The organism is Kaistella soli, from assembly GCF_019038595.1.
GTDB classification, from domain to species: Bacteria; Bacteroidota; Bacteroidia; order Flavobacteriales; family Weeksellaceae; genus Kaistella; species Kaistella soli.
Genome location: NZ_JAHOPF010000008.1, coordinates 1 through 41,144, shown reverse-complemented (window position 1 = coordinate 41,144; position 41,144 = coordinate 1). Strand labels below are relative to the sequence as shown.

Annotated in this window: 28 protein-coding genes; 22 read left to right on the top strand and 6 right to left on the bottom strand. The window is 35.5% G+C overall.

Translation table 11 applies throughout. The features are described from left to right. From KSK37_RS13435 to KSK37_RS13425, 3 genes are all read left to right on the top strand, one after another. On the top strand, window positions 1-242 hold a 242-nt coding region (locus tag KSK37_RS13435), incomplete at its 5' end, for a hypothetical protein (RefSeq protein ID WP_217202045.1). Window positions 243-445: 203 nt separating this feature from the next. Beyond that, entirely contained in the window at window positions 446-760 is a 315-nt protein-coding gene (locus KSK37_RS13430; protein ID WP_217202044.1) for a hypothetical protein, read from the top strand. Further along, the gene (locus KSK37_RS13425; protein WP_217202043.1) at window positions 753-1,601 is read left to right on the top strand and encodes a hypothetical protein; all 849 of its coding nucleotides are present in this window, start codon (window positions 753-755) and stop codon (window positions 1,599-1,601) included. Before KSK37_RS13430 ends, KSK37_RS13425 begins: the two co-directional genes overlap by 8 nt. 145 nt (window positions 1,602-1,746) lie before the next feature. On the opposite strand, the gene KSK37_RS13420 is transcribed toward KSK37_RS13425, so the two are convergent. The 6 genes from KSK37_RS13420 to KSK37_RS13395 are packed head-to-tail and all read right to left on the bottom strand — an operon-like array spanning window position 1,747 to window position 8,956. Further along, window positions 1,747-2,844, bottom strand: a complete 1,098-nt coding sequence (locus tag KSK37_RS13420) for a hypothetical protein (protein WP_217202042.1) — start codon at window positions 2,842-2,844, stop codon at window positions 1,747-1,749. Then, window positions 2,831-3,493: a hypothetical protein gene (locus KSK37_RS13415; RefSeq protein WP_217202041.1), complete on the bottom strand. Its 663-nt coding sequence runs from the start codon at window positions 3,491-3,493 to the stop codon at window positions 2,831-2,833. The genes KSK37_RS13420 and KSK37_RS13415 overlap by 14 nt, the downstream gene beginning before the upstream one ends. Further along, a complete protein-coding gene (locus tag KSK37_RS13410; protein WP_217202040.1) occupies window positions 3,483-5,006 on the bottom strand; it encodes an ATP-binding protein in 1,524 nt (507 codons plus the stop codon). Before KSK37_RS13410 ends, KSK37_RS13415 begins: the two co-directional genes overlap by 11 nt. A gap of 44 nt (window positions 5,007-5,050) precedes the next feature. Beyond that, a complete protein-coding gene (locus KSK37_RS13405) occupies window positions 5,051-5,932 on the bottom strand; it encodes a retron system putative HNH endonuclease (protein ID WP_217202039.1) in 882 nt (293 codons plus the stop codon). After that, window positions 5,916-7,721: an AAA family ATPase gene (locus KSK37_RS13400; RefSeq protein ID WP_217202038.1), complete on the bottom strand. Its 1,806-nt coding sequence runs from the start codon at window positions 7,719-7,721 to the stop codon at window positions 5,916-5,918. The genes KSK37_RS13405 and KSK37_RS13400 overlap by 17 nt, the downstream gene beginning before the upstream one ends. Before the next feature lie 5 nt (window positions 7,722-7,726). After that, window positions 7,727-8,956 (bottom strand): DNA adenine methylase, encoded by a 1,230-nt coding sequence (locus KSK37_RS13395; RefSeq protein ID WP_217202037.1) that lies wholly within the window; start codon window positions 8,954-8,956, stop codon window positions 7,727-7,729. Window positions 8,957-9,431: 475 nt separating this feature from the next. Between KSK37_RS13395 and KSK37_RS13390 the strand changes: the two genes are divergently transcribed. The 19 genes from KSK37_RS13390 to KSK37_RS13300 all read left to right on the top strand — a co-directional run bounded on the left by KSK37_RS13390 (window position 9,432) and on the right by KSK37_RS13300 (window position 40,747). Then, complete coding sequence (locus KSK37_RS13390; RefSeq protein ID WP_217202036.1) at window positions 9,432-9,935, top strand: M15 family metallopeptidase; 504 nt, start codon at window positions 9,432-9,434, stop codon at window positions 9,933-9,935. Between the two features lie 60 nt (window positions 9,936-9,995). Further along, window positions 9,996-11,033, top strand: coding sequence for a patatin-like phospholipase family protein (locus KSK37_RS13385; RefSeq protein WP_217202035.1), 1,038 nt, complete (start codon window positions 9,996-9,998; stop codon window positions 11,031-11,033). A 270-nt stretch (window positions 11,034-11,303) separates the two neighbouring features. Beyond that, window positions 11,304-11,474, top strand: a complete 171-nt coding sequence (locus KSK37_RS13380; RefSeq protein ID WP_217202034.1) for a hypothetical protein — start codon at window positions 11,304-11,306, stop codon at window positions 11,472-11,474. Between the two features lie 288 nt (window positions 11,475-11,762). Then, complete coding sequence (locus KSK37_RS13375; protein WP_217202033.1) at window positions 11,763-13,703, top strand: autotransporter outer membrane beta-barrel domain-containing protein; 1,941 nt, start codon at window positions 11,763-11,765, stop codon at window positions 13,701-13,703. A gap of 14 nt (window positions 13,704-13,717) precedes the next feature. After that, entirely contained in the window at window positions 13,718-14,158 is a 441-nt protein-coding gene (locus tag KSK37_RS13370; protein ID WP_217202032.1) for a hypothetical protein, read from the top strand. A gap of 150 nt (window positions 14,159-14,308) precedes the next feature. Beyond that, window positions 14,309-18,004, top strand: coding sequence for a hypothetical protein (locus KSK37_RS13365; RefSeq protein WP_217202031.1), 3,696 nt, complete (start codon window positions 14,309-14,311; stop codon window positions 18,002-18,004). A gap of 66 nt (window positions 18,005-18,070) precedes the next feature. After that, window positions 18,071-18,904 carry a DUF3289 family protein gene (locus KSK37_RS13360; RefSeq protein ID WP_217202030.1) on the top strand — a complete coding sequence of 278 codons (834 nt, stop codon included), beginning with the start codon at window positions 18,071-18,073 and terminating at the stop codon, window positions 18,902-18,904. Between the two features lie 661 nt (window positions 18,905-19,565). Then, complete coding sequence (locus tag KSK37_RS13355; protein ID WP_217202029.1) at window positions 19,566-20,477, top strand: helix-turn-helix transcriptional regulator; 912 nt, start codon at window positions 19,566-19,568, stop codon at window positions 20,475-20,477. Window positions 20,478-20,634: 157 nt separating this feature from the next. Beyond that, window positions 20,635-21,168 carry a hypothetical protein gene (locus tag KSK37_RS13350; RefSeq protein ID WP_217202028.1) on the top strand — a complete coding sequence of 178 codons (534 nt, stop codon included), beginning with the start codon at window positions 20,635-20,637 and terminating at the stop codon, window positions 21,166-21,168. A gap of 629 nt (window positions 21,169-21,797) precedes the next feature. Further along, complete coding sequence (locus KSK37_RS13345; protein WP_217202027.1) at window positions 21,798-23,498, top strand: hypothetical protein; 1,701 nt, start codon at window positions 21,798-21,800, stop codon at window positions 23,496-23,498. 66 nt (window positions 23,499-23,564) lie between these two features. Then, window positions 23,565-25,406, top strand: a complete 1,842-nt coding sequence (locus KSK37_RS13340; protein WP_217202026.1) for a DUF8202 domain-containing protein — start codon at window positions 23,565-23,567, stop codon at window positions 25,404-25,406. A gap of 14 nt (window positions 25,407-25,420) precedes the next feature. After that, window positions 25,421-35,662 (top strand): toxin TcdB middle/N-terminal domain-containing protein, encoded by a 10,242-nt coding sequence (locus tag KSK37_RS13335; protein ID WP_217202025.1) that lies wholly within the window; start codon window positions 25,421-25,423, stop codon window positions 35,660-35,662. A gap of 6 nt (window positions 35,663-35,668) precedes the next feature. Then, complete coding sequence (locus KSK37_RS13330) at window positions 35,669-36,133, top strand: hypothetical protein (RefSeq protein WP_217202024.1); 465 nt, start codon at window positions 35,669-35,671, stop codon at window positions 36,131-36,133. Window positions 36,134-36,223: 90 nt separating this feature from the next. After that, window positions 36,224-37,174: an RHS repeat-associated core domain-containing protein gene (locus KSK37_RS13325; protein WP_246566614.1), complete on the top strand. Its 951-nt coding sequence runs from the start codon at window positions 36,224-36,226 to the stop codon at window positions 37,172-37,174. Beyond that, complete coding sequence (locus tag KSK37_RS13320) at window positions 37,158-37,688, top strand: DUF6843 domain-containing protein (protein ID WP_217202023.1); 531 nt, start codon at window positions 37,158-37,160, stop codon at window positions 37,686-37,688. Before KSK37_RS13325 ends, KSK37_RS13320 begins: the two co-directional genes overlap by 17 nt. Before the next feature lie 184 nt (window positions 37,689-37,872). Continuing rightward, window positions 37,873-38,745 (top strand): RHS repeat-associated core domain-containing protein, encoded by an 873-nt coding sequence (locus KSK37_RS13315; RefSeq protein WP_217202022.1) that lies wholly within the window; start codon window positions 37,873-37,875, stop codon window positions 38,743-38,745. After that, the gene (locus KSK37_RS13310; protein ID WP_217202021.1) at window positions 38,732-39,133 is read left to right on the top strand and encodes a hypothetical protein; all 402 of its coding nucleotides are present in this window, start codon (window positions 38,732-38,734) and stop codon (window positions 39,131-39,133) included. The genes KSK37_RS13315 and KSK37_RS13310 overlap by 14 nt, the downstream gene beginning before the upstream one ends. A gap of 52 nt (window positions 39,134-39,185) precedes the next feature. Then, on the top strand, window positions 39,186-40,271 hold the full coding sequence (locus tag KSK37_RS13305; RefSeq protein ID WP_217202020.1) for an RHS repeat domain-containing protein: 1,086 nt from the start codon (window positions 39,186-39,188) through the stop codon (window positions 40,269-40,271). After that, entirely contained in the window at window positions 40,271-40,747 is a 477-nt protein-coding gene (locus KSK37_RS13300; RefSeq protein ID WP_217202019.1) for a hypothetical protein, read from the top strand. Before KSK37_RS13305 ends, KSK37_RS13300 begins: the two co-directional genes overlap by 1 nt. Window positions 40,748-41,144 lie beyond the last annotated feature (397 nt).

The following is a 41,144-nucleotide window of genomic DNA, read 5'->3' as shown; positions in this document are numbered from 1 at the left end:
ACATTCCCACACTACACGGAAAAATCTTTGAAGGGATTTTCCCTATGTGGAAATTTGCAAAACTGTTACCCTCAAAACAAACAAAATCAAACTTAACTTTTACAATTTACTGTCCAAACTTTGGGGGTAACTATAAGAAAAAGGGTGAAAAGACCTTTAAGGATTTGGTTTTAGGAGGAGTGTTTCAGATTATGATTACCGGGCATTTTTCCACCTTTAAATTAAGCATGTTTAGTCATTGACACGCGCCTGAATACTAAAAGGAGTAAAAACTTCTTTGATCAGGAATGAAAAAGTTTGTATAATCTGCAGTTAGGAAAGAAATGCATGCAAATTGTCTAAACACACTAAAACAAATATTTATTGTCGGCTGAAAAACTTTTGTATATTTGAGAGTTAGCTGTAATATTTTATAAAGCGATAACAAAATTAAACATTGAATATATTGAACGACCTGAATGGAATCATTTTGCTTCAAACATGGATTGGCGCACTCTGTACTCATCTATTATCACTTTACAATGACGATTTTAAAGGAACAATTCCCTTTATCAAAAAATTGATTCCAAGTAAAAGTGAAGCATTTTATATAAGAGTTGATTTTTTCATTTTACCTATTATAGGTGCATTACTAGCCTATGTATTACTTGATCCAACATCATTAAAATCTTCGATTTTTGCAGGAATAAGTTGGAGCGGTACGTTGCTAGCTATGCTAAAAAGAACAAATAAAAATATAGAAGAAAGCAACCATGAATAATATTTACTACATATATTTAATATCTGCATTTTCAACTTTGGCAATTGCAATATATACCTTTATTACAGCAAGAAATATTACAAAAAATCATAAGTATAAATACCTAGTTGTAATTTTAGTTGGAGTATTTGTTTTTACAGCAGTTATATTAAATTTATATTATGATGAAATTTTTCAAAAGAAAAATAAAAGTATTGCTGAACTCATAACTAAGAACAACAAAACTTTAATTGACACTAATAAAGAAATAGACAACCTAAATCTTCAAGAACTTGAAATATTAAGACAAGAAACTGAAATGCGTATTGATAGTCTAAAAAAAGAAAACGAGTTGCTTTTACAGTACAAAAAAGATATTGAAAAAATCGAAAAAATTGTAGGTACAAAGCCAGAAACAAAATCAGAAATTAAAAGAAAACTTAATAATAATACGGAAGAATTAGACAATATAATTGGTTATAATAAAAGATTAGATAAAAGCATTTTAGAAAAAAGAAAAGGAATTACATATTCTGGTAATACGAACATGTTTACCTTTGACTGTCCTAAAGATTATAATTCCGATATTTTAGAATTATCTTTAAAATTTATAGATGAGAATATTGTGAATGATATTGCTTACATGACTATCTCATTTTCTGAGCAAAAAGATCCGACTCATTATTTGTATATCAGCGAAGAAATTTTTGAACCTCAAAAAGGAACTAATTTTTTTAGAGTAAAAAATTTTTTCAAAAATAATAGAAACAAAAAAATAGAAATGTCTGTTGGTTATACTTTAAAAACTGAATCTAAAAAAGAGTATCCTAGAGTAGAAAAAATTGTTTGCAAAAATTACTAAAAAAACTCAATCAAAATAGCGCAAATGAGTTTCCCACATTCCACCAACAAAATTTTAACAACGCTAACAATAAATTATTAACAAAAAACTCTACTTTTGATTGTGTCTAAATAGGGGAAGATCACACGTTTTAATAGGGATTTCCTTATAAGTGTTTAGCCTGTATGTTTTTTAGCTTATCTTCCAGCTTACCAAAAATTGTTTCTGAATAAGTAGACTTTTCTCCTTCGATCAATTCTATATACATTGCTCTTTGTAAATCTGAAACATCAACTTTTTTTGCAATTAACTTACTGCCTGATATCTCAAGAAGCTGATAAGAAATGGGATTAGTAAGTTTTATTTTTTTCTTCAATTGAGGACATATTCCTTTCGCTTCAATCTCCTTTACAGGAATCACAACATTCCGAAAAGTTCCCATGTTATGTTTTGAAACTTTTATTCTATTTGATTTATAAACTACTCCATCCACTTTTTGATCTGATACAACCCATTGCAAAAGTAATTGTGGAATTATGTACTCTGGTTTAAACACCTCATTAGGTTTTTTTACTATTAACGAGCATGCTGCTAAAATTGGCCAATAACAGAGATAGGGGATTAATAAGTTTAATAATTTTCCTTCGGGGCTTTTAGTTGGAAAACATTTCTTTTTAATCTCGTTTGGAGAAGTGTCAAAAAATAAAAATTTCAATTTTGATTGAGAAAGATCTGCTCTTGCTACATGAAATGTATTTATATCAGGTCTCCCAAGTTCTTCCCAACATACAAAAATAGAATCGGCAAGATACAAACATGGTAAACCTGGAATACTATATCGTTGAGTTGATACTTTCTCTCTTATCTCAAAAGGTATATGAAATAATTCTTCTCTTTTTAATGATTTATTGTTAGAAATTCTGACACGATAAAATGGAGAATTAAAAGTGTTTAAATCTACCTTTTGTATTGGTAAATAACTAATATTGTCCAATAAATTTAACGCCTCCGATAAAGTAGTATAAGCTAAAGACGGAAACCCTTTCAAATAAGATGCAAGACTTGCTTTTATCTTTGTGATTTGATCTTCTATAAATGGAATTTTAGATTTTACTTGATTTCCCAAATCACCATCAAACTTTTTAAGTTCACTTAAGTAATCATTATAAACAATATTTAAATAGTCCTCAATGTTTTTTTCATCCCTTTGTTTAGGAAGACTGAAAATTGCATTACTGAATATTTCGGCATTAGTCTGTTTCATACTTTTCTATATGTTCGTGGATTTTAGTGATTATTAAATAATCTTCTGAAAACTCAGTTTTAATTGTTTCATTCGTAAAAACTCCTATTGACTTTGCATAATCATGCTGAATTCCCCTAACAATCCATCCATACTGTTTTTCACTTACTTCTGACTCTTTATTAATTTTATTACCTACTTGCATAAGCATACTCCTGAAACCAGAGTTGATAGTCTCTGAAATTATATTTCTTTGCTTTAAATAACTTGATATTGATTTCCAACAATCACCAGAAATTAGTTTTACTAATTCTTCAATACCCGTATAATCATTATGCTCATCAACTATTTCTTTTAGAAAGGTTAAAGGTTGAGAAGATTTTAAAATTTCATCCGAACGATTATACATAATCCTTCTTACTTTCTCAGGAGCTCTCACCACAATAAAAAGAAGTCCGATATCAAATCCAGTTTTATCTATAATATCAAATTCATCTTCTTCTAATTCACCTAATTCATTAAATACGGCAACTTCACTCACAGTTAGTCCAAGTTCTTGAGCCATAAATTCAATGACAACATGATTAATAGATGACTGCCAAAGCAGAAAGGCATCATATCGCTTTTGAAGAGAGATAGATGCATCTAGTAGTTTTAGTTTATCCCTCATTGCTACCTCCTTTTTCAGATGTTAGCCAAACTAATTGCTCGTCTCGAAAAGCAACAGCATCTTTCAATTCATAACCAAACTCTTCACATAATAGCAATAAAATACAATCTGATATGGCCCAACTTACTAAAAGGGAAATAGTTTTATCATCGCTATTGCTATTAATGAGGTTTCTATGAATCGGAGACTCTTCATTGATAATAATTGCCAATTCTCTGGATTCTTTTCTAAAATGATAAATCCAAGGTTTATTTTTTTCATTTTCACCTAATTTATCTATGATAGGATCTACAATTATAAACCAATCTCCTGTTGTGAGAATAATAGCGTTTTCTGGAGCTTCAATTTTTTCTGTAGTCGTTACAGTTGGTATTACATTTGAGAGAGCTTTTTTTATGGCTCTTTTATTCTTTTGAACTTTTTTAATTGTTTCTTTTACCTTTTCATGATCACCTGCTTTAAATTCTTCAGATGCTAGCATAATGGTTGTAATCGAAGATTCTAAAATTTCAGCAGCTTCCTTCCAGCTTTCTTTTGAATAATCAAAACCAACTTTGTGAAATGAAGGCACACACATATCCAAATGAATTTCTCCATAAGTTCTACCAAATTTTGGATGTGGATTTTTAGGCATTAAACCACCCAACCTACTAGGTAATTGATGGAATCTTTCTATTACTTGATTATTTTTAAACAGATGTAACCCCCATTTCCCTAGACCAGATGAACTCGTTTTCATTAATCCAAGCCAACCTTTTACTTGCACAGGATTTCCAGTTACTTCATCGTTGATGAACAGATTGAGTTCGTCCAGCTTGATAATTGTTTCAGGATAAACAGGTACTTCAATCTTTCCACAATTATACTCAATATCATTTTCCCTATCTATAACTTGTATACTAACATTTTCTATTGATATCTCAGGACTAAAAATTTCTTGAAGAGAATCTCTTACAGCGACTGCTGTCAAAGAACGATGACTTAAATCTTCAATTAGAATTGAAGTTCCAGATGTCCAATTACTTAAAGGACCATTCAATAACTCTTCAGTCGACTCACCTGCTATATTATTTCTATATTCATTGCTTACACCATCAGAATCTAATTCTCTAGTATTTAGCAGAAGTGTATGTTCTATATTTTTCTCACTTAATGATCGGGTATGAATCATGATTTTCCATCCTAAGCTTAAGCAAGCTACTTTCATCCCCATTCCAAACATCCCTTTTCTTACACGAAGAGATGGTCGTAAATTATCATTGGCTACTGAAACCTGAATAGCATTCTGAAGCTCTTCAGCAGTCATCCCAACTCCATTATCCTTTACTTCTATCGAATTTTTAGAAATGATGACCTGAATTAGAGGCTTCGTATTTTCATTCTCAGTACGCCAATCAAGTGAGTTTGCAACTAACTCAGCAATGGCTTGAGTTGGTTCCATACCCATTGCACCTAATCCTTTCGGCGTCCAAAAGCGATTACCTACATTCAGGTTTATTTGAAACTTATTCATAAAAAATACTTCTTTTTATTAATCAAATACTAAAGCGTATCAATTTAATTCATATCCTTGATAATATCGTTCATCCAATCATTAGCAATTGCATATCTTCTAAATGCTAGAAAATCTTCATTTTCGTTTATTGAATCACGAATGAAATTTCTTGTATTAGTATTTATAGCAACTTCTTGATCATGTTCAGTAATATTTACAATAAACGCATCTCGAATATGTTCCCTAAATCGATCTAAAAGACTTCTTCTGCTATCATTAAGACTTTTCCTGTCTATCTTACAAGTCTTGATAGTATACGAGAAACGGTTGTTGTCTGATTTAATACTTCCATCCTTTTCAAAATAGATTAAGCCATTAGGATCAGTTACTTCAGGATTAACCATTTTAGGAATCTCAATTGCGTCATATATTGTTGAACTAGAATTAATATTTCGGATGTTTAATTCTGTGTTTTCAAAATTTACTAAAACACCATCTATTTCAAAATTTGTACTTTTATGTGTATTACATGTTGGACATGACATGAGTAAATTATCCCAAGAAAACGCTAGCCAATAATATGTGTCTTTTGGTCTAAAATGCTCCACATGAGTTAATTCTTCTTTTTGCTCACAGAATGCACATTTTCCTTTATATATAATGTTCAAAGCATCTCTGATGTCATCTAATTTATATCTAGAATTGTAATTTTTTGTAGGAATTTTAGAAGTAGAATTATCATCATTGGTTATATATATAACCTTAGCAGGATCTTGACTAGGATAAAAACCAGCCTCAATGACTTGCATTCTCCGTTCATGAGTTTTATTAGATTGTTGAGGAATTGAAACTACGTTTCTTCCTATACGATCTGGAAACAAATCAGCAAAAGCAGGTTTTAACGATTCTGGGATATTATCTAGGCTTTTAGTTATTTTTATCATCTTTATTTCCTAGTTCTTCATTAATAATTTGCTGAATCATTGCATCTATATCAGCATCACTCAAAAATATTTTACCTGCTTCCCTTTGTTCTGCTAAAGTATTTTCTAGCTGTTGATTTATTCTATATAACAAATATGTTTCACTTGTGTCTGCATAATCTTCTTCTGAATTAAGACGGGAGTCCTCTAAACCAAATAAAGGAGAGGTAATAAGTGTGTTAATCATTAATCGGTTAAGATCTTTTCTAAAATAAGGATCACTTACTTTGGTTTTCCCATCTTCCGGATTACGATAAACTCGATATAAAATTGCATCGTCTGAAGCTCCTTGAACTATTGTAGGGCTATGAGTAGTGAAGATGAATTGTACATTTGGAAATATGCTACGCAATTTTTTCACAACGATTCTTTGCCATTTAGGATGTAAATGCAAATCAATTTCGTCAACTAAGACGATCCCTTTTAAATCTTTAATGCTTTGACCTTCTTTTGCATTTTTATTCAGTCTAAAAATTAAATCTGATACGAATATTAATATACTTTTATAACCTTCAGAAAGTTGATCAAATGTTAACGTCGCATTTTTCTCTTTAAACGTTACACCTGCACCGTCAATTTTTATTTCAACATGCTTTTCTAATAAATCAAAAAACATTTCTTCTAGCTCAATAACTGAAAAAGAATTTGGTAAATCTTTCTCTTCAGCTATCATATTATGTTTGTCTAAACTTTTCTCTAATTCTAGTAATTTTTGATCTTTGAGCCAAGACACTGGATTAATCATTGTTTCATCACTATCAAACAAGGACATAAAACCATACTCTTCGGGATTATCTGTACTAACTCTACCTCTATGTGTTCCATAGGCAAAAAAGTTATTTAAAAAAAGTCCTCTTTGGGGATTGTATTCAGAGCCATATTCGTCAATGGCAGACAATTGAATTTTTTTATTGTTTCTTAAAATGTCCGAAGCTTTTCCAGTTTTTTCCTGATCTGTTTTTTCTGTAATAAAATTTCCATTAAAAGCTAAATATGTAGCCATTAATATTAGTGACTTTCCATCCCCATTTTCACCTAGAAAATAAATTTCTTTTGAATTATTGAAATCTAATAAAACATTTTCTACAGATAGAAAATCTAAGATATTAACTGATTTGATAAATCCTGTTTCTGATACATTTTCTCCTTCAATCCACATTTTAAATTGTTGTTCGGAAACACTCAATGCTTTATGAAAATTATTACTTAAACATACATCATAAAAATCATGATCAGAGAATTCATCAATATTTACTAATCTTGAAATTCTTTCTAATAATACTTGTTTAAATAATTTACCAACTTCAGAATTTTGAAAAATAGGAGAAAACTCGTATGGAACTTTGTCTTTTCTTCTAAAAGAAGGATCAGCTGCACCAGATTCAACTAATGCACTTCTAATGTTTGTGTATTGCTTATGTTTATCTTCAACAACAAACATCCCTTTCATCTCTCCCGATGAATATTTTTCCGCAAAATCATTTACAACACCTCCATGTGTAAAAAGTAGAGCAAAAAAAGCAAAAAGCTTTTTTTCGTTCGGATATTTCTGAATTTCTATCCAATAACTTGGTGTAGGATCTTCAAGTGATTTAATCCCTAAGAATGATCTCAAAATAGGTTCGTCAATTCCAGCCTCTTTTTTCTTGAATTTCTCAATAGTATCTACACTATGAATCACTTCCATAACTTGGACAATATCGTACTTCGTCCATGAAGTCTTAAGCTTAGTAAAATCAATATCAATCATTACTATTATCTTAATTTAGCGATTACTAAATATTCTTTTACGTCTTTACTTTTATCATCACTACGCCCCATTGTACTGTGCTTATAATCTTGTTCTTTATAACTCACATCATAATCTTTACCAATATTATCCTTTGCGATCTGCATTATTTCTTCCAAGGATATCATACCTGTATTACTGTAACTAAGAATTATATCTGACTTTTTCTTCTTAATTCCTATAAACAACGCTTGAAAGGCTTTCTTCACTTCTGTTCTTCTTCCAAAAGGAGATTGGTGTCTATCTGAACGGTATCTTCCTTTATGATCAACTTGGGGGTAATCATATTTAACTAATGTTTCTATAGCATGATAAAATCTGGAATAGTGAACAAATGCATAAGGTGGATCAGCATAAACCAAAGTCCCTGTTTCTATTTTTTCTAAGCATTTTCTGTAATCTAACGAGGTAACTGTATGATCAAGATTGTTACTACCCAGATGTTGTTTAAGTTGATTAAACTTCGTTTCAAAATAAGGTTTAATGTCTCTTAAACGATAAATCAATATGTCATTTTTAGAAGACTCACTTTTAGCGTCACGGTATTGTGCATAGTGTCCCGTACTTTGAGAGCAATAAGACATACTATACATAAGGCTTGAAAGAATAACATAGTACACAGGAGTATTTCTATAATCTTCTGCAACTCTTCTTAAAGCATCAATCCACAAACATTGTTCGAATGACCAATATGTTCCAGAATAATATTTTGTAAACAAATGGTATAATGAGCCATCAAAATTATAATCTAATAATTTTTGCTGTTTCTTTTCTAACTGGACGAATTGTTTGATTGTCATTTCAGCAGAATAAGTATAGTTCAAATTAGCATATTCCTCCTTGAAATTCTTGACATGATCATTTGCTGCAATCAAGATGTCTTCTAGAGTACTACTAAATTGTTGCCAATCATAATTTGACAAATATGTCTTAGATAATACTGCTGAATATTCTTGAATGTCATTAGAGTGGATTGGAATTAATTTACCCAAAGCCCCAGATAAAACACTCGTACCCGCAAATAAATCGCATACCTTACCCTCTGTATATACTTCATTAATAGCACCAATCACAAAATCCAAAATACTTCTCTTGGAACCCATATATTTAGTTATGTGTGGTACTTTATGATCATATTCCTTTAATAAGTCTACAGAACTTTTCAAAGAGGGTATTTCTGTCGCTAATCTATTCATATATATTTCTTATTGTATAATTCATGCCGCTATAAATATTTGTTTTATCTATTCAAGGGCATTTTGTTTTTTTTGTAAATATAGCTACAATTAGATAATTATCTCTTTAAATGGGATTTTTATATAAAAAAAACTGCTCACTCACGAATCTTTCAAGTAGTTTACCAACCGACGTATTATAGTTTGACGTTTAGTGCTGATCCAGTAACATCACTGGCTTCAAAAACTTAAAGATTTCAGCCTTGATCATTACTAGTATTGCAGTGTTTACAAATGTAGTTTTTAGCGTTTTAAACGCATTCATAAAACTTAGGTGAACTTATGATGAATCTTGAACTATTCAAAATAGAGTACTCATTATTTTGTCAAAACGTTTTTTTAATTTCATTGTAAAATATCTCCCGCCAATTGCACATAAGACGTCAGCTTTTGGCGCGGGCCTCTTTTAGATTTGCTCTATCAAAAATAAAAAACAATGGATCAAATTACCAGAGAAAGAATTGCAAAACTTCATCCTTCAATAAGAGAAGAAGTCAGGAATATTATTGAAGACTGCGACAGTGCACTCAATGGAAGAGCTAAAATCCGTATTACGCAGGGGCTGAGAACTTTTAAGGAACAGGAAGATCTTTATTCTTTGGGAAGAACTAAAGCCGGTAAAAAAGTAACCAACGCCAAAGCCGGACAAAGCATACACAATTATGGCCTGGCGGTAGATATCTGTCTCATAATCGACGGAAAAACGGCGAGTTGGGACACGGTAAAGGACTGGGACAATGATAAGGTCGCCGATTGGTATGAATGTGTGAAAATTTTCGCAAAATATGGTTGGGATTGGGGTGGAAACTGGAAAACATTTAAAGATTTTCCTCATTTTGAAAGAAAAAATATTATAACAAAAAAAGGCATTGCTAAAACCAGCTGGAGGGTACTGGCGGGATTTGAAATGGATATAAACGGTTATCGTGTCCTGAAATAAAAAATAACACGACGGCTTTTGGCGTACCGCAATGCTAGTTTTGCCTGATAAGAAAACAAAATGAAAAAAGTTACCATACTCTCGTTGGACGGTGGAGGAATCAGAGGAATTATTTCCTGCATCATCCTCCGCTATGTAGAAGAACAGCTGCAAAAATATGATCACCCCCAGGCTAAAATCGGAGATTATTTTGATTTGGTTGCTGGCAGCAGCACTGGCGGACTGATCGCAGCTATTCTGCTGCATCCGGATGAAAACAGAAAGGCCAAATATTCAATTCAGAAAGGGCTGGAGCTGTACTCCGAAAAAGGGGGAGATATTTTTCAGGTTTCTTTCTGGGAAAAGCTGATCAATCCGTTTGGGCTTTTCAATGAGAAAATTTCTGAAGAAGCACTGGAGAAAAACCTTAATGAATTTTTTGGAAAACTCGAATTAAAGGAACTGATCAAACCGTGTTTAATAACCAGTTACGATATAGAAAACCGGAGGGCAAAACTTTTTAATTCGTGGCAGGCACATCTAAGTACAGATAATTTTCTTGTCAAAGATATCTGCCGTGCAACTTCCGCAGCACCTACGTACTTCAGTCCGGTACAGATTAAATCAATGTACGGGCAGGTTTTCAGTCTGATCGACGGCGGTATGTATGCAAACAACCCTGCACTTTGTGCCTACGCTGAAGCAAGAAAAATTCAGTTTACAGAAGTTTTAAAAAATCATCAGAAAGTAAATAATCCCGGCGTAAACGATATGATGATGATCTCTTTGGGAACCGGAGTTGAAGCAAAAAGCTATCCTTTTAAGAAAATGCTGAAAGCAGGAAAAATCAGTTGGGTCACTCCGATTATTGATATTTTGATGTCAGCCAACGCAGAGACCGTCGATTATCAGCTCTGTCAGATGTTCCGGACTTTAGGGGAAAGGAACAGAAAAAATTACTACAGGTTAAACCCATCTTTAAAAAATGCGTCTCCGGCGATGGACAATGTAAGCAGGACCAATATCGAAAATCTGATACAGGCAGGATTAAGTTATATCGAGGACAACAAAGAAATTTTAAATCAGATTATTCAGAAACTGATTAAAAATAAAATATAAGTGCTCCGGATTATTATTTAAAAAATTAGGTAATGCGGTTATATTTTTTGAAATGTTGGTTTTCTGCCCCGATGTTTTGGAACAAAGAAGCAATTAAAAATATTCCTTCCTGCAAAATAAGAATTTTTAATACGTCGGGTTTTGGCGCTGCTGAAAATTATCTTTGAGAGGTAAAACAAAGGAGAAGCAAAACATCATATAAACCTTCAGAATGTGCTCGAGTTCAATGTTTTTAAAACACTTCATTTTAACCCAAACCCCAAACTAACCATGGAAAGATTACCTCAAAATACAGAAATACTTACTGATCAAAGGAGCTATACGGCTGCATATAATGATATTGAAATTACTGACCCGGATGATGTGGTTGATCTTGATGAGATCGAAAATTTTTTCAGGGAAGATTTCGAAAATAACATTTCAGAAGAACCTGTTTTTTAAATACGTCAGGTTCTGTCGTCAGGGTTGGTCTCTTAAAATACCGGGTACAAAGAACAAAGAATCATTAAAATCTTTATAAAGCCTTTGAATTTAACATTCGCAGAATGTTGAACAGCCAGGAATATGTTTAAGAATGGACAGAAAAAAACACTTAAAAATGAATTTGCATATCAAAGATTGAGGTGGAGGTATTTGCTTGAAACCACGTGAAAAAAGCAAGGCAGAAACTGAAGTGATTCTATAAAAAGATCCTTCGAATTCTAGATAATAACAAAAAAATAATTTCAAATGGAGAACAACGGAGAAGAAAAAGGCTATATACCGAACCGCGTGATTCCCAAGGAAAGCCTGAAAACTTATTTTGAAAATGGGGACATTCCTGAAGAACAGAATTTCTGGGAATGGCAGGATTCTTACTGGCACAAAAATGATCCCCAGGATGTGATTCCTTCGGACAGGGTTGATTTATCAGGAAAAGCGGATAAGAATGCGACCAATCTCGATGGGGAGAATGTGCTGAATTGGAGAGCAAAACTGAATATTCAGGATCCCGACCATATAGGACCTGTATCAAATACACAAAGTGGTATTGTGGATAATACTGCTTTGCAGGAATTGGGGGGTGCGGATAAATCAATACACGGAGTGAGAATAGGCACTGGGGAAGGAAGTGCAACAGAGTGGTCTACTGCTTTTGGACGGAACGCTTTAATTGCTAATACAACTGGCGAGAGTAATAATGCTTTTGGACGGGATGCTTTGGCAGCGAATACCGCTGGTGTTTATAATACGGCTTTGGGTGATTACAGTCTTCCTAAAAACACAAATGGCGTTTGGAATACGGCAGTGGGAAGTTCAGCATTAAATAATAACAGCACAGGACAGAGAAATGTTGCTTTTTCAGCAGGCCTTTACTGGAACACCTCAGGTTCTCATAATGTGGCAGGGGGTATGGCTGCGGGCTATGCCAATAGTTCAGGAAGCTATAATACCTATTTAGGCAGAGCGGCAGGATATGATAATGGATTGGGAAGTTATAACGTCGGAGTAGGTTCGCTCGCACTGATATTAAATGGGGGAGGATGGAATACCGGAGGGTCGAATGTAAATATGAACCGCAATGTTTTTATAGGATCATATCTGAGAGGAACTTCCACCCAAAGTGACACCCTCGCTGTTGATAATAAAGGAGGAACCATCACCGATGCGCAAAATGCATTATTGTATGGCGGCTTTTCACTGGCAAACAGATTTTTAAAAATTAACGGAGCTTTTTCTGTTAATCCTGCCTATATCCCCAATGCGCAGGGTGATATAACTTACGCCAAGCAGATAACAGCCAAAGCGGATGGTACTTTTGGGTGGGAAGACAGGGGGATTCCAACTGCATTTGTCTCTCCGGTTACGCTGGGAGGTATCTCTGCAGGATATACCGTTCCGAAGGGAACAGAATTACTGTCGTTTATGCAGATGCTGCTGAATGCTACGCAATATCCAAGTTATACTAACCCTTCACAAACATTCACTAATGACAGAGGGATTGTTAATGGAGGTATTTATGAAATTGGAACAACTTTCAGCAATGTTACTTTTTCTAAAACATATGCTCAGGGGATTATTAGGGGAAAAACCGTTAACGGAATTTGGGAGGCCAATACCGAGCAGGGAAAAAGGAGTGGTGCTCTGGTGTCCTTTACAATCAACGGAACTGACATTGGCGTCAATCAAAGTCTTAATATGGGAAATGTGATCGTTGCGTATGGGACGAACACCATCACTTCTGCTGCTTCTTATGCTAAAGGGGATCAACCGGTTGACAGCATGGGAAATAATTTTCAAACTCCTTTGCCGGCAGCAGCTCCTGAAATGAATATCAGTTTTTCCGGAGTATTTAAAGCTTTTTACGGAAATACAGCTGCGGCAACAGTCTCAACAGGAGCGGAAGTAAGGTTACTGCCGAATGCGAATATGATTTCTACTTTAAAGAAAGTGATTTTAGTAACAGGCAATACCAATGTTAATTATCATGTATTTCTGCCAAGTTCTTTTGTGGTTACAAAAGTAATCGATCTCAGCAACAGCAATCAGGATATAACGGACAGGTATGAGTTACTCGGCACATTCGAGGTACCGGATGCTGCCGGAACTCCGAGAACCTATATGCATTACCGGATGATCAACAGTGCCCCCTATTCAGCATCACACAATCACGAAATAACGTTTAACTAATTAATATCAAAATTATGATCGCAATCAAATCAAACAAAGACTTAATGTTTCCCCCGTCGTTTAAGGGAACGGTCACCATGAAAATGGACCTGATTCAGAATAAACCTGACCAGCAGGTGTATGAAATACGCATCACAGACACCTGTACCAAAGAGGTAGAGGAAGAAATTGAAGTTTCCGTTGATACAGATGGAGAAAATCAAACTCAGACACAGACACAGTTGGTCACTAAGCAGTTTGGTAAAGAACAGGTCCGGTTCAAAACCATGTCGTACGCCGAATTAGATGCCCTCGCTTCCGAACTAAATATTGACCTGTCAGATAAAACCCAATTAAGAGAAAACATCAATGAGCTTTTCAGACAGGGGTTTCTGCTCGTTACTCAAAAAGAATGCTTGGAAGGCCGCGGAATTTATTTCAGCGAAGCACAGGATTGGGAAACCGTTAATCCTTAAAAATCAACATCTCTAAAAATATTCCGCCGGAATATTTGAAAACTCCACTTTAAATCAGTCCGCATATTTTTAAAATTTCAATGATGTAAATAATTGAAACAGCCAAAAATATGTCCAGAAAATAATAATTAACAATTTAAAATGTTACAAATGTCAACAAATAAAACTACAAATAATGTTGCCAACGCGGCATCTCAAACACTGTTCCGCTTTACAAGCTTAAGGAACCCTCAGCTGACAGAAACGAAAAAAGAAAATTTGGGCTTTATTCGCCGCCCGGAAGTTGAAGAAATGAAAGGGTTCTTCGACCGTACTCTCGAGACCTGGTCTGCATCTGATGGCATTACCAGGTTCAGCGCTTTGGTAATAGCAGCAAGAAATTTTGTTGTGGCAGAAGATTTTTCAACAGAGAAGAAAATAATAGAAAAATATCAAAACCTGATCGATTTAGGCAAAACGATTTCCCGAAAAGAAACAGTTACGGAAACCATTCTCAGTAATGCCGCTGCTGAATGGAGCGGTAACATCCTGCACAGAAAGGAACTTTGGGATCATTTTATTTACCAGGTCGTTACTCAAAAGGACTTTTATATTAAAGAAGCGATCGGACAGGTTATTAAAGCCATTCATTATGTAGAAGCAGCAGATTTAACGGAAAATGAAGATAACAGAAAAATTAATGGCTTCGATTTCAGGGCAAAAGCCGCCTCCGCAGTAATCGTTTTTCCTGAAGCATTGGTTTTGGATCCAAAGCCTCCGGTGATTAAAATCCCGTTTACGGTGGATGTAAGCAGAATAAGCGAGGACAGAATCAAGTACGCCGAACTGCGGGACCTCTCTGTTATGGAGCAGAATCAACTTTCTCATCTTGCCAATACCGAGGTGGAAGTCTCTAAAAATATTCTGAAAAAAGAAAGCTTGGAAAAGCTTAAAAATGAATTGGTGCAGGTACAAAAGGATTATAATGAATCTTGTGGCCGTGCATACCAGGAACAGTATGAAAGTTATAAGGCGGATATTCAGCCGGAACTGGATCGTTATGCCATCGAGATCAAGGCCGTGGAAGATACCTTTACAGATCGATTGACGGATGCAGAAAAAGAAGTAGCCTATCAGCATGTTTCGATGCCGGATATTCCTAAATTTGAGTTCATTTATCAGAATGAAATAGATCTTTATCACCTGCAAAGTGTGTTGACCTCAGATTCATTTGCCCTGTTTTTGGAATTGTTTACTGATTACAGTAATGATTTAAAGGCTTCAATCTATAATAATCCTGCTGCGGAAGTGATCATTCTGGTGAGTTCAGCAACTTTAGCCGAGATTAATGACTTCCCGTTGAGGTTGAATAAATTATTTGCAAAATTTAGTACTGTTTTATCAAGAATTGACGAAAGCATTTCGGAAAGTTTTGCGAAGGTACTCTCCACTAAGGAAGTTTCGCAGAAAATGTATGCGAGTGTAGGGGGTGTTTTAATTCCACTGGTAAATCCGGTAAAAACCGTTGCCAATACTTTTTATTTACAGGCGGTGACCAAAAGAATGCTGTTTGCAAATAATGAAGCATATGTACAGTTTGGGTTTGCCGTAGAAGACAGTTCATGGTCTGTTTCTTCGATGCAAATCACAGCAAGCACCAATACAGGCACTCACCAGGAGATGTTGCATAATATTCCGGTAGTGGACGGTAAAATCACACCATCCCCTGTTTTTGTCAATAAATTCAGTACCCTTAGCAATTTGAAAATTGAAATTTGGTTTGATAATCAGTGTGAAAGTATTTTGGAACTTGCCAATATTGTTTCTGACAGAGATGTAAGTGGGGTATTGGTTATTGACAGACCTATCGCTGACAATGGAGGTGTTCTCAATGCCGCCATTGCGCCAACCGTTTTCCAGCCTAAACATTTCGGGGTGAAAAGATTGGGAATCGCAGATTACCTTAAAGTTGAGCAAAGCGTTCACGCGTATGTTCCGGGAGAGGTTTCCAATATTGAAAATGTCATGGCAAGTGAGTTGAGACATAAGTCCTCCACCTCCCGGGAGTATTCTGAAATTACAGATTCAACCTCTAAAAGTCAGGAAACCGAGAAAATGTCGGATACCGCCAAAACTTCGAGAACCGATATGCAGACTGAAGTCGCGCGTGAATTGGACAGACAGCAAAGTATCGAAGCTCACACTTCTTTCAGTGCAGAAGGAGGTCGTTGGAAATTTGAAGTTGGAGGAAGCTATGCCAACAATACTGCGCAACACGACAGTACAAGACAGGCCGTTGCCAAGTCTCAGGAGATTACTGAAAGAGCACTGGAAAGAGTATTAAGTAAAATTTCTGAAGAAAGGGTAGAAAAAATCATCAGAGAGTACACCGAAACCAATGTACACGAATTTGATAACCGTGGTAAAGTAATGGCTACAACAGATGGAGAATCAGCCCATCCCCAACACATCACGGGGGTATACCGATGGGTAGATAAAAAAATGAAAAACCAGATCTACAATTACGGCAAACGTACCATGTTTGAATTTATGATTCCCGAGCCGTCAAGGTTGCATCAGTTGGCTACAAGTTCCGCAAAACAGACTTTTACAGAACCTGTGGATCCTAGAGTAACAACCATGCCAAGTGCTGATGTTGATGAGGCTGTTTTGAGGTATTGGGCCAATATGTATGGAGTGCAGCCAACTGAGCTTCCCAAAGAAAATATAGAACATCATATTCCATACGAATGGTTCAAATTGAAAAGAAGCCAGGAGCAGCGCTTTAAAGAGTTGAGTATCCCCGAAAATTATGCGGCTAAAGATGTTACCGTCTATTTTGGTTATGAATATGGTTATATGTTAGTCAGCAATTTCAAAGGAGGAGACATGGCACTGCCTTATGTTGGAAATGGCTCAATTGACAGCAATTATTTTGTAACGGGGTTAAATATTACTGAAAAATTCATCTTCAAATATCAAGGCTTTGGTGTAGATTCATTTAACGTTACTTTTAAATTTAACTGCAAACTCTCTGATGCATTCATGCTTTCCTGGAAAAAAGAACAGTTTAACAAGATTATTGCTGCCTATAATGTCGCCAAAGAAAAATTTGACGCTGATGTAAAAGCAGCGGCAGAGTCAGCAGCTGCACAGGAAAAAGACAACAAGGCGAAAGCATCCATTTTCTACCGTAACACAGAAGCCAATGTTTTAAAACACAACTGTATCGCTTATCTGTTGCAGACTTATAATACGCTGGGGAAAGCAATGTCTGTAGATGACGGAACGCTGATGCAGAGTTTTTCTATGAAATTTGGTGATGATCTGGATCAATATACCGCATTGGCCAAGTTTATGGAACAGGCTTTTGAATGGAATGTGATGGATTATACCTTCTACCCTTATTATTGGGCGAATAAAAACCATTGGCAGGATCTTTATCTGTCGGAAGAAATCGATCCATTGTTCCGCAGCTTCCTGCAGGCGGGTATGGCAAGAGTTATTGTAACCGTAAAACCGGGCTTCGAAAATGCCGTACAGTTCTTTATGACCACCGGTAGAATCTGGAACGGCGGTGAAGTTCCTGTAATTGGCGATCCTTTGTATTTATCAATTGTGGATGAACTGAGACAGCCAACAGGCGAACCACAAGGTAAATATTGGATTACGAGAATCCCAACGACTTTAACAATTTTACAGGCGAAATCTGTAGGATTAGTAGTAACCGATGCTTTGCCAATTTTCCCGGAAATGGATCCTGAGAATTGTGAAAATCCTTTGGAATTGGAAACTGAAAGTGCGTTTGGAGAACCACAGGATGTCATAATGCAAAATACACCGGGAACTACAAGTACGTTAGCATAACAATAATTTAATGAAATGGTGGTTTATTGCCACCATTTCTATTTTTTAACAACTAAAAATAATAAAATGAGTACAGTAAAAGCGTTAGGAGTACCGAAAATAAAAGGAATATCCCTTGCAAGAATGCACGAAGAAAATGATAAAATGCAAAGCAATTTCATAAGAATTCCATATAAACTTTTGGCAGAAACAGAAACAAAGCCAGGTTTAGGTTTAGATGGGAGGATTGCTGAGGATATGAAAGATGTCTCTTATCTAAAAGAAATACAGGATAATCAAAAAAAGTATTGGGAAAAGCATAAAAACATTTTTAATAAAAAAGATATAGAATTGTTTGAGATGATGAAAGATTTATTTACCGATGTCTCAATGTTTGATCTTGAAAAAATAGGGCTTGATATGTGTGAAAAATTTCATAATGGTGCAAAAGGAAACTACACCGATAAAAAATTGAATAGAAATGTCTTTGGTAGCAACGAATTTGGAGAGTACCATAAAAAAAATTTAGAAAGTATAAGAAATGTTATTTTTAAAAATACGGCGGATTTTAAATTTCTAAAAGATAAAACACTCTTCATTCCACGAATGAGTTTTGACGGTTTAAAAAATAATGCTATGGGTCTGGGAATTACAATACACCAAGTTTATGCCACAAAAATAGAATTAATTGATTACTTTTGTGATTTGGATAAGAAATATTGGCAGGGAATCTTCAGATATACTTTATTTGACCATTTTGGTTTAGATTGGAATGATATTTTACTTCATGGTGAGGATTCAATGCCCTCCCCAAATACAGGAAATCATTTTAAGGCGTGGTATTTATTACAAAGATATAGAAAAGCAAAGCCATTCATAGTAGAATTAAAACACGATATGTATGTTAATGGAAAATTTTAAGAAAAATAAATTATGGTATAGTATTATATTATTGTTTATAGTAAATTGGCTTTGTTATTTTTTTCATTCTATTATAGGAATTGGCATATTTCAATCTTTTGTTATTGATTCTATAATTTTATTATTAATTGTCGCTTTATTATCGATTAATCATTTTAAAATATCTGTTTACAAATACGTAAATGTTATCTTAATAATTATAATAACATTAATAAAAAACTACTTTTTATATCAGTTTTTAAACAATTTTTCTTAATGTGAGAATAGATTTTTATTTCATAACACCACTCCGAAGTTCCCCAACTTCGGATTTTTTATTTCCCAAAGGGGGATTAGAGTGTGATTGTGAAGGTAAAACCCGGCTTCGAAGACGCCGTACAATTCTTTATGACCACCGGAAGAATCTGTAATGGCGGTGAAATGCAAAGCATTCGCAAATTCCATAAAATAGTAAATAAATTAATTTGCAAATTCCTGAAATTGGTGATCCTTTGTATCTGCTTTTGAAGTTGAGCCCATGAAAAACCTATTGATAAAAGACTTTAAAACTTATCAACAAAAATAAAACACGACATCTTTTGTCGCATGAAGCCTCTATATTTGTTTTAATAAAAAAGATGAAACTGAAAGGTTAAGTCAGGCTATAAAACCATAAAACAAAATGAAAAAAGACTTCTATCTCACACGGTACGCACTCATCATTAAAAAACTTGAAGCCGCTCCCGCCAATTATAAGCAGCTTGAAGAATATCTGTTGAATTCTTTTGAATTTCAGGATGCCGGAATAACAAGTTATTCGATTAGAACGCTGCAGCGGGACATCAAAGAGATATCAAGTCTTTTTCATCTGACTATCCATAATAAGAAAAAAGGTGATAATAGCTACTATATAGAAAGCAGACCCGTAATGGAAGTGGACGAGTACAACCAAAAACTGTTGGAATCGTTCCAAATCAGCAGTGCCCTGAATCTCCATCCGGATTTTTCGGAATTTATTTTTTTTGAGACCAGAAAGCCGACCGGTTTAGAACATTTTTACGACCTTTTTTTTGCCATCCGTAATAAAAGAGTTGCAAGTTTCGAATATCTGAATTATCAGAATCGTTTGATTTCTTCCCGCAAAGTTCATCCACTGGCCTTAAAAGAATCCAAAAACAGATGGTACCTTATCGCTGTAGATACGAATGACAGTGTTTTAAAATCTTTTGGACTGGATCGGATTCAGTTCTTAAACGTAAGCGATGGAAAATACCGGGAAAACTATACCTGCAATTTTAAAGAGCATTTCAGATACGCTTTTGGGGTAATGAATTTCGCCGAACAAGCCCCTCAGAGAATTATTTTAAAATGTACCAAACAGCAGGGAGAATATATTAAGAGTTTCCCTTTGCATCACACCCAAACTGTAGTAAAGAAAACCGATACGGAGATTTTTTTTGAACTGCATCTTCACCCTACCTATGATTTTATACAGGAGATATTATCATTTGGTAATGAGGTGACCGTCATCGAACCGCAAAGTGTTGTCAGTAAAATAACAGAAATTCTGAAGACCTCCCTTTCACACTACTGAAAACGATACTCAGTTTAGCAGCATACTCAATTTGTATCACTTGGGCATCTTTTTGTTGCGGCGGCAAATTTTCGTATATTTGATAGAGAGGTCTGTGCTTAACAGGACAGAGAACTGTTGATTAACCAAAGCTTGTCAGCTGTAAAACTATTAAAACATGTATACATTTTCTCAGTCTTTTTCCCGGTTTATCCTGCAAAATGAAGTCGACGGGTCGAAAGGATATCTCTTAGAAATTTTAAAATTGTTGGATAATAATTTCGAATTGAACTGCTTTAATTCCATACTCAAAAGATATAATATCCAAAAAATCGGAGATATCAAATTTGAATCTCTAGATCTGTTAATTTCTTATGCTGATTTTATTTTGACAGACAATCTCATTTCTGAAAATGAAATTCAGGATTTTTCAATACTTAAAAGGGTATTGAGAATTAAAGAAGGAGATTTTGTAAAATTTAAAAGATTTGAGGTAGTTGAATTATTAAAAAAAGAATTGATGAGAATCTATTCGGATAATTTAGTGGATGGAAATGAGCAATTATTAAATCTTAATCTTCAGTCAATGTTTGACTTAAGTTACGACGAATTTGAACATATAAAAAAGGACGAGGTTATATTTTCAATGAGACAGGGTGCGGATCCGAAAGATTTGGATATCGCAGCACTACCGAAAGGCTTTAAGATTTAAAGAACAGGTTTATTCATTTTTTATGATCAAATTAATATATTTTTCTTATTTTTAACTGTCGGTTAATACCAACAGAATTCTATTGAGGCTGCTTTTATTAAAAGCAGCTTCTTTTTGTTTTAAAATAAAACGGTCTAAGATGCTTGTAACCCTCGCTTTTTAGGTTTTTTTTCGACAGACAAATCTACTATAACTGCAATTCTAATGTATAGAGTCTCAAAACGCAGCAGTTTTCTATTGCAAACTATTGAACATATAGTAAAAATATTAATTTCTTACGCTTTTTTATATGATTTCATGAACCAGAGGTGATTTATGGGGAAAATCTTCCTCTGTTTTTTTGGGAAATCTAACTGTTTTATATTATGGTTTTGGAAATTGGGTTTTCAAAAACTAACTGTTAATAAGCAGTTGTACAATATTTTTAATTTTTTTTAACAAAAATTTGCACAGGTGTTAAATATTGTTAATTTTATCGCTGACAAAATTACCTGCTTTTTTGTATCTGTATTTTAATAATATAAATGATAAGGTGATTAGATATAGGCAAATTTAGATTTTGTTTGTGTTTTTCGTAATTAAATAAAAAAAATAACAGCCCTACGGCTTAATATGCCTTAACGAATTTTATGAGAAAAAATCTATCTTCTTTTTTTATTTTTCTTTTTTTGATGATTGCAGCGCAAAATGCAGAAACAGTCTATTTACAACAGGAACACGACCGGCTGCTAAGGGTCGCTAATCACGAGTCCGCAATACAAAACTATATTAATCAAAATATTAGTTCATATAGTATACAATCAACCGCTATGGATAAGATCATGTCCCGGAAACATGAAGATGGCAGTAATTTCACCCCTGCTCAATTGGATGATGCATTACAAATTCACAAGCAGCAGGCACTCAGAAATCTGTATTTCAGTCAAAATCCCAGCATCATACCTGACTATACAGCATTACCTTTAACGACCACGACAGCATGCGCAAATAACGGATTTGAAAATGGTGATGTTTCTGGATTTACCTTTTATTCAAATCCTTTCGATGGAAGTTTCGGGAATAGTTGGTCAATTTATAATAATTATCCTAATACTTCTGTGGCTCCACAGGTAGGAAGCATAATTACTCTTGTAGAGAAATGGCCCAAGGATCGTTATTCGGGATTACCTAGAGTAAAAGACGGGAATTATGCAATAAAATTAAATAATGGCAACAACGGCAACTATGATGTGTCCACGATGAGAAGAGAGGTGGCTGTAGGTGCAGATCAGAAATATATCACATTCAATTATGCGTTAGTTTTACAGGATCCGGGACATGGGAATAATTTAAACCCATACTATCAATGCAGAATAATAACTTCAGCCGGACAAGTAATTAATATAAGAACTATTGTTGCAGATAGAAATAACACCTCGGTGTTTAAAATTGCCGAAGAAGATGACGCAGTATATACTGAGTGGATATGTGAAAGCATTGATGTATCACAGTTCAGAGGCCAGACTGTAACCTTAGAAGTTATTGTTGCAGATTGTGGATTGGGTGGTCATTGGGGCTATGCCTATTTCGATAATTTCTGCGGAACAAAATGCAGTGCTCCTACTTTTGGAAGTGTTACCCTCGATCCAATGGGAATAACATGCCCGTTATTTCCTCTTACTGTTTCCGGCAACTTTATAACTCCTGCAGGATATAAACTGGCAAATTTAACCTTAACGGCAAAAAACAGCAACAATATAGTGTATACAAGTCCTCCAGGAGATTATAATATTTCAGGTGATGAATTTAATTTTAAAGTAACAGGACCTCAACTTTTCCCGGCGGGTGCAGCGAGTGCACAGTTTGATTTTTTTGTTAAGGCAAAATTTAAGGTAATCGGAACAGATTCTTATATGGAGGTTGATAGTCAAAGTGCTAATGCAGGACCGGATGTCACGTTTATTAATGGTACTTGTAAAATTTGTAATTCGTGTCAGTCGGAAGTAATTAATATACCTTTATATGGAAGTTGTCACGGAGGTATAAACGATTATTATTGTGAATTTCAACAAGAAATTAATTTTAGTGAAGTTTTAGGCACTACGATAGGAACCTATAAAATTTATAATGTCCAGGCAACCAATCCAAATCGTAATTCTGTTGAAATACAAAATAGCGGAAACGTAATACCAATAAATACACCATCATCTTGTTTGATTCATTGGTTTTGGGACGACTATTCTTCAGAGGTTCCTACAGATATGACGGCTGATATTGATTATACTGATGCTGGTGGTAATATAAGAACACGTCATCTATATTTTACTGCAACAAAAAGTGATGGTGATTAAAAGACAAAAAAATATAATTTATTTTCAATATCATCTTTTAATCAAGAATTAATATCCTCTCAAACTATGAAAAAAATCTATATTCTTTTTTCACTTATTACCCATATTCTTGTTTACTCCCAGGGACTCTTCGGCAATATACCGGATCTGGTTTTCAGGAGAGAAACTGTGAAGATTCCTTCAGAAATGGATACCATTGAAGGGCATCTGCTCAATTTTCATTTTATAAAAGACACCTTGAAAGGACCCTTTTTAACCAATACCCGTTCTAAACTTCAGGGGATGAGTGTTTTTTATGCAGGAAATAAAATAGGAGGAGAGAACCGCATTCTGCTTGGTAAAGCGGGGAGCGCACAATTGACGACTACCGGAGTATACGATTACAGTGATTCATTATTAATAGAGAGTCCTGTTGCGCAGCCTGCGATAGTTACTTACTCCAAAAAAGACAAAAGCAGGAATCCCTATGTCTTCCTCTCATCATTAAAAGACAGGGAACTTCTTATTCCGGAACTGCTGGTGTTCAGCAGAAATCTGGCGAATTATGAAAAGCAGAAAATAGAAACTTATCTGTCTTTAAAGTACGGAATTTCCATTAATTATATTTCTGAAAAAAACTATTTATCATCTGAAGGAAATATTATCTGGAATTTCAGGGATAATAAAAAGTACGGTTACCGCATAACAGGCATCGGCAGAGATGATGTTTTCAAACTGTACCAAAAGCAATCGTCCAACAGTGACCGGGGTACGGTAACATTTGCCCTGAATGAAAGGGAAACTCTAAATGCAGACAATACCGGTTCTTTGGATAATATGGATTTTCTGTTGTGGGGAGATAATAATGAAGCGCTTGTTTTTCCTGTTGAAGATCTCCTTTCAGTACATCCAAAGGACAACATGTTGAGAGTGTGGAAAGTGCAGGTAAAATCCGGAGCCGGAATCAACGCCGCGGTTTATTTCAGATTAAAAGACATCCAGACAGGTTCTGACTTACCAAAACTTAAAATATTCCGCACCGCAGAAGATTATCAGAATGATATTTCCGAACTCTTCAGTGGAGAAATGAAGAACGATTCCATCCTGGTCTATAAGAATATTACATGGGATCTTGACCATAACGGCACAGACTACTTTACGTTAGCGCAGCCCCAGGCCTCAGGAGGAATCAGCTTGGTGAGTACATGTACTGAACTTCAAAGCAGGATGGTCAGGATTGATGTTCCTGCTGGAGTTAGAGCGGACGCCTATAGCCTTTGGGATCTAAATACTGATAGGGAAGCTGCCGGTCATGTACCCATTTCAGGGGACCAAATCGTTTTGGCGGATCTCACTCCCGGCAACTACCGTTTAACAGTTCACCGGGCAGGTCAGCTCCCGGATATCATCAAAACTTTTGATATGGAGGCTATCGCGAACCAAAACGTTCAGGATAATTATCTGTGGACAGGTGAACCTATTGAGTTGGACATTAACTTTGAAAATTATCACTATACCCTATTAAAGCCCAACGGTAGCACTATTGCACAGCCTCCTTATGTATTGGATGGTCTGGGAAGCTATACTTTAAAAGTAAAGAACCGGCTTGGCTGCGAGGTAGTGAAACAGATTAATGTACTCAGTCAGGCAGATTATGCCAACCATAATGCCAACTCTTTGTTCAAAAGCATCATCCTTTATCCTAACCCCTCTAAAGATGGTATTATTACGGTAAAAGTGGAATTAAAAACACCGAAACCCATCACGGTTCAGATTTATAATTCCCTAGGGAAACTGCTGAAGCAGGGGCAGTATCATGCTACCGACAACCTCATTTCTACATTAACTATACCTCCTGTAACCGGGTACTATAACGTTAAGATATTTATTCCTGAAGAGTCTAAAGGCTACAACTTACTAATACATTAATACGCATTCGCATAATGAATAACTCAAATTCTTTCTTTTCTGTTAAGAATGCAGGACTTTTTTTGCTTCTTATTTCTCTGTTTTTTTCATTTACCAATCCTAATGAAAAAAGAAAATCAATACCTGTCACTGAAAAGGCAAGCCCTTCTTTTTTCAATGATAATTTGATCAGCGCATCGCTGACGGCTGGCACAAAAGTCTATCCGTCAAAGGGAAGATCTGCGCAGGAAGAAATGCTGGCGTTGGGCAGGATGCTTCCGGTTCCACGGGAGGAGACAGATTTGGCATATCCCAGCACCGACCAACATGAAGGATTGATTGGAAGCGAAAAGGTAACTAACATTAGCGACGATCCATCTGATAACATTTATAATGTAAATTTGCGGCAATATGACAGGAATAAGCAGTACATTCTGGTTTATTCAGTATACGGAGTAAATAGTTCTTCATCGGTGACACGGAGTATCAACCGCAGTTTCTCGTTAGGAGGTTATATAAAGACCGAAGGAAACTCATGGATTACTGTTAAAGAAGAAATAAGTCCTGAACTGCTTCATCAGGGAAACAATCAGATACTGTTCAATGCAGTCCGCTTAAAAGATTTTTACCGGATAAAAGAGGTACGTATTGTTGAATCACATAAAACGAACAGAGATTCTTTTTATACGGTTACGGGTAAAGTGGTTGCGGATAACAAAATTTATTTACGCGGTTTTGTAAACAGCAGTGCGGGGATTAAATCTATTATTATATCCGGAAAAGAAATATCCGCCAATAATAATGAATTCGAATATTTTGACTCTTACCCATCTTCAAAGAATGATATTAAAATTAAATTTATAAAAGAAGACGGCAGTTTTACAGAAGAAAGGATCACTAAGTTTGATTCTCGAGGATCAGCGACAGACTTATTCACTAAACCGGAAGAAAATGTGCTGTTTAAGGACCGTTTCGGTTTTCTGTCAGGTCTGAGAAGTATAGACCTGCCCCCGGTGGAGGCTTCGATAACCAATGTAAGTAAAGATTTTACGGGATATCGGTATAAAACTCTTGCGGAAGGAAAGAAAACCATTCACCTGCCTTACGACAGAAATAAGATTCCTAAAGGATTCAGGGAGCATGAGATTTCAACTTTCCGATTTGATTATCAGCAAAAAAAATGGCAGCGGACAGTTATCGACAGTATTAACACGGAACAGCAGTATGTTATTTTAACGGTTGAAAACGGAGGTGGAGATACCGACTATGTAAACGGCATTATTAAAAATCCGGAAAGCCCGGAGACTTCTTCCTTTACCCCAACCAGCACGAACGATATTCCGGTAGCAAATCCGGCCTCAAAAATCAATATGATTTCGCCCCCTGTAGCTAATCAGCAAGGTTCTGCCAACGTTTCATATCCCATAGAAATACCTGCGGGAATTAATGGATTTCAGCCTGCTATTTCTATCAATTATAATAGTGATGCCAAGACGGGAGGATGGGCTGGATTAGGTTGGGATATACCGCTGGAAACAATTGACATAGATACTAGATGGGGCGTGCCTGAGTTTAATACAATTAAAGAATCAGAAATATATACTATTAATGGAGAACAGTTAGTTTTTAATGATGAATTTTTACCAAATAAAACAGATTTTAGTCAATTAAATAATGCTGACCGTAATACTTCAGGAGAAAGACAGTTTTATTTTAGAACTGGCGTAAAGGAGGGAACATTAATTATCAGGCAAGGAACGGATCCTAAAACCTACAGATGGGAAATTAGAAGTCAGGATGGCACTGTTAAAAAATATACAGAATCATTAAAAGATAATTCAGGTAAAATAGTTAAATGGTTTTTAAAAACGGTGACGGATGTGTATGGTAATGAAATAACCTATAATTACTTAGAGTCTGATAATTCGAATAGTGGCGGAGGAAAAAACAAATACTTAGCACAGATTGCATACTCCAATAATACCACCACAGTAGAATTTTTAAATCAGGATGCTATAAGATCCGATGCGACATCAAGCTACAAACTAGGGGTGAAGATTTCAGACTTTAAGCTTTTGCATAAAATTATAGTCAAAAGATCTGGAACAAAAATTAGAGAATATAGTTTAAATTATAAATTGGGAGAGTTTGAAAAAAATCTCTTAGCCTTCATTACCCAGTCGGATGGTAAAGGTAACAGTTTTCACAAACATACTTTTAATTATACAATTTTACATCCAAAAGATGAAGAGCCGGGGACCTATGATGGCACGTCTGATGAGGGCCTTTTTTCAAAATATTCACAAAACATCACTTCTCCCTCTGACAATCTTACAAGTGGTAACTATGATAAAGCAAAAATGTCTTTAATTAGTGGCACACAGGGAAAAAGCGAAAATTTTAAAGGGGCACTGACCTTTGGAGTGGGCTTTGGTAGTTCGGGAAACAAAAAGAGGACAGGAGGAATCAATTACACTTATGCTGAAAATGAAAATTTCGGAAAATCCTTAATGATGGATATGGACGGTGATGGTCTGCCTGATAAAGTTTTTTATAGAGATTCTGGTTCTATTCAATATAGAAAAAATTTAGGTGATGCATTTAGTTCAAGTTTATCTACTGTAATTGGTTTAAACAACATTCCCCTTTCAAAAAATAACTCATATATAAATTCATTTGGTGTAGAACTTAGTTTAAAGTATATTCAAGGCGGTGTTACATTTTCTACAACAAAGGGTAACTCACCAGTATATTTTTCTGACGTTAATGGTGATGGTTTACCTGATTTATTATATTATGGTCTGCCATTTTTCAATAGAATTCGCCTCAGCAATGGAAATATTAGTAATTACTTTTCTAGTGTGCAAGGGTATTCCGCAGCACTCACTGATACGCCTAACGCCATTATAAAGGGCGTGGATGCCCCTTCTACAGAAATCCCCGAGGAAGAATCAAATTTATTGGCAAATATTGTAAGAGTATGGGAAGCACCTAACAGAGGGAGGATTAACATTTCCAATCTAATTTCTTTAGAGCAGAATTCAGTTGACGGTGTTGATGTATGGATTGAAAAGGGAGGATTAATGCGGGCCAATGAAAATGATCCAAATCTTCCTGTTGCAACAATACTGGGGTCTAAGATTAACCTGACTTTTAAAGGACAATCAGAAACTCTGAATGCATCCGCTATTGCTATTGAGAAAGGTCAGCGTATTTATATTGTTGCAAGTTCAAAAAGAAATCCAACAGGAGATAAAATAAATGTAGAAACTAAGATCAATTACGTGTCAACTCCTGATTTTGTTTCATCAGATATGAATATAAAGGATACTAATGGTAATGATTTTTTTAAATTTAATTCAAAAAATTCTTTCCTTAAGAATTCTTATAAAGGAAACGGAGTCAGTGAAAAAGGTAAAGGAGCAATATCTTGGACAAATTTAAGTTCAGAAACTTTTTCTGACGATTTGAACTTTAAAATATATAAGCTTGAAAAGAAAATAAGTGATACAGCAGATTTCGGAATGTCTGATGCTCCGGCACTTATTTTTTATCAAAAACTGAAAAAGGGAGAGACGCTTACCAAATTAGCTTCAGATGAAAACTTAATTGCTAACGTTGATATTCAAAATATTCAATTTAATTCATTAAGTACTGATACAAGTCCGAGATTAACATTTTTATTTTTTGAAGTAAGTAGTGATACTAATGTAGCATGGGATAAAATAAATTGGTCACCAAAAGTTACAATAACTACTGTAGATGGTGATCAAGAGTACAAAATGGGTGTTTTATATAAAGCATTTTCAGAAATGGTTAAAGTTCAGTCAAGTCCGAAAAACGGTGACTTTGGACTAAGAGCTAATACAAGATGGTATCCAAAATTCACCAATTGTTTCGATCAGAATGTCTATATACCAATACAAAACATTGAGAACAGTGAAGTAACTTTTTCAATGAAGTTTACAAATTACAATAAAGAAGGCACAGTGTATCCTACTTACATATTGAAGAAAAAGGTGCGGATAACAGGAAACGTAATGCCTATCCCTTACATTGATAATTACCATGATAATAATCCGGGTTTTTCTCAAGTTTTATTTGAAATTCACGCAGATAATTATGAAGTTGCAAAATATTTGTCGGGTTTAAATCCTTATGTCGAAAAGATTTCTAATAACTGTTTCGCAGAACAAACTGAAATAAAAATAAATTATTATTCGTATCGTTCTCAGACTAAAAATTATAATCAAACTACTGGTAGTAATTGGCAAGGATGGGGCGAGTTTTCTTATAATGGTACTGATGGTAGCTATCTTGATGAGAAAAAAATTGCAAATGCGCCGGTTAATGAAGAAGATTTTCCAGTTCCGGACTGTGGGCAGCCAGGTGCTGCAAATTACGAATCTTGTATGTTGAATTACATCAACCAGCAACAAAGCTCCCGATACTTCACACCTCTATCATATAACTCTGAAAATGAAAGCTACGATTCTCCAATGGAATCTGCTTTTTTGGACGGTAATTATATGCAACCTTATAATCTTCTGGCTCGAAAACCCTCCGTAACATTTGAAAGTAACCCTATTTTTATTTCTGCAAATCCTACGGGTATTATTTTGCACACTAAAGGAAATAGTTTAAATATATATGGCGGTGCTGGTCCCTTTAATATTTCAGGTGGGTTTTCCAGAGATGAAAGCTCAGAGCATTTTCAAGATTTCAATGGTGATCAGTATCCCGATATAATTGTTGGAGATAAATACTATAAAACAAACATTTCTGGGGCACTGACAAACCCTGTTACAATAGAAGATAAAACAATAAAAAATACAACTAAAAATACAAATATTGGGGGATCCATTACTCGAAGTATTAATCCGGAAAAAAATAGCAATACTCAAACTTCAGGAGCAAATTCTTGGGGAGAATTATACTCACAAATGGGATCTTCTTTTTCAGCATCTGGAGCAAGCGTAAGTACAAATCTGGGCAGTTCAGAATCCACAAATAGGAACATATGGTTTGATGTCAATGGAGATGGATTGGTTGACTATATTTCAAAAGGCCAAGTTTACATTAACAATGGAAAAGATTTTGATTATGAGGATGGTTGGAATATTGGTGATGATGTTTTCAAAAACGAAACAGAAGCTGTGTCTGGAGGAGGTGGTATTAATTTAGGAAATGGTAGCTGGGTGTTAGGGGTAGCAAAAAATTTCTCTTATTCTCACAATACCATTTTTTTTATCGATGTCACTGGAGATGGGCTGGTCGATAAATTGGTAAGGGACGATACAAGCTATAGCCTATATGTAAATACAGGTGCAAGATTCAGTACCAATGCAATCAATTTGGGTACAGTGAACTTTGAAATAGAAAATAATCAAAATTCATCTGGGTTGAACGTATATGGTACAGCTTGCGTTGCCTTTGGGTTAAAAATATGCCTTTCCTTAGGCTATGGTAGTGACAAATCCACCAATAAGCAAACGATAGATTTAAGAGATTTCAATGGCGACGGACTACCTGATATTCTTTTTTCAACCAGTGATACACAGATGACTGTAATCAAAAATCAGGCAGATAAATTTAATTTGTTATCTTCAATTGAAAATCCATTAGGGGGTAACATGTATTTAACATATGGGAATATCAATCAAATAAACCAACAGAAAATAGGAAACACTTACCAGATGCCTTTTACAAAGCAGGCATTTACAAAATTAGAAATAGATGATCTCGAATCTACCTCTACTCTTGGACAATACGATAAAGCTAGTTTGCCTCCCAATTTTAAAAAATACTATTTTGAATATGAAAATGGAATCCAGGACAGAAGAGAACGCAGCTTCTTAGGTTTCGGTAAGGTGACTACAAAGGACATGACGGGAATCACTCAGGTCACTGAATATGAAACCAATTACAAAAACACGTATTATGATAATACGTCCTATGATCATTCTTCTGACTTTTATGTTCCTTACGATGATTCATCGGTAAGACAGTATTTTTACAAAAAAGGACTGGTAAAATCTACTTATACTTTAGACAGCATTGGCAGAGAAAGACAAAGGGTAAACTATACCTACCGTTATTTTAACCAGCCAGCGGACAGCTATGCCCTGAATGATCTCCAGCAAGAACCGAAGTTCGGAGACATAGGGCGTATAATTCCTTTCCTTTACCAAACCGAAAGCATCACAACAGAATATTCAGGCGCTGCCAGTCACAGCAAAACGTTGCTGTCAACAGTTAATGAATATGACAGATACGGTAATGTGACCAGATTTACTGACTTGGGATCTACATCCACAGATACTTCAGATGATCTTAGAGTAACCATCATGTATCATCCGGTAACGGCAAATAATGTCGGAGGTATTCCCCAATTGCATACCGTGTCTGACGCATCGGGTAATATTTTGCGGAAATCTGAAACCGAAATCAACAGCAAAGGAGAAATTGTAAAGATTAAACGGTTTATGGACAGTGATTTCGCGGAATATAAATATGAGTATGACCTTTACGGAAACATTACAAAAGCGACATTCCCGAAAAACAGCGGTGAAACAGAAGGAGACCGGATGTTTTATCAATATGAGTACGATCCTGTTTATAATACCTATATTACCGGAGTAACTGATGCAAGAGGACTGAGCAGCAGTACCACCTACGACTATCTTTTTGGGGTGCCTGACTCGGTTACAGATATCAATGGTCAGACTGCCAGATATAAATACGACAGTTTTGGAAGACCAACAGAATACCTTGCACCGTCTGATACCGGATGGACTATAAAGCTGTACTATTCCAAAACCGGAGACTATAATTCAAAAACAGCGGTAACAGAAAAGAAAGCTCCCGTTGTTAATGGCGTGGTACCGACACTGAACTACTTCAGCAGTGTACAGACAAACGGATGGGGTGAAGAGCTTGCGGTGAAAAAGCTTTATGGAGGTTCCGCCAATAATTATATTTATACATATGGTAAGTCTCCGCTTAAGGATTTAAAAGGTAGGGTGATTAAGTCTTTTGCAAACAGGCTGGCTACCCGCGAATCCTCCTCTGTAATGGTGGCAATGAATAATTTTTCACCTCAAAGCAACCAGATGCTTAATGAAGATGAGTTCAAAAATAATTTTGTTACCTATAATTATGACGAACTGGACCGTACCATTAAAACCACACAAAAAGGGGTGGTGACCAATGAAGGAATCAAAGATCTCATCACCCAAACGGTATATGGTTTTGACAGTGACAGAAACGGTATCGACCAGTTTACCAAAAAAACCGTTTCGCCAAAAGGGATCACCTCGGTTTCTTTTACAGACGCAAAAGGAAGAACCACCGCCACAAAACAGGTCGGTGATCAGAAAACGTTGTGGACCAGTTATTCTTACGACCTCCTCAACCAGTTAACAGAGGTGAAAGATCAGAACAGTAACAGCATTGTGTACGGCTACGACCAGCTGGGACGACGAATCAGTCAGACCCATCCCGATGCTGGAACTTCCACTTATGAGTATGATTTAAATAATAATTTGATATATTCGGATAATGCGGTATTAAGAGATCTGAACCAGAAGATCAGATATACCTATAAATTCAACAGATTAACCGGGATCAGATATCCTCAGTATCAGGTCACCTATGAATACGGTGACCGCCATGCCACCGATTTCGGAGCTGGTCGACTTATTAAAATGACAGACCATACGGGGATTCAGATGTACAGGTACAGCGCGCAGGGGCAGATTATTGAGAATAAGAGAGTGATGGTAGCGCCAAATGTGGCTCCCAAAGTTTTCAAAACCAATTTCGTCTATGATACCTACAACCGGATCAATAAAATTACCTATCCCGACAGTGAAGAAGTATTCTACAATTATACACCTTTCGGACTGTTAGACAATATTAAGAGTAAAGCCGCTGAAAGTCCGGACTTGGAACCGATTGTCACAAATATCCTTTATGATTATAATGAGCAGACCAGAGAAATTACTGCAGGAAACGGAACCAAAACCCAATACAGTTACGATGTCTGGGGCCGTTTACAGGAGTTGGTTCTTGTAGGCACCACCTCCGACATCAGAAAAAACAGGTACCTTTTTGATAAAGATGCCAATATCAGCAGCATTAATACAACAGTGCCAATGCATGGTACCGATGTCGTGAATGATATTTCGGTGGCCACAGAGAAAACTTTCCAGTATGACGGTTTCAACAGGCTGCGGAATTCTGTGATCAAGGCAATCGGGAAAGAGGAGAAGAAGTATTATCAGCTCGAAATGGACTATACCGACATGCATGGCATTGCCAATAAAAATTCCCGATGGAAAACGTATCAGACAGCGGCATTGTGTGAAAACCCGGCGGCCGAAGGCTATAAAGCAGTTTATCAGTATGAGGACAGAAATCATCCCAATGCGGTTTCATCCGTTGAATTTCACTCTCCCAATGAGAGTGCAGCCTTTACAACCCCTTGGGACTGCCGGACCGGTTATAATATTGTGATTTATCCTACAAGTGAAAATTATACCTACGATGCCAACGGCAATATGACAAAGGTGGAACTTAGACACGGTACTCCGGGTGAGATTATTTTGGAGGATTCGGGAATGGCCAACGAGAGACAGCTATTCTGGGATGCGCAAAACAGGCTGCAGGGCATCAGTGAAGACAGAGCCCTCCACCATTATGTATATGATGAAGAGGGGCAGCGGGCCCTTAAAAGCGAAGGCGCTTCGAGAACGCTGTTTAAAGACGGAAACCTTAACACCCGTCCGGGCCCTACGGTGATGGGAGATTACACCTATTATCCAAACGGGTATGTGGTGGCCAACGACCGTCAGGTCAGCAAACATTATTATATAGGCAGCAATAAAGTTGCAGCAAGGGTGGCAGAAACACCGGGTCATCTTTTTATGTCTCCTGAAAACCATGACCTGCAAAAGCTGTCGGGAGTCTTACAGCAGGAGGTGGACGACATGGCATTAAATGCTGGATTACCAAGAATTGAGTGGCCTAATCCACTGCCTGATACAGCCCCGGTGCGTGAATCAGAAGAAGACTGCAGTATGGAGGTTCTTATTCAGGCGGATCAGTTTTTCCGTTCGAGAAATCAGATTTGTTACCAGAAAATTATGAAGGGTTACGAAACAGCCATGCTGAACGGAACCGTCTGTGCGTTCTGGCACCAGTTTAAACTGGATGACTGCATGACCGATCTGCAGCCTGAAGAACAGCGTTACCAAACCTATTGGGTACACCCGGATCATTTGGGAAGTGGCTCAGTCATTACGAACCAAAGCGGAGAAACCACGAACTGGTATGAATATATGCCTTTTGGTGAAATGCTGATGGAGCAGAGCAATAACGAATACAACAATCCGTTCAAATACAATGGTAAAGAATTAGATGAAGCGACTGGGCTCTATTATTACGGAGCAAGGTATTATGACCCGAAGACGAGTATTTGGTTATCTGTTGACCCATTAGCTGTTTATAATCCTGTAATGGAGAGTGAGTTCTATGGTGATGGGCAGCACAACGGCGGAGTGTTCAACTCTGGTAACTTGAATCCTTATATTTATACTTACCAGAATCCTACCAGATATATTGACCCGAACGGGAAACAAACTGAATCCTATGCGACTAGGCATGATGATAATGATATGTCTCAAGTTGTAACAATTAGAGGCGGAAGTTACTATCAAAACACAACCAATACGCCTGCTATAGTTGCAAATAAAATTAATAGCTGGTTTGGTGGAGATGCTGATTATTTTGTTGAAAAAAAATCATATAATGGTGCCGATAATAGGTTCATACATGAGGCTGTAGATACTTCTGCAGGAACACTTATAGGAGGAGGAGTTGGAAAAATAGTTGGTCCATTACTGGGTAATATATCATCTAAAATATCAAATAGATTTATTCCGGACGCAGGGAAATTGTTAAATTCTATGTTAGCCTCATCAAAAAATGGGATGTCAGCCATTGGTAGAGCTTTACAAAAGCACGCAGGAAGAGCAGGAAGTAGTTTTGAAAATGTAATATATTCAGGAAAAACCGCAACTGATGATGCAATGAAAATCGTAAATGATATTGTTACTTCTAAGCCAATGATAGATTTAGAAAAGAATGGAACTAAAACTTTTTATGATAAGGCAACTGGTAGAGGGTTTAATGTTAATAGACAAGGGGGGTTTGGTGGATTTAGAGAGCTTGGTAAAAGGGATATAAATAATGTTCAGAAAGTGCTTAAAAAATAAAATGTTATGACTTTAGAATCAGTAAGAAAAGTAATTGAGAAAATTGATAATAAATATTTTATTAACATAGGAGCGTATGATTTGTCCATTGAAAATTGGAGAAAATTAATATCATATATAAATAATACCTATAGTGTCGTTTTTAAAGAATATGTTTCAAATCAGGAATACGAAAAAATTAACTATGATTTGTTATTACATTTTTGGAATGGAAATACAGAAAATGGCTATATGTCAGTAATTGATTTGGAAACCATTAAAGTCAACTGTTATTTTAATGGAATAAATGATTTAGACTTTGATGTTATTTATGAGGATGTTTTAAATGATGGAAATTTAAAGAAAGTTATAGATTTTGTTTCATCAATATCAGATGTTATAGATAAACCATTTTATTTGGAGGAGGATATTACAGAAAATAGGTTGGTTGAAATTTATAAGAGTAAAATATTAGTATTGGAAGCAATGTAAGAACCTCACCCCCGCTCCCGCACGATTGCATCGTGTGGGCAGAACTACAACCGTCACAGTTGTTGTGGGTGTGGGTAAGTAGAAATGCTGATGGAGCAGAGTAATACTGCATACAACAATCCGTTCAAATACAATGGTAAAGAGTTAGATGAAGTTACGGGGCTCTATTATTACGGAGCAAGGTATTATGATCCGAAGACGAGCATTTGGCTGAGTGTCGACCCGCTAGCGGTTTACAATCCTGTAATGGAAACCGAGTTCTACGGTGATGGGCAACACAACGGCGGAGTGTATAATTCTGGAAACCTAAATCCTTATATTTATACTTATCAGAATCCAATTGTTTATGTAGATCCTAATGGTAAGCAAACGTTTTTTCTAAATACTAGAAGCTTCGCACCTCCGATATTCGGAAGTGCCTATGGAATTATGGATAAGTGGAAGGGAGATAGAACGAATTATAGTACTGATCCAAATGCTTCATATAGGATAGGAGGGAAAGCAAAAATAAATATGGATAGTCGGACAATTACTTCGATGTCAATGATGGCTGCAACTACTACAAACCTCACCACCGGTGAAAGTAAATCTTCTCCATCGAAGTTTATAGCAAGGAAAAATTGGTTTAGTTTAGATAACTTCTTTGATAGTAGTAATAGTATGTCAATTTATACTCATAATTATGGTAATAATGCTTTAGCTAAAGGGTCTTTTGATATAGATACAAAATCTAATTTAACAATTACAACAAAAGAAGGAACTAATGGAAATAAAATTGTAGGTATATCTGGTACGGTATATGGGGATAAATTTCCTTCAAATGAAACTTATGTGTCGGATTCATACGGTAATGCGGTTATGATAGGGGTATCTGGGCCTAACATTGACCCGGAAATCGGCCCGTATCTTTTAGGTGGTAGTAAAAACACTCCTATGCAATCTATTGACGCTAAAATAATCTTCGATAAGAAGAACAAGATTATTGGAGCCAGCAGTAATGGGAAATCTTTGAAAATAGACAATTATGGAAAAGCTAAATAAATCCATATTACTTGCTTTATTAGTGGTTTGTCTTGCCTCTTGTACAGAAAAGAGAGGTAAAGATTGTGATATTTATTTACCGAAAGGCTTTAGCAAGAATTATATTATTATATTTTATAATCAAAAAGACGGTGTACCTAAAGAAATAAATAAAGTAGGTAAAAGAGTTTATAGAATTCCTACCTCTGGTGTTTTATTTTCACAATTTGAACAACAGTTGGATGTATCATTTAAGGAAGAAGTGTATTTCCTGGATAAAAATAATAGACTAACATTGATTAAAGATTATTATTATTCTAAATATCATGGAGAAGGAACAGATGAAAATAAAGTTTATACTTTCTCAGGATTTTTTTCCGATAAGGAGGGTTTTGGATATAGCTGTGATTTTCGATTCGTAGGAAAGGTAGACGAAATTATAGAAAAAGATGGTTTGATAAAGCCATTGGCTAATACACAACATATTGTTGATAGCATAGTGCATGCAAGGGGCTGGGTAGAGACACAACAATGATTGGTTGTAGAAATTGGCCCAGCTCCCACATTCTATCGTAAAAAACAAGTAAAAATCTCATTTTTTTAAGCGGCATACTTTCTCAAATTTACATATGGTTCCTGTCTGTTGGATTACTGCGAAAACTCTTGTTAGAAGCTTGTTTCTGATGTTGTTTAAAAACTAATATCTTATTTTGCCGCTGATGGAGCAGAGCAATAATGAATACAACAATCCGTTCAAATATAATGGTAAAGAGCTAGATGAAGCGACTGGGCTTTATTACTACGGAGCAAGGTATTATGATCCAAAAACGAGTATATGGCTCTCTGTAGACCCGCTAGCGGTTTATAATCCTGTGACGGAAACTGAGTTCTACGGTGATGGGCAACACAACGGCGGAGTGTATAATTCTAGAAACCTAAATCCTTATATTTATACTTATCAGAATCCTATAAATTATGTAGACCCCAACGGAAAACAGAATTACTTTAATTCAAAAATCGATGCAAATGGGAAAAGGTATTTTGAGTTTACCTCTCAGGGAGCAAATATGCAATACGGTTCAGTTGTAAATGTATATGATAATAACAATAAGTATGTGGTGAAATCATATGTTGGTGCGTCTGCACCGGGAAAAACTGTTGAAGCTTACGGAAAGCATTATCTGAAAGAAACTGAACACATCTCCGCCTGGGATGCTACTAAGGAAGTGGCAAGAAGAACGTGGGCGAGTGAAGAAACACAACCTGTATTATTGGCCCCTTTAAGTGCCGTTTTGGAGATGTATGCGGTAGGAAGTACACTGACGAATATACCACGTATAAAAGATATTAAAGAATTTAAAAGTTTAGTAAGAATGATTTCTAAAGCTGATTCCGAACTTAATATAAATGCTTTGAAAAAATTTGAAAAAATAGTTGAAAAATTTGGAGGAAAATTAAGATATGACTTAGAGCCTGTAAAAGGAGGTTGGAAACCGCATGTTCAAGTGGAGGGACTAGGACAAAAAATTGAATCAAGACATATTCAATTATCTGAAGATGCTGTCAAAATATTAAAAAATGGAGGAAAATAAAGTAGTAAAGTCTTTTATCGAAGTTTTTTTAGCATTTTACGGAGTAAATGAATTACAGAATGTTAAAATATCTAAAGGTTCTATAAGCGGAGAAGCAATATGGAATGATGAACCTGCTGAAGATAATAGTCAGAAATTCTGTTGGAAAATTAATCTAAGTACCGAAGAAATTGAAAATATGAAATCTATATTGGAATTTATTTTTGAAAGAAAATTGTTTCATCATGACAAAATTTCTATAAATGAAGAATCTTTGATTAAAAAACTTGTTTCAAGAGGATGGAGTATTAATAATGCAAAAAAAACTTTGGATAATATTTTTGAAACTTCAATTGATATGATTGATGATGCTGGGAAAAAAGAAGATGCTTTTTTTTTACATTTATAACTAACATGGTTAATGTTCCAAATTTAATAAGCAAATCTGTTACCAGAAAATTATGAAGGGTTACGAAACAGCGATGCTGAACGGAACCGTCTGTGCGTTCTGGCACCAGTTTAAACTGGATGACTGCATGACCGATCTGCAGCCTGAAGAGCAGCGTTACCAAACCTATTGGGTACACCCGGATCATTTGGGAAGTGGCTCAGTCATTACGAACCAAAGCGGAGAAACCACAAACTGGTATGAATATATGCCTTTTGGCGAAATGCTGATGGAGCAGAGCAATAACGAATACAACAATCCGTTCAAATACAATGGTAAAGAGTTAGATGAAGCTACGGGGCTCTATTATTACGGCGCAAGGTATTATGATCCGAGGACGAGTATTTGGCTGAGTGTTGACCCACTGGCAGTCTTTAATCCTGTAATGGAAGACGAGTTCTATGGGGATGGGCAGCACAACGGCGGAGTCTTCAACAATAGGAACCTTAACCCTTATATTTATTGTTATCAAAATCCTGTTATTTATGTAGATCCTAATGGAAAGCAGAATTATTTTATGACGCCGCCAGCAGATGTGGGAAACGCAGGAGCAAATACTTTAATTAATTTCACACCTGTATTTGGAGATATAAAAGGAATTGTAGAAGGATTTGCCGGCAAGGATGCTTTAGGGAACAAACTAACTTGGGGGGAAAGAATTCTTTCTTTGGCTTTATTATCCGAACTGCGAGAAAGTAAAAATTTGATCAGTACAGCTAGAAAAGTCGATCAAGCAATAGAGGTAGTCAGAAAAATAACAAAACCAATATGGGGAGCAAAAATAAGCTATAGAGGAGAAATTTCAACCGCAATTGAACATATTGAAAAAGGGCATTTTTTTGATTCTCGAAAAGGGCAGAAAACCAGTAGATTTTTGCAGTCTTTGAGCAATTCTGGAAGTGTTAAAGAATTGGTACAGGAAGCAGTAGTGAAAGGAAAGCACCTTGGAGGGAAAGATAATTATAATGTTACGCACACATTCGATGATGTAATAGGATTTACTTCCGAAGGTAGAAAAACGAAGACTTTACAAGTGTATCTAGATAAAGCTGGAAATGTAATTAATGCATACCCAATTCCTAACTCAAAAAAGAAGTAATGATGAATAAAATATTTTTTGATTATAAAATTGATTTATTTGTAATAGCACAAGACAATCAAATTGATTATAAAGAGTATGAATTATATCAATTAAAAGGAATATGTAATGGTCGTATTTATATTTTTTTTGACTATGATAAAAAGAAAAGAAATTTCATGCTACTTGAAACTGGAATTTTAGATTACATATTGCAGTTTGATAACCTTTTTTCTTATCTTGATGCAGGGAATTATGAAACTTTCACAGTTTCTGGAGATTACTACAGTAACAATTTAAGCTATATTTATTCCAAAGAAAATGATACTTTAGAGATTCATGATGTAAATTCCGATTTATATTATATAACTTGTAAATATAAAGACTTTAAAAAAGCTTACGAAAAATTTAGAAAAAAAACATTGTTGGAGTTAATTACTTTTTACCCGGAATTTAAAAACAATAAATATTTTATAGAATATTTTAGATTTGATTAACAATAGTAAATTAGCTTTTAACATGAGTAGGCAGCGCGATTATCTATCTATTGTGAAAAATATAGATAGCAACGATAATGGTTGTGGTTGCATTGATTTTTTCCCCCGCTCCCGCATTCTATCGTATAAAACAAGTAAAATCTCATTTTTTTAAGCGGCATACTTTCTCAAATTTACATATGGTTCCTGTCTGTTGATTACTGCGAAAACTCTTGTTAGAAGCTTATTTCTGATGTTGTTTAAAAATAATATCTTATTTTGCCCCCGCTGCCGCATTCTATCGTATAAAACAAGTAAAATCTCATTTTTTTAAGCGGCATACTTTCTCAAATTAACATATGGTTCCTGTCTGTTGATAACTGCGAAAACCCTCGCCAGAAGCTTATTTCTGATGTTG

What these genes read in the sequence shown, in the direction of transcription:
- KSK37_RS13425 (WP_217202043.1), top strand. Translation starts at nt 753, where the DNA reads ATGAATAATATTTACTACATATATTTAATATCTGCATTTTCAACTTTG.
- KSK37_RS13420 (WP_217202042.1), bottom strand. Translation starts at nt 2,844, where the DNA reads ATGAAACAGACTAATGCCGAAATATTCAGTAATGCAATTTTCAGTCTT.
- KSK37_RS13415 (WP_217202041.1), bottom strand. Translation starts at nt 3,493, where the DNA reads ATGAGGGATAAACTAAAACTACTAGATGCATCTATCTCTCTTCAAAAG.
- KSK37_RS13410 (WP_217202040.1), bottom strand. Translation starts at nt 5,006, where the DNA reads ATGAATAAGTTTCAAATAAACCTGAATGTAGGTAATCGCTTTTGGACG.
- KSK37_RS13405 (WP_217202039.1), bottom strand. Translation starts at nt 5,932, where the DNA reads ATGATAAAAATAACTAAAAGCCTAGATAATATCCCAGAATCGTTAAAA.
- KSK37_RS13400 (WP_217202038.1), bottom strand. Translation starts at nt 7,721, where the DNA reads ATGATTGATATTGATTTTACTAAGCTTAAGACTTCATGGACGAAGTAC.
- KSK37_RS13395 (WP_217202037.1), bottom strand. Translation starts at nt 8,956, where the DNA reads ATGAATAGATTAGCGACAGAAATACCCTCTTTGAAAAGTTCTGTAGAC.
- KSK37_RS13390 (WP_217202036.1), top strand. Translation starts at nt 9,432, where the DNA reads ATGGATCAAATTACCAGAGAAAGAATTGCAAAACTTCATCCTTCAATA.
- KSK37_RS13385 (WP_217202035.1), top strand. Translation starts at nt 9,996, where the DNA reads ATGAAAAAAGTTACCATACTCTCGTTGGACGGTGGAGGAATCAGAGGA.
- KSK37_RS13380 (WP_217202034.1), top strand. Translation starts at nt 11,304, where the DNA reads ATGGAAAGATTACCTCAAAATACAGAAATACTTACTGATCAAAGGAGC.
- KSK37_RS13375 (WP_217202033.1), top strand. Translation starts at nt 11,763, where the DNA reads ATGGAGAACAACGGAGAAGAAAAAGGCTATATACCGAACCGCGTGATT.
- KSK37_RS13370 (WP_217202032.1), top strand. Translation starts at nt 13,718, where the DNA reads ATGATCGCAATCAAATCAAACAAAGACTTAATGTTTCCCCCGTCGTTT.
- KSK37_RS13365 (WP_217202031.1), top strand. Translation starts at nt 14,309, where the DNA reads ATGTCAACAAATAAAACTACAAATAATGTTGCCAACGCGGCATCTCAA.
- KSK37_RS13360 (WP_217202030.1), top strand. Translation starts at nt 18,071, where the DNA reads ATGAGTACAGTAAAAGCGTTAGGAGTACCGAAAATAAAAGGAATATCC.
- KSK37_RS13355 (WP_217202029.1), top strand. Translation starts at nt 19,566, where the DNA reads ATGAAAAAAGACTTCTATCTCACACGGTACGCACTCATCATTAAAAAA.
- KSK37_RS13350 (WP_217202028.1), top strand. Translation starts at nt 20,635, where the DNA reads ATGTATACATTTTCTCAGTCTTTTTCCCGGTTTATCCTGCAAAATGAA.
- KSK37_RS13345 (WP_217202027.1), top strand. Translation starts at nt 21,798, where the DNA reads ATGAGAAAAAATCTATCTTCTTTTTTTATTTTTCTTTTTTTGATGATT.
- KSK37_RS13340 (WP_217202026.1), top strand. Translation starts at nt 23,565, where the DNA reads ATGAAAAAAATCTATATTCTTTTTTCACTTATTACCCATATTCTTGTT.
- KSK37_RS13335 (WP_217202025.1), top strand. Translation starts at nt 25,421, where the DNA reads ATGAATAACTCAAATTCTTTCTTTTCTGTTAAGAATGCAGGACTTTTT.
- KSK37_RS13330 (WP_217202024.1), top strand. Translation starts at nt 35,669, where the DNA reads ATGACTTTAGAATCAGTAAGAAAAGTAATTGAGAAAATTGATAATAAA.
- KSK37_RS13325 (WP_246566614.1), top strand. Translation starts at nt 36,224, where the DNA reads ATGGAGCAGAGTAATACTGCATACAACAATCCGTTCAAATACAATGGT.
- KSK37_RS13320 (WP_217202023.1), top strand. Translation starts at nt 37,158, where the DNA reads ATGGAAAAGCTAAATAAATCCATATTACTTGCTTTATTAGTGGTTTGT.
- KSK37_RS13315 (WP_217202022.1), top strand. Translation starts at nt 37,873, where the DNA reads ATGGAGCAGAGCAATAATGAATACAACAATCCGTTCAAATATAATGGT.
- KSK37_RS13310 (WP_217202021.1), top strand. Translation starts at nt 38,732, where the DNA reads ATGGAGGAAAATAAAGTAGTAAAGTCTTTTATCGAAGTTTTTTTAGCA.
- KSK37_RS13305 (WP_217202020.1), top strand. Translation starts at nt 39,186, where the DNA reads ATGAAGGGTTACGAAACAGCGATGCTGAACGGAACCGTCTGTGCGTTC.
- KSK37_RS13300 (WP_217202019.1), top strand. Translation starts at nt 40,271, where the DNA reads ATGATGAATAAAATATTTTTTGATTATAAAATTGATTTATTTGTAATA.